Source organism: Bacillus sp. GW823-FHT06A10 (assembly GCF_058795375.1).
Map to the genome: position 1 here is coordinate 2,665,197 of NZ_JBXAHT010000001.1, position 57,671 is coordinate 2,722,867.

44 protein-coding genes (1 of these 44 only partly in view) are annotated in these 57,671 nt (G+C 32.0%); 20 read left to right on the forward strand and 24 right to left on the reverse strand.

What is annotated here, in order from left to right; all coding sequences use genetic code 11:
- Window positions 1-23: 23 nt before the first annotated feature.
- The 3 genes from AC1Q8M_RS13610 to AC1Q8M_RS13620 all read right to left on the reverse strand — a co-directional run bounded on the left by AC1Q8M_RS13610 (window position 24) and on the right by AC1Q8M_RS13620 (window position 3,683).
- Window positions 24-1,019 (reverse strand): WXG100 family type VII secretion target, encoded by a 996-nt coding sequence (locus AC1Q8M_RS13610; RefSeq protein ID WP_098360646.1) that lies wholly within the window; start codon window positions 1,017-1,019, stop codon window positions 24-26.
- Entirely contained in the window at window positions 1,016-1,819 is an 804-nt protein-coding gene (locus AC1Q8M_RS13615) for a hypothetical protein (RefSeq protein ID WP_492334153.1), read from the reverse strand. Before AC1Q8M_RS13615 ends, AC1Q8M_RS13610 begins: the two co-directional genes overlap by 4 nt.
- A gap of 244 nt (window positions 1,820-2,063) precedes the next feature.
- Complete coding sequence (locus tag AC1Q8M_RS13620) at window positions 2,064-3,683, reverse strand: FAD-dependent oxidoreductase (RefSeq protein WP_492334154.1); 1,620 nt, start codon at window positions 3,681-3,683, stop codon at window positions 2,064-2,066.
- Between the two features lie 503 nt (window positions 3,684-4,186).
- Between AC1Q8M_RS13620 and AC1Q8M_RS13625 the strand changes: the two genes are divergently transcribed.
- The 3 genes from AC1Q8M_RS13625 (at window position 4,187) to AC1Q8M_RS13635 (ending at window position 7,193) form a co-directional block, all read left to right on the forward strand.
- Window positions 4,187-4,531, forward strand: coding sequence for an ArsR/SmtB family transcription factor (locus tag AC1Q8M_RS13625; RefSeq protein ID WP_000571870.1), 345 nt, complete (start codon window positions 4,187-4,189; stop codon window positions 4,529-4,531).
- A gap of 18 nt (window positions 4,532-4,549) precedes the next feature.
- The gene (locus AC1Q8M_RS13630; RefSeq protein ID WP_075717383.1) at window positions 4,550-5,548 is read left to right on the forward strand and encodes an NADP-dependent oxidoreductase; all 999 of its coding nucleotides are present in this window, start codon (window positions 4,550-4,552) and stop codon (window positions 5,546-5,548) included.
- A 178-nt stretch (window positions 5,549-5,726) separates the two neighbouring features.
- Window positions 5,727-7,193: a protein adenylyltransferase SelO gene (locus AC1Q8M_RS13635; RefSeq protein ID WP_098831300.1), complete on the forward strand. Its 1,467-nt coding sequence runs from the start codon at window positions 5,727-5,729 to the stop codon at window positions 7,191-7,193.
- Between the two features lie 153 nt (window positions 7,194-7,346).
- Here the strand turns inward: AC1Q8M_RS13635 and AC1Q8M_RS13640 are convergent, their stop codons facing one another.
- The 6 genes from AC1Q8M_RS13640 to AC1Q8M_RS13665 all read right to left on the reverse strand — a co-directional run bounded on the left by AC1Q8M_RS13640 (window position 7,347) and on the right by AC1Q8M_RS13665 (window position 12,032).
- Entirely contained in the window at window positions 7,347-7,478 is a 132-nt protein-coding gene (locus AC1Q8M_RS13640) for a hypothetical protein (RefSeq protein WP_000229164.1), read from the reverse strand.
- 54 nt (window positions 7,479-7,532) lie between these two features.
- Window positions 7,533-8,627 (reverse strand): response regulator aspartate phosphatase, encoded by a 1,095-nt coding sequence (locus tag AC1Q8M_RS13645; RefSeq protein ID WP_001025499.1) that lies wholly within the window; start codon window positions 8,625-8,627, stop codon window positions 7,533-7,535.
- A gap of 155 nt (window positions 8,628-8,782) precedes the next feature.
- A complete protein-coding gene (locus AC1Q8M_RS13650) occupies window positions 8,783-9,130 on the reverse strand; it encodes a DUF4260 domain-containing protein (protein WP_072939279.1) in 348 nt (115 codons plus the stop codon).
- 12 nt (window positions 9,131-9,142) lie between these two features.
- Window positions 9,143-10,111: a bile acid:sodium symporter family protein gene (locus AC1Q8M_RS13655; protein ID WP_098855461.1), complete on the reverse strand. Its 969-nt coding sequence runs from the start codon at window positions 10,109-10,111 to the stop codon at window positions 9,143-9,145.
- 4 nt (window positions 10,112-10,115) lie between these two features.
- Window positions 10,116-11,507, reverse strand: coding sequence for an FAD-binding oxidoreductase (locus AC1Q8M_RS13660; RefSeq protein ID WP_097924137.1), 1,392 nt, complete (start codon window positions 11,505-11,507; stop codon window positions 10,116-10,118).
- A 126-nt stretch (window positions 11,508-11,633) separates the two neighbouring features.
- Entirely contained in the window at window positions 11,634-12,032 is a 399-nt protein-coding gene (locus AC1Q8M_RS13665) for a DUF2871 family protein (RefSeq protein ID WP_016512487.1), read from the reverse strand.
- Window positions 12,033-12,285: 253 nt separating this feature from the next.
- Here AC1Q8M_RS13665 and AC1Q8M_RS13670 point away from each other — a divergent pair, with 253 nt between their 5' ends.
- Window positions 12,286-12,789: a GNAT family N-acetyltransferase gene (locus AC1Q8M_RS13670; protein WP_016512486.1), complete on the forward strand. Its 504-nt coding sequence runs from the start codon at window positions 12,286-12,288 to the stop codon at window positions 12,787-12,789.
- A gap of 199 nt (window positions 12,790-12,988) precedes the next feature.
- Window positions 12,989-13,171, forward strand: a complete 183-nt coding sequence (locus AC1Q8M_RS13675) for a hypothetical protein (RefSeq protein WP_071714626.1) — start codon at window positions 12,989-12,991, stop codon at window positions 13,169-13,171.
- Between the two features lie 210 nt (window positions 13,172-13,381).
- On the opposite strand, the gene AC1Q8M_RS13680 is transcribed toward AC1Q8M_RS13675, so the two are convergent.
- Window positions 13,382-13,564 carry a DUF5065 family protein gene (locus AC1Q8M_RS13680; RefSeq protein WP_043352867.1) on the reverse strand — a complete coding sequence of 61 codons (183 nt, stop codon included), beginning with the start codon at window positions 13,562-13,564 and terminating at the stop codon, window positions 13,382-13,384.
- A 501-nt stretch (window positions 13,565-14,065) separates the two neighbouring features.
- On the opposite strand from AC1Q8M_RS13680, the gene pssA reads away from it, so the two are divergent.
- A complete protein-coding gene (pssA, locus tag AC1Q8M_RS13685) occupies window positions 14,066-14,557 on the forward strand; it encodes a CDP-diacylglycerol--serine O-phosphatidyltransferase (protein ID WP_098855462.1) in 492 nt (163 codons plus the stop codon).
- Window positions 14,558-14,769: 212 nt separating this feature from the next.
- Here the strand turns inward: pssA and AC1Q8M_RS13690 are convergent, their stop codons facing one another.
- The 3 genes from AC1Q8M_RS13690 to AC1Q8M_RS13700 form a co-directional block, all read right to left on the reverse strand.
- Entirely contained in the window at window positions 14,770-15,126 is a 357-nt protein-coding gene (locus AC1Q8M_RS13690) for a hypothetical protein (protein ID WP_225988587.1), read from the reverse strand.
- 49 nt (window positions 15,127-15,175) lie between these two features.
- Entirely contained in the window at window positions 15,176-16,612 is a 1,437-nt protein-coding gene (locus AC1Q8M_RS13695) for an MBL fold metallo-hydrolase (protein WP_098368380.1), read from the reverse strand.
- A gap of 66 nt (window positions 16,613-16,678) precedes the next feature.
- A complete protein-coding gene (locus AC1Q8M_RS13700) occupies window positions 16,679-17,878 on the reverse strand; it encodes an FAD/NAD(P)-binding oxidoreductase (protein ID WP_000857342.1) in 1,200 nt (399 codons plus the stop codon).
- Window positions 17,879-18,584: 706 nt separating this feature from the next.
- On the opposite strand from AC1Q8M_RS13700, the gene AC1Q8M_RS13705 reads away from it, so the two are divergent.
- On the forward strand, window positions 18,585-19,154 hold the full coding sequence (locus tag AC1Q8M_RS13705) for a hypothetical protein (RefSeq protein ID WP_000782798.1): 570 nt from the start codon (window positions 18,585-18,587) through the stop codon (window positions 19,152-19,154).
- 412 nt (window positions 19,155-19,566) lie between these two features.
- Window positions 19,567-20,982 carry a phosphatidylinositol-specific phospholipase C gene (locus AC1Q8M_RS13710; protein ID WP_098855463.1) on the forward strand — a complete coding sequence of 472 codons (1,416 nt, stop codon included), beginning with the start codon at window positions 19,567-19,569 and terminating at the stop codon, window positions 20,980-20,982.
- Between the two features lie 271 nt (window positions 20,983-21,253).
- Here AC1Q8M_RS13710 and AC1Q8M_RS13715 read toward each other — a convergent pair whose 3' ends face one another.
- Window positions 21,254-22,630, reverse strand: coding sequence for a lytic polysaccharide monooxygenase (locus tag AC1Q8M_RS13715; RefSeq protein ID WP_025966609.1), 1,377 nt, complete (start codon window positions 22,628-22,630; stop codon window positions 21,254-21,256).
- A 1,309-nt stretch (window positions 22,631-23,939) separates the two neighbouring features.
- On the opposite strand from AC1Q8M_RS13715, the gene AC1Q8M_RS13720 reads away from it, so the two are divergent.
- From AC1Q8M_RS13720 to AC1Q8M_RS13770, 11 genes are all read left to right on the forward strand, one after another.
- Window positions 23,940-24,983, forward strand: coding sequence for a Fic family protein (locus tag AC1Q8M_RS13720; protein ID WP_001204217.1), 1,044 nt, complete (start codon window positions 23,940-23,942; stop codon window positions 24,981-24,983).
- Window positions 24,984-25,839: 856 nt separating this feature from the next.
- Window positions 25,840-27,333: a spore germination protein gene (locus tag AC1Q8M_RS13725; protein WP_000055701.1), complete on the forward strand. Its 1,494-nt coding sequence runs from the start codon at window positions 25,840-25,842 to the stop codon at window positions 27,331-27,333.
- Between the two features lies 1 nt (window position 27,334).
- Entirely contained in the window at window positions 27,335-28,438 is a 1,104-nt protein-coding gene (locus AC1Q8M_RS13730) for a GerAB/ArcD/ProY family transporter (protein WP_016512480.1), read from the forward strand.
- A complete protein-coding gene (locus AC1Q8M_RS13735; RefSeq protein ID WP_000619978.1) occupies window positions 28,435-29,562 on the forward strand; it encodes a Ger(x)C family spore germination protein in 1,128 nt (375 codons plus the stop codon). The genes AC1Q8M_RS13730 and AC1Q8M_RS13735 overlap by 4 nt, the downstream gene beginning before the upstream one ends.
- A 430-nt stretch (window positions 29,563-29,992) precedes the next feature.
- On the forward strand, window positions 29,993-30,667 hold the full coding sequence (locus AC1Q8M_RS13740) for a papain-like cysteine peptidase (protein WP_016512478.1): 675 nt from the start codon (window positions 29,993-29,995) through the stop codon (window positions 30,665-30,667).
- A gap of 563 nt (window positions 30,668-31,230) precedes the next feature.
- Window positions 31,231-31,980 (forward strand): sugar phosphate nucleotidyltransferase, encoded by a 750-nt coding sequence (locus AC1Q8M_RS13745; protein ID WP_000864429.1) that lies wholly within the window; start codon window positions 31,231-31,233, stop codon window positions 31,978-31,980.
- A gap of 20 nt (window positions 31,981-32,000) precedes the next feature.
- Window positions 32,001-34,067: a hypothetical protein gene (locus tag AC1Q8M_RS13750; protein ID WP_001087519.1), complete on the forward strand. Its 2,067-nt coding sequence runs from the start codon at window positions 32,001-32,003 to the stop codon at window positions 34,065-34,067.
- Window positions 34,068-34,149: 82 nt separating this feature from the next.
- Window positions 34,150-35,109, forward strand: a complete 960-nt coding sequence (locus AC1Q8M_RS13755; RefSeq protein ID WP_000561952.1) for an NAD-dependent epimerase/dehydratase family protein — start codon at window positions 34,150-34,152, stop codon at window positions 35,107-35,109.
- A gap of 28 nt (window positions 35,110-35,137) precedes the next feature.
- The gene (gene rfbG / locus AC1Q8M_RS13760; protein ID WP_000934344.1) at window positions 35,138-36,226 is read left to right on the forward strand and encodes a CDP-glucose 4,6-dehydratase; all 1,089 of its coding nucleotides are present in this window, start codon (window positions 35,138-35,140) and stop codon (window positions 36,224-36,226) included.
- A 1,103-nt stretch (window positions 36,227-37,329) separates the two neighbouring features.
- Window positions 37,330-38,445, forward strand: coding sequence for a Rap family tetratricopeptide repeat protein (locus tag AC1Q8M_RS13765; protein WP_016512475.1), 1,116 nt, complete (start codon window positions 37,330-37,332; stop codon window positions 38,443-38,445).
- Window positions 38,445-38,597, forward strand: coding sequence for a hypothetical protein (locus AC1Q8M_RS13770; protein WP_000724110.1), 153 nt, complete (start codon window positions 38,445-38,447; stop codon window positions 38,595-38,597). The genes AC1Q8M_RS13765 and AC1Q8M_RS13770 overlap by 1 nt, the downstream gene beginning before the upstream one ends.
- Before the next feature lie 161 nt (window positions 38,598-38,758).
- On the opposite strand, the gene AC1Q8M_RS13775 is transcribed toward AC1Q8M_RS13770, so the two are convergent.
- Both AC1Q8M_RS13775 and AC1Q8M_RS13780 read right to left on the reverse strand, forming a co-directional pair.
- On the reverse strand, window positions 38,759-40,741 hold the full coding sequence (locus AC1Q8M_RS13775; RefSeq protein WP_141549498.1) for a methyl-accepting chemotaxis protein: 1,983 nt from the start codon (window positions 40,739-40,741) through the stop codon (window positions 38,759-38,761).
- Between the two features lie 854 nt (window positions 40,742-41,595).
- Window positions 41,596-41,877: a hypothetical protein gene (locus AC1Q8M_RS13780; protein WP_061660978.1), complete on the reverse strand. Its 282-nt coding sequence runs from the start codon at window positions 41,875-41,877 to the stop codon at window positions 41,596-41,598.
- Between the two features lie 546 nt (window positions 41,878-42,423).
- On the opposite strand from AC1Q8M_RS13780, the gene AC1Q8M_RS13785 reads away from it, so the two are divergent.
- Window positions 42,424-42,798, forward strand: a complete 375-nt coding sequence (locus AC1Q8M_RS13785; RefSeq protein WP_000088962.1) for a hypothetical protein — start codon at window positions 42,424-42,426, stop codon at window positions 42,796-42,798.
- A 260-nt stretch (window positions 42,799-43,058) separates the two neighbouring features.
- Here AC1Q8M_RS13785 and AC1Q8M_RS13790 read toward each other — a convergent pair whose 3' ends face one another.
- From AC1Q8M_RS13790 to AC1Q8M_RS13825, 8 genes are all read right to left on the reverse strand, one after another.
- The gene (locus AC1Q8M_RS13790) at window positions 43,059-43,394 is read right to left on the reverse strand and encodes a hypothetical protein (RefSeq protein ID WP_000524431.1); all 336 of its coding nucleotides are present in this window, start codon (window positions 43,392-43,394) and stop codon (window positions 43,059-43,061) included.
- A gap of 1,535 nt (window positions 43,395-44,929) precedes the next feature.
- Complete coding sequence (locus tag AC1Q8M_RS13795) at window positions 44,930-45,478, reverse strand: fascin domain-containing protein (RefSeq protein ID WP_000834557.1); 549 nt, start codon at window positions 45,476-45,478, stop codon at window positions 44,930-44,932.
- A 324-nt stretch (window positions 45,479-45,802) separates the two neighbouring features.
- Window positions 45,803-48,526, reverse strand: a complete 2,724-nt coding sequence (locus AC1Q8M_RS13800; RefSeq protein WP_071714639.1) for a putative mucin/carbohydrate-binding domain-containing protein — start codon at window positions 48,524-48,526, stop codon at window positions 45,803-45,805.
- Window positions 48,527-48,630: 104 nt separating this feature from the next.
- Window positions 48,631-50,997 carry a putative mucin/carbohydrate-binding domain-containing protein gene (locus AC1Q8M_RS13805; protein ID WP_061660977.1) on the reverse strand — a complete coding sequence of 789 codons (2,367 nt, stop codon included), beginning with the start codon at window positions 50,995-50,997 and terminating at the stop codon, window positions 48,631-48,633.
- A 141-nt stretch (window positions 50,998-51,138) separates the two neighbouring features.
- Window positions 51,139-53,379 (reverse strand): M60 family metallopeptidase, encoded by a 2,241-nt coding sequence (locus AC1Q8M_RS13810; protein ID WP_098366227.1) that lies wholly within the window; start codon window positions 53,377-53,379, stop codon window positions 51,139-51,141.
- A 568-nt stretch (window positions 53,380-53,947) separates the two neighbouring features.
- Window positions 53,948-55,216: a glycoside hydrolase family 5 protein gene (locus AC1Q8M_RS13815; RefSeq protein WP_000337846.1), complete on the reverse strand. Its 1,269-nt coding sequence runs from the start codon at window positions 55,214-55,216 to the stop codon at window positions 53,948-53,950.
- 512 nt (window positions 55,217-55,728) lie between these two features.
- Window positions 55,729-55,959: a hypothetical protein gene (locus AC1Q8M_RS13820; protein WP_029948057.1), complete on the reverse strand. Its 231-nt coding sequence runs from the start codon at window positions 55,957-55,959 to the stop codon at window positions 55,729-55,731.
- Window positions 55,960-56,112: 153 nt separating this feature from the next.
- Window positions 56,113-57,671 carry the 3' portion of a sensor domain-containing protein gene (locus AC1Q8M_RS13825; RefSeq protein ID WP_141533029.1) on the reverse strand. The gene runs 1,171 nt beyond the window's last position, so the window shows 1,559 of its 2,730 coding nt (coding positions 1,172-2,730); its start codon lies beyond the right edge, outside the window; the stop codon is at window positions 56,113-56,115.

Below are 57,671 nucleotides of genomic sequence, written 5' to 3' on the forward strand. Positions count from 1 at the left end.
TTTCCATATTACTCTCCTAAAAACTAAAAAATTTTATCTAAAGTTGCTCCGATTCCAGATTTAACTCTATCTTTTATTGAATCCTGTTTACCATCATGATTCCAATCACCTTTGTTAAACTTAATTCCATCTGTTATTATACTAGCTCCTATAGAAACACCAAAGCCAATACAAGCTCCAGCAACAGTTCCGATTGGACCGCCAAAAACAGTTCCAACAGCTGCACCTAGCTTGGCTCCCGCAAAGGCACTTACAGCAGTTGTACCAACCCCAATTGCTGCATCACCAATAATATCACCAGCTATCTTAGTTTTTGACGCTTTATTTTCAATATTTTCCTTTGTATCATTAATTACATCCCATCCTACAGCTGCATAGCCTAAAGCATTTGTTTTTAATTTCAATGAATCTTTAAGAAATTCTTTTGGTGATAAAACATGTCTTTTTACATCGTCTATTTGCTTTACTTCGGCTAAAGGTAATTTTGTACGCCTTATCACATTAAGTCCATTTTTATCCTTTAGTACGGTGCGATTTTGAAATCTTACCATTTCTTTTCCTTTGTTATTTTTGTAGGGTGTTACACGCAAACCTTTATTATGTAAAGCTGCCAACTTGTAAGCAGCTGCACCTTCAGTTACAGTACCAAGTAAAGTAAATAAAGATCCCGTAGGGTTATCTTTCCAATCATCAATATCGCCACCCATCGGTGCAAACCAATTAATATCAATTGCTTCTTCCCCAAATGAAACTTCTTGTTGATCAGCCTTCTCAAAACGATCAGCAATTTTTCTTAATGCATCACTTTGTTCTTTTAAAACTGTCGTTATAGTAGCTAACACTGAGCCTGCGTATTGGGATTGATTCAACACAGCATCTCTTCCAGATACCTGGAATGGAATATCAAATAACTGCTGATTGATACGTTGATATGTTTCAAACAGCTCATGAGCTGTTTGTTCTATATTAGAAGACAATTTCCTTAAATGGTCAGGAGTAACCTTAATTTCGCCACTCACCTTGTTTCACCGCCTAATGATTTAAGATAAAGTACCATTTTCTTTATCTCTTCAGCAATTGTAAAGGTGTCAAGACAAATAAAATTCGTTTGTGTTTGCTCATTATCTAAAACTTTTTGGATTAGCCAATATTGATTTTGACTATATAAAAAATGAATACAGTCTGTAGACCATGAGTCTTTTATATAATAATGAACTTGAACAGTATTTAACTCTTCACGATTATGTATAATGTTTGCTAACTCTAAGGAAGCTTCATCATCTAAGTAAAGTTTCAAGTAATCTACTAATTGCTTGTTTGATTGATTTAAAATAGTTTCCTTATATGCAGAAGAAGGGATTTTAAATGTATAATTTGGACAAGAGAAAGTATTTTTAGGCTGTAATGCTTGATATATATATTGCCAAGCTACCTCTGGTGTCCCGCATTCTTTAAATGTACATTGTTTATCACCGTTAGCATCTGTTATTACATTTTGTATAACTTTTTTTTCACTAAAATAGAAAAATTTTTTTTCTAAAGCGCTGTTTTTACCTATCTGTACTTCAATAACAAATCCTGTAGTTAAACAAATGCGGAAATATTCTAAAAGTTGTTTGTTACATAATGTTTCATCTTCTTTTATTATGAGTAGTTCTTCGTTTGTCCAATGCTCGTGCATTACATCTAATTCTTTGTCTATTTCTTCATCTGACCAATTTTCAAAGGGGTTCTCAATTCCAATCATAGTTTCACGGTCAAACATACCAGTTAATACATATACTTCTTTATTTGATAAAATAAGAGGTTCAATAGTCAAACAGTCCCACTCCCTAGCGTAATATGTAATCCCTAAGAAATATAATACAATAAAAAAATGGTTCAATCTAGTAATAGTCAACACTTAAAACTAAAAACTAAAAAAATTCTAATAACAAAAAAAGAAAGAGAATTAATTTGCATATATCTTTATAATAATAATGTCTCTTCACTACACAATCTTTATTTTTTAAGCCAAAAAAATAGAAGTATCGTCCTATAAAAGACAATACTTCCTTAGTTACTTAAAAATCACATAATAAATTACTCATTACCTCCTCCAGCATTACATCTGGATTTACCACTGCTTTTTCTGAACGCCATCCAATAAAGCCATCTGGTCTAATTAGTACAACTCCTTCATTCTCTATCCCATATAATTCACAAAAAACATTTTCTTGAGCAATAAAATCTCCGCTTAACCCAACTCGATACACTTTAATATTTATCCCTAATTTAGATGAAACATCATATACAGCTTCAGCCCAAGAACTATTGTCTACTCCAGTAAGTAATACAAAATGGTTACCAAATAAGTCTAATATAGAAACTTCTTTCCCTTTATACATCCCCCAAAAGTGAGGTGCTCGTGTTCCAGGTCTTCCATTCAAATCTACGATATCCATTCTATGTGGAGTGGCTGATTCATCTAGTATTGCTTCTGAACAATACTGATACCCGACAGTTACAGCTAAACCATCCATATTATTCAAACTGCCTTCCTCTCTATTTGCAGCACGGAACAACAAACTACTCGCATACTCCGTCGTTAATTTTGCAACAGGATATCTCTCTTCACGATATGTTTCTAACAGTTTTGGTTTTGCCTTCCCTTTTATAACAGCCGCTAATTTCCAGGCTAGATTGTGTGCATCTTGTATTCCTGTATTGGAACCAAACCCTCCTGTTGGCGGCATAATATGTGCGGAATCACCAACTAAAAAAATACGATTTTCTTGAAATTTTGTAGCAGTACTTTCAGCCGCTTTCCACGGTAAAACACTTACTATTTCCGGCTCAACATTTGTGCTTCCAATTGCGGTTTGAATGATTTGTTTACAACGTTCTATAGTGAAATCCTCTGGTCGTTCTCCTTTTAATGGATTGTAGGATACATGGTAAATCCATCTTCTTTCGTTATCAACTGGAATAAGCGCACCAAGAACTTCCGGATGAAGTACCATAGAAAAACCAAATGCATCTCCTTGTATAAACTCACTTAAGTCTGCTTCAAAATAAATATTCATATAATAGCCACCAATGGTTCCACGCCCCTCAGTTTTAATCCCTAACTGCTCACGTATTTTACTTTTCGCTCCATCTGATGCAATTACATAGTCACAATGTATGACACTTTCTTTTTCTGTTTCACGATTTCGAATCGTTGCTTTTACCCCGTTTTCATTTTGTTCAAATGAAACTAATTCATGATAAAAAGATAGTTGCCCGCCTAATGTTTTCGCTTCTTGTAACATCATCTCTTCTAAAATAATTTGATAACAAGCAGTTTGTTTTGATGGACTAATCTTTTCTATTTTTTGAAGTAACTCTTCATCGTTTCCGTATTGCGTCGCTCTCATTTGTTCCAATTCTTCTTTATTCGCCTCAGCTATTGTATGAACTGCTATTCTTCCTCGGCAGTTCTCTAATGCTTTACCTGCCAATTTAATTCTTTTTTCCAAGCCTAATTCTCGAAATAACTCCATTGTACGTAAAGTAAGACCGCCTGCTTTCGGATGAATGGCAGTAGACGGATGCCTTTCAATAAGTAAGTACTCAATGTTATGTTTTGCAAGAAATAACGCAGACGCTAACCCAGATAATCCCCCTCCAACAATTAAAACTGGTACATAATTCGATTTCATATATTTCCCCTCCACATCATTGTTCTGAGCTCAGTGACATAAATATAATCAAAAAAACATTAAAATATAGACTTATATTTCATTTTGAATTATCATATAGATAGATTACGCCCCAAAATTCCTTTTACCTTTTCATACATCTATAATCCACCTGAATTGTGTCTGTATGAAAGTGTAAAACAAAAGAATGTACTTTACGTTGAACCATGTTCTATCGTAAAAATCAAAAATAATACAAACATTATAAGCTGTCGTAACCTTATGGATTATACAAGGTTACGACAGCTTATTTTATTGTTACATCATTTTTTTAAACTTCATCTATTTTGTTATGTAATCCTTCCAATCCCTTTTCTATCTCCCTATAATTTTCAACAATAAAAAATTCATTCGTCTCGATTTTCTTTCTCAATATTGCACCTCGTACAACAATCATGTAGCATTACCGTATCGAAGTAATGGTTCATCATCTTAAACATTTCGACTAATTACCTGGAGGCAAAGTGATTGAAATGAATAAACAAGAACAATTAAATATTATAAAAAAAGATTTTATTGATTCTCAAAAAGTATTATTGGCAATTGGTGATGAAACACGTCAAGCTATTTTATTAGTGCTAATGGAAACGGAATGTCAAACAGGATTACGTGTAGGAGAAATCACGAAGCAAACACACCTTTCCCGTCCAGCCGTATCACATCACCTCAAGATTTTACGAGAAGCTGGCATTATTTTAATGAGAAAAGAAGGTACAAAGAATTTTTATTATATTGATATACGTACAAAATTAGGTTTATTAAAAAATCTTGTATTAGATATTGAGAAGCTATTGCAAAACTTTTATTAAAACTTGGAGGTATAAGAAATGAAAGCAATGATAATTGATAAGTACGGAAAAGTCCCAATGCGTATGGCAGAGGTACCTACTCCTGAAATTAATGAGTATGAAGTGCTCGCAGAAATTCATGCAGCTAGTATTAATCCAATTGATTTTAAAATACGCGATGGAAAAGTGAAGATGTTGCTTAAATATGAGATGCCCCTAATCCTTGGTAATGACTTTTCCGGTGTCATCGTAAAGGTTGGGGCAAAAGTGACTAACTTTAAAGTCGATGATGAAATATATGCACGCCCAAGAAAAAATAAGATTGGTACTTTCGCGGAGTATATAGCCATTCATGAAGATGATATAGCTTTAAAACCGAAAAATTTAAATTTTGAGGAAGCTGCTTCGATTCCACTCGTTGGCTTAACATCATATCAAGCATTACATGACATCATGCAATTACAAAAAGGACAAAAGATTTTAATTCACGCTGGATCCGGTGGTGTTGGTACTTTCGCTATTCAGCTAGCAAAAATAATGGGTGCCATTGTTACAACGACTGCTAGTGAAGCTGGTGCGAATTTAGTAACGTCTCTTGGCGCAGATGAAATTATTAATTACAAAACAGAGAAATTTGAAGATATACTAAAAAATTATGATGCCGTATTTGATACAATCGGCGGTGCAACACTTGAAAAATCATTCAATATTATAAAAAGCGGAGGAAACATTGTTTCCGTTTCAGGCATGCCGAACGCTCGCTTCGGTAAAGAATTTGGTTCAGGATTCTTTAAAACTCTCTTATTTTCATTAGCCAGCAAAAAACTTACTGCACTTGAAAAAAAGCATAATGCTCAATATTCATTTTTATTTATGAAGCCAAGCGGGGATCAATTACGTACTATTGCAAACTATATTGAAGCTGGACAAATCAAACCTGTAATCGATCGAGTTTTTCCTTTTGAAGATGCGCAAAAAGCAATGGAATATTCAGAGTCTGGAAGAGCAAAAGGAAAGATAATTGTAAAAATTAAGTAATAATAAAAACTCCATTTTTTTTAAAATGGAGTTTTGTATTTACTGTTAAATAGACATAGTGCAATGAAGTCCTTACAATAGATTGCAAGGGGAAATATTATATTATACTTTTAGTTAACTTTACAAAGAATATATACGTACAAATACATAATTTAAAATACAAAAAGGAGGAGATACAATGACTAAAAATAATGAAACAGGTTGGAATTTAGATAATAGTTATACGACTTTACCACAATCATTTTATACAGAAATCCCCCCTACTCCCGTAAGTTCACCGGAGTTAGTTAAACTAAACCATTCATTAGCGATATCTCTTGGCTTAACCCCTGAAGAACTGAAAAAGGAAGCTGAAATTGCCATTTTCGCTGGCAATGGACTTCCAGAAGGAGCTCATCCATTAGCTCAAGCATATGCTGGTCATCAATTCGGACATTTTAATATGTTAGGCGACGGTCGTGCTCTTTTAATTGGCGAACAAATTACTCCTTCAGGTGAGCGTTTCGATATTCAACTGAAAGGTTCTGGCCCTACTCCCTATTCACGCCGAGGAGATGGCCGTGCTGCACTCGGTCCGATGCTACGTGAATATATTATTAGTGAAGCAATGTATGCACTTGATATTCCGACTACTCGCAGTTTAGCAGTTGTTACAACCGGGGAACCAACCTATCGTGAAACAAAATTACCTGGAGCAATTTTAACTAGAGTCGCTAGTAGTCATATACGGGTCGGTACATTTCAATATGCTGCAGCTCGTGGTTCAATAGAGGACCTGAAATCACTAGCTGACTATACGATAAAAAGGCATTACCCAGAAATTGAATCTCATAAAAACCGATATACTGCATTACTACAAGAAGTCATTAAAAGACAAGCCAGTCTTATCGCAAAATGGCAACTTGTTGGATTTATTCACGGCGTAATGAACACTGACAATATAACGATCAGTGGCGAAACAATTGATTACGGTCCTTGTGCATTTATGGACAATTACGACCAAGGAACCGTATTTAGCTCTATCGACACACAAGGTCGTTATGCATATGGAAATCAACCATATATGGCCGCATGGGATCTCGCACGACTAGCAGAATCTTTAATACCGATTCTGCACGAAGATGAAGAAGAAGCACTAAAAATCGCTCAAGACGAAATTTCGAAATTTAGCGTACAGTATGAAAACAATTGGTTCCTTGGAATGAAAAAGAAATTAGGACTATTTAGCAACGAAGAACAAGATCAATCACTTATTGAGCAACTTTTAAAAATGATGGAGAAATATAAAGCAGATTACACTAATACATTCCGTTCATTAACTCTTGATACGTTAGAAAATATCCCTCTATTCGATAGTCCTGAATTTAAAGAATGGTACAAACTGTGGCAATCTCGATTAGAAAAACAAGAAGAATCGAAAGAAAACGCCTACGAGATGATGAAAAATAATAACCCATCAATCATCCCGAGGAACCACCGTGTAGAAGAAGCACTAGAAGCAGCTGTTACAAATGACGACTATAGCGTAATGGAGAAACTTCTTGAAGCTTTATCAAATCCTTATGCGTATTCTACAGATCAAGAAGAATACTGCATTCCGCCTGCACCGACGAATCGCCCTTATCGTACTTTTTGTGGGACTTGATTAAAAATTTGTTTTTATTTTAACCCAAAATTTATTAAGTTAACTATTAATCACAAACTTAAAAGTTGCTTTCAATATTGAAAGCAACACATTTAGTATCCAACCTTAAACAAGTCACAAATTATAATTTGTGACTTGTTTAATTACCCACGTTCAATAGAAGGTTTGTTTTGCAGGCATCGTTGTATCTTCAGAGACAGCATATGGATTTTCATTAGGTTTTATAATTATAAACGTTCCACCATATCCACTGTGAGCTAATTTATTGCAAAGACCTTCTACCATAAAACCCCATAACTCCAGCTGCTATTCCCATTATAGATAATCCAAGTTTTTTCTTTATTTTAATGCTTCTTTTTCAAATATTCTCTTTTTTATTTCATAACTCATAAAAAAATACTTTTCTGCTTTTTCTATATTACCTACTTTATGAAACTCTAATGCCAGACTTTCAGTATATTCGTGAATATACTCCGATAAATTTTTTCTTTCAAAGTAAGAAAAACCTTCAAGAATAATTTTTTCTATTTTTTCTACCTCTAAATGCTGACAAAATCCCTTTAGAATTAAAAAGTGATATCTATATTCATCATTTTTTAATTCCTCACAAACCTTCAATCCACTTTCAATTAATTCCTTCGCTTTTTCTATTTCACCTAATTTATAATATTCTCTTGCCTCTAAAAAGATTGCCTTATAATGAGTAGGCATTTTTTTAGAAACCTCAGATAAGTGTCTAATTGCTAAAACTGAAAGATTTTGACTCGCATACAATAAACCTAAATTATGTCTGATTCTTAATACTAACATTTCTGCATCATTTTTTTGTAAAATGTTTATTGCTGACGCAATATATTCCTCACCTTTATCATGCTGCTTTAATTCCGAAAAAGATAATCCTAATATATTTTCGCACAGCGCTATGTTCACTTCATACCCTGCTTGTTTAACAAAGATATCTCTTGCCTTTGAAGCGTATTCAATAGCTGAATATGCGTAATGCAAGTGGTATTTTAATATAGCAACTCTATAATTAAACTCTGCATATTCAATTTCATCTGAAATATGCTCTAATAACCCTTCAGCTTTTTCAAAATAGTTGCTAGCTTCACTATAATTAGTAAGAATTGTATAATGAATGGCTTTGAATAAATAATAATAATAATTAGAATATTCATCATTTGGTTTAGGCAATGCATCTATTTTATCAAAAGCTTTTTTCAAATTACCTAAACCATCTATTAGCACTTTATATCGAAATTCTAACAGATAATAGTGAAATGAAACCTTTATATCTGATTCGATAATATAAAGCTTTTTATCGATCTCTTCTTTTAATTTTTTTGCTTCACTTATACGTTGAGCTCTAATATCTCGATACCAATCATTCAGCATCTTATTAATTAATTCATTGCCAGTGATTTGTATATTCATCAAATCCACTCTCCTTCTTTTAATTATCATAAAAATAACATAATTCGATTATTTATATCTATCTATATATATATTTCTCAACAATTGAACGAAATTCATTCACTGAATTTTGTTCAATATTTTAATAGACCCGCTGTAAATATGAATACTTTTTCTTATAACCTCTGAATATGAGTATCCTTAAAATCCGTCTCATATTTCAATCCATATCCAAACATTCGATCCATTCCAATATGTGCTGTCCATATTAAGCCAATCATTATAACGATATCCATCTTAAAATAGACACCTATTAGAACAATTAATATGGATATGATATATGTGTGACATACATTATATATTTTCGCACCAACGTGATTATTAATCCCATATGCTAACATTGATAGATCCGGCGCTAAAAGGAATACAAAAAATATAATCCAACTAAACTCATATATCGAATACATATAAATCATGGCTAAAAATACAACCATTCCTTCAAAATGTACAATACGTTTTTGCATTATTTATCATTCCTATTTTTCTATATTTATTGATACATTTTCATCGCTGAAAGTATTCTTTGTATTTTTTGACCAGATGGTTGCTAATATTGGCCCTGCAATGTTATGCCATACTGCCGCTAATACACTTGGGAGTGCAGCAACCGGTCCAAAATGTGCTGTCGCCAGCGCAACACCTAAACCTGAATTTTGCATTCCTACTTCTATTGAAATAGCCCTTCTTGTCCCTTCGTCTAGTCCAAGTACGAACGCAGTTATATATCCGAGCAAAAAACCGAAAGCATTATGGAGCATCACCGCAATAAAGATAAGAAGTCCTGAAGAAGTAATGCTACTTACATTTGCTGAAACAACTGCAGAAACAATTATGATAATTGCTACAACTGATATTAAAGGAATAACAGTCATTCCTTTATTAACGATATGAGGGAAAAACTTTTTCACTACTAGTCCTAAAATAATAGGCACAATAATGACTTGTACGATAGAAAGAAACATGGACATAGCATTTACTGGCATCCATTGCCCTGCAAGTAATAGTAGAATGAGCGGTGTAGCAATTAGTGCTAGTAACGTTGATACTGAAGTCATTGCAATAGACAACGCTAAGTTCCCTTTTGCTAAATAAACCATAACATTTGATGCAGTGCCACCCGGTACTGAACCGAGCAACACTAACCCAGCTGCTAATTCCGCTGGCAGATTCATAACGTAGGCTAGTACGTATGCGACAAGTGGCATAATAATAAACTGAGCACATACACCGATAATAACTGGTAATGGTTTTGTAGCTATGATTTTGAAATCAACAGCCTTCAATGTTAATCCCATCCCAAACATGACAACCCCAAGTAAAATCGTTATGTAACTAGTTAACCCGAGAAATGGCGCGGGAATGAAATATGCAACAGCTGCAATACAAATAACCCAAAATGCAAAATACTTTCCAGCTATATTACTTATCGCTTCTAGTACTTTCATCCACTCAGCCCCTATCTTTTAATTGAAACACCTTTTTCGGATTCAAAATATTTTGCGGATCAAGAACTTTCTTTATTTTCTCCATTACAAATAATGCCGCCCCATGTTCTTCTTCTTGATACTTTCGTTTCCCGATTCCAACGCCATGTTCTCCTGTACACGTTCCTCCTCGTTTAAGAGCATACAGAACGATACTTTCGTTTATTTCGTCCGCCTTCTTTACTTCCTGTTTATCATTTGTGTCAATCATTAAGAGTACATGGAAATTCCCATCTCCAACATGACCTAGAATACCGCCAATAAGCCCTACTTTATCTAATACCTCTTTCGCATGTTGAATCGCTCCAGCTAATTCCGAAATTGGCACACATACGTCTGTACTCATTAGCTTTTTACCAGGATAACTATGCACGTAAGAGTACGCTAAGTTATGTCTTGCATCCCACAGTTTATTTCTCGCTGCTGTTTCCGTCTCAAACGTAATTTCTATACATTTATGATCAAGAACGATTTCTTTCGTAAATTCAATATCTTGCTTTAATCCTGCTTCATTGCCGTGAAACTCTAAAAACAGTGTCGGTTCTTCTCTGTAACTTGTTTCATTGTAATAATTTACTTGTTTCATAGATAATTCATCAACGAGTTCAATTCTCGCGATTGGAATACCTGCTTGTAATATGTTAATTACAACTTCTACTGCATCATTTATAGTTGGAAACGATGCCCTCGCAGCCATAACATGTTCTGGTATACCGTATACTTTTAAAGTTAACTCCGTGAAACATCCAAGTGTTCCTTCTGATCCTACGAAAATACCATTTAAATGATAACCTGATGATGACTTCGCCGCTAAATTCCCGGTATGTATTACTCCTCCATCAGCAAGAACGACTTCTAAATCTCGAACTTGATCACGCATTACACCATACTTTACCGCTGTCGTTCCGCTCGCATTTGTAGCAGCCATTCCTCCTAACGTTGCATCAGCTCCTGGGTCTACACTAAAAAATAATCCATACTTTTTCAATTCTTTATTAAGCTGAGAGCGCGTCACCCCTGGCTGTACTCTCACAAGAAAATCCTTTTCTCTTATTTCAAATATTTTGTTCATAAGAGAAAAGTCCATTGTAATTCCTTTTTCGTAAGGAATTACATGTCCCTCTAAACTGGATCCTACTCCAAATGGAACGACAGCTGTTCCGTGCTGACTCGCTATTTTCATTATCGTGCTAACTTCTTCGGTCGTTTTTGGAAAAACAACTACATCAGGTAAACTACTAACGTGGTAAGATTCATCTTTACTATGTAACTCTCGTACTGTCATATTTATTACTACTCGATCTTCAGGAAGTATGCCTCTTAATTCATTTACTACATGTTCAATTGTTATTTCCATAATCAACTCTCCTTTTTAATTTTAAAACAAGTATACCATCTTTATACAAAATAATTAGAAAAATAAGATTATTTAACCTGAACATACAAAAAAGAACCCGCAGCACACGCTACAAGTTCTTTTTCACTACATTTTAAACGATTTCTTTATTAACAACATAAACCAAATTAAAGTAACTGCCATCAACGAATGAGAAAACCCTACAATATAAGTTAACCCTTTAAAGTCAGCTCCATTTAACTGAAGAAGCCCTCTCACTGCTAGCGAACCTAACATTAATGTTAATGCAATGTTATGTAAAACAAACCACTTATTAAACCCTTTCACTTCATGAAACGCGAATACTTTTGCTAATCCTAAAGCAATTAAAAAGAAGAAAAAGCCAAGTACAAGTGTATGTGTATGCAAAAGATTTAACAAAGTAGATCCTAAAATCCCTTTATACTTACCATACTCCCTAGCGAAAATCCCTGATAATAAACCGATAATCAAATACGTAAACGATGCATTATATAATTTCTTCATTATGTACCTCCTTGAGTAGAATGTGTAGTGTGTCATATTTAGTAATAATGATAGTTATATAGTAAAAACTCCTAGTCACCTAGGAGTCATTGTATAAGTATCTCACTCTTTACAATCAATCCTAATTATAAAATATCTCTCTATACAAAACAAACGAACTTTATGTGAACAAACACCCCCATTAAAATATGTTGCACTTTTGTTTTACACAATCCATACTAATTGTTATAACTTTTTAAAGGTGGTGTAATAATTGATAGTTCTTGAAACCGAACGTCTAAATCTTCGTTGGTTTGATATAAAAGACGCTTCTTTTATTCTTGAGTTAGTAAACGATCCTGCATGGATTCAGTTTATCGGTGACAAAGGGGTTAGAAACTTAGAAGATGCAAAAAATTATATTGTAAACGGTCCCATCGATATGTATAACAAACTCGGATTTGGCCTTTACTTAGTAGAACGAAAAGAAGATCTCACTCCACTTGGTATGTGTGGCCTTATTAAAAGAGATTCATTAGAAGACGTTGATATCGGATTTGCCTTTTTAGAAACATTCCGTTCAAAAGGATATGGCTACGAGTCAGCTTCTGCAATAATCGAATACGGTGTACAAAAGCTCGGCATGAAACGAATTGTAGCAATTACTTCTATAGATAACATCGCCTCAGGAAAGCTTTTAGAAAAAGTAGGATTACGCTTTGAGAAAATCATTTCAGGGTCTGGAGAAGATTTAAAATTATTTGGGTATAACGCATAGTAAAGAAGGTCGCCGTGAATGGCGACCTTCTTTACTATTTTATTGATTTTGTAATACTATTTTTAGTTACATCATAGTTGCATCAATTCTTGTGATTACTAATATCCCTTTTACATCAAATTTTTGGAACTTTATAGAAATAAAACTTCTACTTTCAAATAAATTATATTAATATATTAAACAAAGGAAGTGAGAATAAATGGATCAACCACTATTTTTGTTAGCTCTTCAATTCATTGCATTTGTATTAATCATTTGTATCGTATATGGAATCTTGTACAATACCGTATTAAATTTAAATATGCCTAAATGGACTGCACATATGGTAGCTACGGTCTTTTCCCTTGGTATTGCCTATCAAGCTTTTATAAATTTCATTTGAAAAACTTTTGTAGCATTTACTTCTACAAATATTGTTGATGCAGTAAAATTTGCAAAAAAAGTAGAATTGCAATTTGAGAGGATTATTTCAAGATCAGGAAATGTAACCATTTTTTATAAAGTCTGTCTAGCGCAAAATAGTGATGAAGTTATTTCCGCTGAAAATGTGTTTGCATAACAAGGAATGAATTTAATTGATCCTGCAAAAATTTTATTTTAATTCTGGTTCTATTGTTTGAAATCGTTCTAGGGTACCATTTGTGTGGACTTTAAAAATTTTCATTTGCGCACCAAAATATTGCGTTAAGTAAAATGTATCACCAGTTATTAAATTTCCAATCTTCCAATCAGGTTGATATGTACTTTCCTTGGAACTTTCTAAATCCCCGTTCATTATTAAATCGATATATAATGTAGATGAACTACGCAACATTTTCGTTAAAGATAGTCTATCAACCTCTAACTATCTAATGAACTCAAGTAAACGCATCTTCAGTCATTTTAAGAGGTACAAAAGGCACCCTTTCGGGTGCCTTTTGTATAAAAATTCCAATTTTTTATATTCGATACCAACCACGAACCTTTTTAAAATAATAGTATCATTATGTCTCCTTTTTAGAGATTATTTTTAATTACCTTGAATTTTTTGCACCAGAACCGGAAAATCCCTGACTACTCGAAATATCAACTATCAAGTGCTAATATTCAATAACGCGTACTGAAAATGATTAAACATTTTTATAAACCAGCGGAACGTTTAAGAAATCAATTTTTCTCTTATCGAAATTTAATTAGCTTACAGTAATACAGTGGTCATATATTTTTAAGAATAACGGAAGAATATATAGAAATTGCTACAGAAATGTGAAGTTTAATTAATTTAGGAGGAACAAACTTGTTTAATCAGCTTGTAAAAATCATACCGAATTTATTTACGATTGGAAATTTATTGTGCGGCGTTTTCTCAATCACCTTGAATATGAATGAATATTTGGGAGTAGCCTCCATTTTCATTTTCTTTTCAGCTGTTTTAGATTTTCTTGATGGAAGAATTGCGAGAAAATTAAAAGTGAACAGTGAGTTTGGCGTAGAATTGGATTCCTTAGCTGATATTGTTAGTTTCGGCGTCGCTCCTGCGCTTTTATTTCATACGATAGCAACACCTTCTATTTTAACTTCTTTGGCATTTATCCTATTCCCAACAATGGGTGCTTTAAGATTAGCTAAATTTAGTATTAAACCAACTATTGGATATTTTAAGGGATTACCTATTCCAGCTGCAGGATTATCATTGGCTGGTATGGTATTGTTTTCATATAGTAATGCATGGATTACTTTAATCCTCGCCCTCTTAATGGTAAGTCCCATTAGGTTTAAAAAATTTTAATTAAGGTCACGCCCAACGCCATTAAGGAGCATCTCAAATGGATTTAACGCATCAATAAGTATAAAAAAGCGGGACAATAATATTAAATTAGGTGCCCTTCGTAAAAATTAAAACCTTGTATTTATGGCTATTGGGTTAATCCATCGATATGTTATTCTGAAACGTCAATCCACTTTTAACAGGAGCTCCCTTTATCAAGAGAGCTCCTGTTCTTATTTCTTCTTCTTTTCTGTCGGTTGGCTTTGTTTAGCAAAATTAGATGAATCATCAAAATTCGGTTGCTTTTTACCAGCATTATTACTTCTACCTTTTCCCATATGTAATGCACCTCCCCTCCCCCTTACTATTCCCAATAAAAAAATTCTCTTGCATCCAAGAGAATTTTTGATTGGGTTCTTATTGATAATACCTAAGTACTTCCAACACTGCCATTCGATAAAAGATGGATCCAATGTCAAATTCTTTAATGCTGAAACAAACATTACATTTTCATATTTAACTGGATAATCAATTAATAATCCTAATGTATTTCCTGAAGCTGCAACAATTATGCTTTCCTTGTCTAACACGTCATCTATAACTTCTTTTAATTATTCTTACCTGTCATATAATATTTTCCTACGCGTTGAGATTGCATGTTGTATAAGGAAGCCCTTCTTTTTTCCATGCAATAAATCCCCCCTTTAAATTCACTACTTCCTTTATACCAGCTTTTTGTAAAATGCTAGCTGCTATAGCTGAACGCAACCCGGTTCGACATTGTAAAACTATTGGGCAATCTTTTGGTATAGAATCTATCTTCTCAAATAGATTACCTAAAGTAATATGTATTGCATCATGAAGGTGTCCTTCCTCCCACTCTTTTTTACTACGCACATCGATAACCTTAACACTTCTATCTTTTATATGCCGATATAATTCAATTGATGTTTTTTCCTTGTAACTTTCTAATATATCAAATTTTTTTATTACTTTTAAAGGTACAAAAGCAACAATATTATCTAGCCCAATAGATTCAAAGTCCCTAATGACTTCCTCCACTTTAACCTTTTCCTCATCTAGAATGATTAAAGTCTCTGTTTTATAATCTAGTAACCATCCACACCAAGTTGTAAAAGAATTGTTATAAGGTATGTTAATTGATTTTTCAATGTGACCAGAAGCAAAACTCTCTACATCCCTTATATCAACTATTTGCTGAACACTCCTCATAACTTCTTGGAGTTCTTCTACTGTATTAATAGTAGTAATCTTTCTCTTCTTACGAATTGGAGGACCATACTTATTTAAATTCTTCATTAATGAAAAATACTTTGGAGGCTCTGGCTGTCCCGTCAATAAAATCGATACAAAATCACTTTCTTCATTACATTGAAATGCCCAATTGAACATCTTTTCATAACCTAATGTAGAAGTTGGAATTGCTCCTAATGCTTTTCCGCATGCGCTTCCTGCACCATGTGATGGCCATATTTGCAAATAATCAGGGAGTATTTTTACTTTTTGTATAGAATCAAATAATTGTTTCGCTCCTATTTGTGCTGTATCTTTCATACCAACAGCTGTTTCTAATAAATCAGGTCTTCCTATATCTCCTACAAATATAAAGTCACCTGTGAAAATCCCTATCGGTTTATCATTCGTAAAATTATTTTGACTTGTATCAGTTACTAAAAAAGAGATACTTTCAGGCGTATGCCCTGGGGTGTGAATTACATTAAATTTTATATGACCTACTTTAAACTCTGTGCCCTCTCTAACCAATTTGTATCGACCTTCGTTAAGATATTGATATTTCCAATCACAATCTCCTTCATCAGATACATATAAATTTGCATGGTAAAGATTAGAAAGTTCTCTAGACCCAGAAAGAAAATCAGCATGAATATGAGTCTCAGCCGCAGCAATTACTTCCATCCCCTCTTTCTTAGCAAATTCTATATATTGTTCTATATAGCGACTGGGATCAACAACGATTGCTACGCCTTCTTTCTGACAACCGACTAAATAGGAAGCATGTGCTAATTTTTCATCATAAAAATATTTTAAAAGCATAGCTATTCCCTCCAATTAGTTATTTCAAATTGATTTTCAATTTTTGTAACCACTTTTTATCTTCTCCTATAGAATCCCTTTCAACATTAAATTCCAATACATATATGGCAACATATATCTTTTAAGTAAAAACATACTATACCGTTCTTTCGCTTGATTAAATGGAAACGTTTCTTGTGGCTCATGTTCATAGTTAAATTCAGCGAGTATAAGACTTTTATATCCTGTAACAATCGGACATGATGTATATCCATCATATTTAGCCTGCAAGTCTCTTCCGTTAAGTACGTCCATAATATTTTGTTTTAAGACAGGTATTTGCTTTCGAATTGCTGCTCCAGTTTTAGAGGTAGGTAAATTGGTACAATCTCCAAGTCCGAAAATATTCTTATACTGTACATGCTGCAAAGTATAAGGACTTATATCTACCCAGCCCTGATGATCACTTATCTCACTTTCTTTGATAAAGTTAGGTGGTCCCATTGGTGGAACAACATGTATCATACTATATGGTACTGTTTCTCTTTTCATTGTTTGCATATCTTCAAAAATTGCTTCTCTTTTTTCAGCGATAATCTCTACTAAGTTTTTATTATAGTTCGTTATAATTTGCTTTCTTTCTAGTACTTGTTCTAAAGTATTTGCATATCGCGGAACCTGAAAGATGTTACTGTTTGCAGAATAAAACATTACTTCACTTCTGTTTCTTACACCACTATTACAAAAATACTCCTCTGCTAAATACATAATTTTTTGTGGAGCACCACCGCATTTAATAGGAGTATTAGGGTGGGTAAAAAGCGCATTTCCTCCTTTAAATTTTTCGATTTCTCTCCAAGTAGAATCAACATATGTATAAGAATAATTGCTACATACCCCATTAGTCCCAATAGATTCTTTTAAGCCTTTAATACCTTCCCAATTTATTTGTATACCAGCTGCTACAATAAGAATTTCATACTCAAGCAGCAGTCCGTCATCTAACAGTATCTTATTTTCATCCGGAAATAACTTAACAACACTTTTAGGGATCCACGTTGCCCCTTTTGGAATAAGCGATTCTTGATCACGCATTGTACTTTCCTTTGAAACAATTCCTCCCCCCACTAAACTCCATAGTGGCTGAAAATAATGTTTTTTTGACGGATCAATAATCGCTATACTTTCTTTCAATAGGGGGATATTTCTTAATAAATGTGCAGTAGAAGATATTCCTGCAGTCCCAGCACCAATTACAATAATTTTATAAGTATCTCTGGTCTTCATTATCCTCTTCCTATCTAAAATTGATTTTTAAATTAACTAATTAGTAGCCATTTTTTCATCGTAGTAACATTATTATAAGTTAAAAACATCATAGATTTATCTGATTTAAATGAAAATTTTGTTAATTTCACCATCAACATTACTATATGCGTAAATCCCCTATGTTACTTCCATATTTTAGTTTTAATATTAAAACTATATATTTTTATATAAAATAAAAAATATATTAAAATACTTTTCATGAATCCGGATAAGTAATGTTTAAAAAACAACATCTAACATCTTAGATGTTACAATAAGCAAATTCACATACTTCACAAATATGAAAAGTATTAAATATCACTTAAGTTTCGTTACTTTTTTCTGTATATATTGATAAAAAATTGTGAAATTTTATCGCATTATGCAAGACATTTAATATCAAATATATTACTTTTACTATGAACTAAATGTGTTTATAGGAAGTGTATAGATAAATAAAGTGCTAAATTGACTCTTATGCAGTAATGACTGTTTAATTTATCTAAAAATTGAAAAAATATGTGTAGATATATATCATTTAAAATACATATATAATTAATTTTAATTTTCCGACACGTTTTTCACATAGTTCTTAAACCAGTTTTTTGCGTGCATTATGAAAAAAATTGTACCGTGTCAATCTTAAAAAATTATATATCATAACTTTAAGAGAGGAAGGAAAACTATGAAGATGAAACGAAAAATCATGATGACAACGGCACTTGCAGCTACGTTAGCTACAGGTGCACTACCTACTACCTCGGTGTTTGCTGCAGAAAAGGAGGCTCCTATTCAACTAAAAGAGGCACAATTAAGTATTCAACCTTTTGCACAAAACAATTTGGAAACAGCCGTTCAAGCTGCCTTAAATGGTCCAGAAGTCAAAAAAATCAAAGTATTTGAACATGAATTTAATGTAAAGGAAATAGAAGTAGTAAATCTAGGTGCAGGAAAAAAATATGTTAAGGGGCAAATCTCTCATCATTTAAGTTTTCGTCCAGATGATCAATTTTATTATGAGTTTACAGTACAAGATGGAAAGGTACTAGATAAACCTGTATTTAATATTGACAGAGGTGGTTGGACACCATTTGCTGCTCCACTTTTATCAATTCTTGCTGCGTATAATGGAATTCCAGTTAATCCAAATGATTTAAATGCACTTGGTCAGCAGATTGGTAAAGTTATAGATGGAAGCTGGGAACATGCAGCCCAATCAATTGCAACTGTAGTTAGTCTAAGTTTTAATGAGTAGAATTTTTCAATTTTTATTAGCAGTGTAGAGATCCGCTTTTTGTAATCAGCCTTGTTATAAGAGATTCTAAAACAGCTATTAATAAATTTTTACCACTCAATCACATTATCTTGATTTGTTTACCACCTTATCATTCATTATATGTCACAAAATAGAAGTCTTTTTTAGGACTTCTGTTTTGTTTGTATTGAATACGATAAACAGTTGTTTTTTGGAGGCTATACTTCGAGTTTTCAAGAATCCGTTTGGCTATTAGGGACAATTTATAATAAAAAATTATTAAAGTCTCAAATAACTTACTCCTCCTATTGTTAATTATTTTTAAATACAAAAATTTATTATCTTAAGAATGAAAAACAATAAATATAGTAAAAAATCATCTAACAATTGTTTAAAGGTCAGGAGAGAAAAAATGAACAAAATAAAAATGAGAAATTTCTTTAAAATTAGCATCCTTACTTGTATTACACTAGCAAGTTTAAGTACACCATCTACTATTTTAGCTGATAGTCATCCAGGTTACTCCTATGAATCCAATATAGGGTATCAAAATCCATCGTGGATGTCGAAAATAGAAGGTTCAACAAAAATAAGTGAAATATCTATTCCAGGGACTCACGGTACGATGGCTTTACATGGAGCGAGTTTTCTTGATGAAAATTTGACAAGAAATCAAACTATGAGTTTATCCCAACAATTAAATTCTGGAATTCGATATGTAGATATGCGTGTTAAACGTGTAAAAGATTCTTTTGCAATGTATCATGGCGTTGTAAATCAAAAAGCTGTGTTTGAAGATGTATTAAAAGAGACCATTCAATTTTTAAAAGATCATCCAACAGAAACAATATTAATGCGCTTAAAAGAAGAAACTAATCCTGAAAGTGGATCTCTATCATTTGAGGAGATATTTTTAAAATATAAAAACGTTAATGCTTCATATTTTTGGGATCCTAATTCCGTACCAACTTCAGATAGAAATAACCCTACTTTAGGAGATACCCGCGGAAAAATTGTAATCTTACAAAACTTTACATCCGCTCAATTGTACGGGATTGATTACGAAGGTTTAAATATACAAGATAAATTTGAAATTGGAAGCGGACCAGACGAAATATATACAAAATGGATTGCGATAAAAAACCATCTACAAAATACAAATATTAATTTTAATAATGGAAAAATTCATCTCAACCATTTTAGTGGTACGGGGGGCGCAGCCGCATTTTTAAATAATGTATATCCTTGGTTTGTTGCAAGCGGAAAAGAGAGCAGGAATACTGACAGTAGTCCTAAATTGATTCAAACGAATTCCACTAATGCGTGGAGTGATTTCCCTCGTGATAGAAACGGACAAGTATACTATGGGGGGATGAATACACTTGGGACCGAACTCTTACAACAAGGCGCAATTAAACATTCTGGTATCATCGCAGCTGATTTTCCCGGTCCAGGTTTAATTGATAGTATCATTAAATTAAATGGTATACATTCAAATGAAAAAGAAATATTAATTTCACAAATATCATCTGAATCTAGTCCTTTATCAGGGCAACAAAATCGATCCAGCCAAAACTTTAAAATTGATAGTTTACCTGTAGGTACCAAAGAATTAAAATGGGTTATTGAGCCTTCAGAAAAAGATTATCCTTCTACTATTTCTTTCAATGTAATGATTGATGTTTCCCTAGGAATAGATTCTACTCGTTGGAAAAATATTTCACATGAATCTAGGACTGAAGCTTACACAAATACTAAATATTATATTGCAAGTCCAATTGGTGCCACTAGAAAATTCACAGTGAAAATATACGCTATTACAAATTAAAAAAAAAGAATCCCAATGGAATTCCATTGGGATTCTTTTTTAATTTCATTTCGTAAACATTAGGATGGCGTTTAAATTTTATCCCGCATTAACGGGCGCCCGTAAAAGCCCGATTGGTGAGGGATGATAATCAGTGGGGGATGAACAAAACCTTCACTGATTAAAATTTCACTTTATTAACATATTATTTAATCCATTAGATAATTATATTTGAAACAGCCCTTAATTTTTAAAGAGCAATCCAAATTTGTTAACTACCTTTTTCAGCTTATCATTTATTCAAAACTGGCTTCCAAAGCGATAAAGCAAAAATCCAATTTGAGTCGCCATTTCCTTGATGATTTTGAACCGCTTCGTACACTTTCCCCTCATGTATTACTCTATCACCTTTAGTATATGCTTTTCTTGCATCCCATTTTTCATATGCGGAATCCTCTAACTTTGTTGTTACATTCAAAACATCACTTCTACTAGATTCATTTCCAGCTAAATCAACCGCCGTCACTACATATTTATACGATGTATTAGCCTTCAAATCTTTATCCATAAAGGATGTATTAGCCGCCGTCCCAATTTTATTCATAACCCCAGCGCTTTCTCTATATACAATATAATGGTCAACACCTACATTATCTTCTGACGGACTCCACATCAAATCAACAGTTGTCGCCGTTGTACCCATACTATGTAATCCTTTTGGTTGAGCTGGAGCCTCTATATCTGGGATTGCATGTGTTGTCTTAACCTTTAGTTTTTCACTTTCTTTTGATATGTTTCCAGCAGAGTCTAATGCCTTTATTGTATAAGTATATTCCGTATCTGCTTTTAGTTTTTTATCAATAAAAGTTGTACCTGGTACCGTATTAATTACTTCTCCATTACGTAACACTTGATATTCTTTTACACCTATATTATCAGTAGAGGCCTTCCATGTTATTTCAACACTATTGGCAGAAACTTTAGAGGCATTTAATTCAGTTGGTTGACTTGGAGCTACTGTATCAGGTGTTTCATTATTTACTAAATTTACATCAATTACATTATAAAAGGCATTTGACGTATCTGCTACATCCCATACAGCTAAAATAACATGATAACCATTACGATCAGTTGGTACATTAATTGTATGTGTTAAATTATTTGATGCGGCCGAACCGTCATGTTTTACAGTTCCAATTGGTTCTAATTCCGCACGTGTTAATGGTTTATTAGGATCCCATCCTTTTTTTGTAATGTAATAATGCCATTTACTTGTAGAATGTGCTGCTGTATATTTCCATGTAAATGTATTTTCTCCACCCTTAATTGTGTTTTTGAACCAACGATTTGTTGTTTGTTGGTCAAGAGTTCCTCCAAATAGTCCTCCTGCCGAAGCGATTTTACCATCAATCGGTCCACCATCGGGAAACCCTTTAGGTGCTTCTAGACTTTGAGGTTCATACATTACATTTCCACAATTTAAATTTAATGCCCCATAATTCTGACTACATAAAGCAGCACGACTACTCGGCTTTTCAACAAACCCGTGTGCATACGCACTTTGAGGAGTCATTGTGATTGCTGTCATGCCTGCAGCCAAAACACAAGCACCAATCCCCTTTTTACTTGTTCTTAATCTTTCCAATTTAGATGTTAATTTCAATTTCATTTTTTTCCCCCCAATATATTGCTTTCGCTAATATAATAGCAATATAGGGATAAACGAACAAATCGTCAATTAATATATTAATATCTCTCATAAATTGGTACATTTATTATTATTTTTAATCTCCTATAAAAATAAAGTAAATACAATTAAGCAATTTTGTAACATTATGTATTAAAAGAAGAATAAAAACTCCATTTAATTTCACAAAAAATTCAAATATTAAAACAAAAAATTCCTCATGTAGGAAAAATAAATTTTTTATATTACAAAAAGCAAAAAAGTCTAGAAGAAACCGATTATATCCGTTTCTTCCAGACTTCCGCTACTTTTATACCACTCACAAATTCTTTAACCTTAAACATATACACTTGAGGTTAAAACACATATAATACCCCTACTAATTCAAACTAACGCTTAATTACTTATAAAATAACTTAAGGTATCTAGCTTAACTGTATTTTCTTTATTAATAGCTATTTTCTATCCTGTATTTCCTTACTTTAAACAGATTATCAAGAAATTGTTAATGTTTAAGAAAAGAGAAAAGGTTTAAAAATAGAAAAGATTTAAAAATACAATTTTAACTATCACATTCTAATAATTTATTGTGTTATTTTTATCTAATAAGGCACAGAAACAAAGGATGAACTTCAGTGTGCTTGAGAAAAGTTCTTAGGGTGAAACGTTTAAAGGGTATTTTAGTACTGAGTTTTTATTAAATGTTCCTGTACCTAATATTTAAATTAACGTATGTCAAAATATTTTACAATACGAGTGTTAAACGTTACATATTTCTATATAAAATGATACATTTCATCAGCACGCCTCCCTAATATTTATGCTAAATATAGAAAATTCAGCTCATTAGGATTTAATTTTAGAATTCTCATAAAAGCATATGATAGATTAGGCACGTAATTGTCACAAATTAATAGTCTATCTACTTTTTAATTACCTATGAAAACTTTATTATCGCTTTATTATTTACTCCTAAACCAAAGAACATCTATACCTACAACTTCTTAAAACTCTTTTAGATAATCTTTCAAAAGATTTGATAGTTTTATATTTTATATTTTTTTATTGTACATTTTTGCATTTGATGTTAGGATTATGCCTATTAAAATTGAATCGTAACGATTCTTCTTTATAATTTCCACATTTTAATTGTTAAATAAAAATATAGATTCTGATATATATATTCAAAATCAGACCTACAATATCTTTATTTTACAATGATTTCGTGGCATACCTTTAGAATGGAAAGATATATGCAACAACGTGTTAAGGGGTTACAGGAGGAACAAAAATGAGAGACTTTTTTGATGATAAGTACAAAAATATTGAATTAAAAAGGAGGTTAATCAATTTAATAAGTGAAATTAGCGAATTCAAAGGAAAATTAGCTGCTTATCAGGAACAAAACCCTGACATATTTAATAGTTTAGAAAAAACTATACCACTACATTACATAAAAAATTTCACAACTATTTATGAGGATATAAAAGTTCCTAATAAAAGATTAAAAGAACTTATTTTAGATGATATAGTACCTCAAAATATTTCTGAAGATGCTATTTTCTGCTATTATCAAACACTTTCTTTTGTACATAAAAACTCCTGTACTTTATTAATTAATCCAGCAACTATACAGGAATTACATTTTCAACTAATACATTATATTACCTCTGACAGTGCCAAATGGCGTGAAAAACCTTTTATTATTCCAGGAGTTCCAGAACATGGAATGCACTTGAATAGTTACCGCATTCTTCCGCATGAACTTATCCCACGGTTTATGGAGCAATTATGTGATCAATACAACTCATTAAATACTAGTAAGGGGCTACATTCACTTTTATTAATAGCTCGTTTTATATTAAATTTTTATTGCATAGTCCCTTTCAATCAAGGTAATAACAGGCTGGCATTTATGTTAATGCAATTGCTGTTAATTAAGAGTGGACATACATTTGTAAAATATGTATGTTTGGATAAATATATTAAGAAAAACGAATCTGATTATTACAATTCGATTTATAAATCTTCGGTGAATTGGTACTGCGAGGAACATAATAATAGCTTTTGGTTAAAAACGTTTTTAACCATTATATTAGAGGCTTACAAAGATCTACATAACACAGTTCTAGATTCTATATGTAAACATACTAAAGTTGAGAGAATTCAGGATTTTATACTTAAACAAAAACAACCCTTTACTAAGGAAAGTATTCGTAACACTTATCCAGACATTGCAGAAAGTACAATCAGTAAGGCTTTAAATTCCTTGCAAGTGTTTGGCCATATTAAGCTAGTTACAAAAGGAAGAAACGCAACGTGGATTAAGATTTGACCATACTTTCAATACACATGAGGTTTAAAAATTCAATTATAACCTTATCATTGAATTTCATTTTAATTTTAAGATAATATTACTTTTTTAGTTATTTCTAATTCCAACAAAACATTTTATAGGAAAAGGTCCGCTTCCCCCGCCTTTTCCTATAATAAAATGAAATATAAACATAGAATGATTGTCGAAAAAAGTCGTATTTTAATATTTTTTCTTTATTTTCTGGTTGTAAACGTTTCACTTTCATGTTACCATCTTAATCAAACAATAGATGGTAATAAAAATGAAAGTATTTCTTTCCCTTAGAAACATATAAACGTACGGTAATATCAAGAAAATAAGGTCAAAGAAATATTTGATACCTACCAAAATAATTAATAGGAATTTTGTCGCACTGTTTTTTCTGATAATTAAGAAAACGCATTTTGTCCCTAAACAAAATTTGTTGGTGCGCAAAATTAAAATACACTAGAACACCCAAATAAATGAAATATCCTTTTTCATTGAGTATGAAGGTATGAAAAAAAGAATTCTCCTTACAAAATTTAGCAGATTAACATAAAGACATCTAAATTACTACCTTTATCGCCATCTATTGTTGACATCATATTTACCAACTAAAAAAAGAACCTATCAAGGGCTCTTTTTATTATAATCATTCAAATTTCAATTCTATCTTAATACTGAAATTTCCACACAAATTACATCTGCTTTTTGCTCCCAATTATTAAATTAATAATATAGCACATCAAATTTATTAATTCTTATCTCCAATTAGTTTAAATTAGTGAATAAAATTCAATCATATAAAAATAATAAATACAACTAATCGTTATATATTAAAGAGGTGTCAATTTTGTCCTTAAATGAAGAGACCTTAGAAACTAAGACAGATAAAACCATTGAAAAGATCCAAACAAGTAACTTAAAAGAACTTAAAAATACATTAGATAACATCTTTGATATTAGTGCAGATTTAATTGAACATCCTTTGCAATTAAAAACAAACACGAATATTTTACTATATTATTTCGAAGGCCTTACAGATGGTGTTGCATTAAAAACCAATGTTGTTACACCATTATTACAAGAAGTAAATGAAGACAGTCAAATATTTAATTCTAATATTATTGCTACTCATACCAAAATAGTATATACATGGAATGAAATTAAAGAAGGATTACTTGAGGGGCAATGTGTACTGTTTATGGAGGGAGAAAAGCGTTCACTTCTAATAAATACAAAAGGCTGGGCAGAGAGAGCAATTCAAGAGCCAATTTCAGAAGTTACTATAAAAGGATCCCATGATGGATTTATTGAAAATGCCACAAAAAATATAGGTCTTATCCGTCGATATATTCCTTCTACAGAGTTAAAAATCAAAAAGCTGACGATTGGAGAAAGAGCCACTTCTTTAGTCTATTTAATTTACTTAGGTGATGTAGCAAACGCAGATGTAGTCCAAGAAATTGAAACTAGAATCTGTAAAATCAAAACAGATGCGGTATTAAGTATTGGAGAGCTATCTAATTATACAAAAGATCAAAATTGGACTCCTTTTCCACAGGCGTATTTAAGCGAGCGCCCAGACGCCATTTCAAATCATATACTTGATGGGAAAGTAGCAGTATTAATGGATAGATCCCCTGGTGCAATGGTTGTTCCGATGAATTTGATTGGATTTTTTCAAACCCCAGATGACTATAATATTCATTGGCTCATCGCATCATTTTTTCGCTTATTACGATTTGCAGGATTTATTATAGCTATTTTTTTACCCGCATTTTATATTGCTATAGTCTCTTTTCACTTTGAAATTATTCCTATAGACTTATACACTTCTATTGCAACATCAAGAGTCAAAGTCCCTTTCTCCCCCTTATTGGAAGCTTTTATAATGGAAATTACACTAGAAATGCTACGTGAAGCTGGCATTCGCTTACCACAACCAATTGGACAAACTATTGGAATCGTTGGAGGGATTGTAATTGGACAGGCGGCTGTTCAAGCTGGTCTTGTTAGTAACGTTATGGTTATTATCGTATCTATTACAGCCATTGCTTCATTTATTGTTTCTAATTATGATTTATCAAGTTCTATACGCCTTATCCGTTTTCCAATGATGTTATTGGCTTACTTTTATGGGATTGTAGGTATTGTTAGTGGATTAATGCTCTTATTTGCTCATTTTGTTTCACTAACTTCCTATGGTTCACCATACGGAATGCCAATCGCACCATTTCGTCTCCAAGAGTTAAAAGATTCTTTTGTAAGATTTCCTATTTCGATGATTACCACCCGCTCGAGTACAGGACAGCCGAAACAAAGAAAGAAAAAAGAAGGTGGTTAACATGGGGAATCTTAAGTTCCAAAAAGTAACTTTATTCGAATTTATTATTTTCATTCATTCGCTGCAACTCGCATCTGGTATGTTAATTATGCCAAGCCCACTTGCTACTACTGCTGGTACAGATGGCTGGATTTCGATCATTCTCGGATGGATAGTTACTTCTATAATCGGTGTATTTATTATATTAATGTTACAAAAAAATCCTAACAAAAATTTCTCACAAATCTTAAAAACATACTTTGGTAAATGGATAGGGACAATTCTTTTTCTTGCATATGCCTTTTATCTATTTTTTGCTGGATTTAATACTTTATTAAAGGCAACTGATATTGTAAAAGTGTGGATATTCCCTTCCACTCCTGCTTATCAAATCACCATATTATTACTATTACCTTTTATTATTTTAGCCCTGAGTGGGTTAAGGGCTCTTACTAGTTATTCTATGCTTGTTTTCTTCTTCACTACTTGGATGCCGCTATTTCTTCTTTTTTCACTAAAGACTAACTACAATCCTTTACACCTACTACCTATATTTAAAGAAGGATTATACCCTATTGTAAAGGCAACAAAAGAAACCATTACTCCTTATGCTGGCCTAGAAATTGCATATTATATATACCCATTCTTACAAAAAAAACAAAAAGCCATAAAAGGACTACTAATAGCGAATACTGGAACCATGTTTTTCTATCTATATGTTACTATCCTTTCTTATATATACTTTAGTCCAGAAGGGATAAAAGATGTAATCTGGCCAGTATTTCATCTGTTAAAAGGGGTTCGTTTTTCTTTCATGGAACGATTAGAAATTATATATATCGCTTACTATTTAATTGTATTTTCCACTACAATATATCCGTATTTATTTTTCAGTTTTGAATCTGTGACCATTTCACTTCAAAAAAACGCCCGCAATTGGGCGCTACTTGCTTTTATGTTACTTATAGTTGGCCTATTTATTTTCCTAAATCCCGATGTGGATCAATATTTGTTTATATATTATCTTATGGATATCTTAAATGTCTTTTTCTTTATTCTATTACCAATCTTATTTTTCGCTTACAGTATTCTTTTTACTTGGATTACTAGGAGGAAACAACTTTGATTCGAAAATGGATATGGATTGTAATTTGTTGTGTATATATAATTGGTTGTAGTCAGAGAATTCCTCTTGAGAAGGTTTCATTAATCCTGTTAATTGGCTTGGATAGAACCCCTAATGGAGACATAAAAGTTGGAACAAGCATACCACTCTTTCATCATAAACAACCAAAAAGTACTATAGAACATTGGACACAAGCATCAACTGTATATACTGGATTCAGTAAGATAGATACGAAGTTAACAGGCTTTATGACAGCTTCCAAAGCTGAAATCATTTTAATTGGGAAAAAATTAGCGCAAGAAGCAAATTGGTTGCAGGAGCTTGATTCTTCTTACCGTGATCCTTACGCTACCATTAATGCTAAAGTAGTACTTGTAGATGGACCTGCAGAAGAAATTTTTAAAATTCATAAGCCTAGTAAACCATCACTTTCATCTTATATAAATGGTGTAATTGAATCGTCAATTCAAAATAACCAATCCGTCTCTTCTACAATTCAACAATTAATGAGAGAACAAAATGAAGAAGGAATGACGCAAGCTGTTCCAATTATCAAAAAAACAAAGAATGAAATCGACACAGTAGGAATTGCATTTTTAAATCGAAAAGGGAAATATTTAACTCATATCCCTAAAAAAGATGTTAAATTTTTTAATCTTATAAATAAGCAAAAAAGTAGCGGGCGAATGATACTACACCTTGCGCTTCCTCCTAAAAAGTCCAACAAAAAAATAAACACTTCTATCTTCGTACAGAACGCGACAAGGAAGGTATTTGTTAATTTTCAAAACGGAAAGTTTGTATTTAATCTCGATATATATGCTAATGTAGCTTTAATAGAAAAAACCAATGCGAATTTAATTAAGGGGCACTATGATAATAAAAAAAATATAAATAATTTAAAAAGTGCCATTCAAAAAGAAATTAATAATAATTTACAAAATATGTTGTATGAAATACAGCAGAATAAAATTGATCCAATCGGATTATCCCTATATGCTAGAGCATTTCAATATAAAGAGTGGAAAAAAGTAAAAGGAGATTGGTTGCAAGCGTTAGCAGAGGCTAAAATAAATGTAAAGACACACGTCAAAATAAAAGATACTGGGACCATTAGAAATTAAAATAGACTAGTCTATTTTTCTGCTTAAAAGTTTTTCTAAGTGGGTTTTCCCTCTTCAATATTTATCATGTAAAAGGTGCTACTTCAAAGAAAACTCTACTCGTTAAAGGCTAACCAATAGGGTTTTCTTTTTTTATCTAAGTATTCTTTTAAAAAGACAACAATTTTACTACAGTAATCAAGGACTGGTTTCTAATTTAAGTTACTGGAGAGTAAATAACTCTGGTGCAATATCCCTACCAGTTTTCATTCCAATAACAACTCAATGATATAACATTAAAGATATAATCCCTTAACTTAGGGATTTTGACTTTTCAAATTTATACCATTGTCTTAGTTCTATGTACTTTGATATATATGTCCACATCAATATGTTATTGCATCATATACTGAATAGATAATTTAAATTACTTTTAAAAAGGATGATGAGGATGAACCTAGATGATATACAAAAATCCTATGGCGTAATTGTAAGTTTAGGAGGATTGTGTCAAGTCACTAACCAAATCAAAAGGCACCATTTAAGAACATTTTCTGGACCTTTAGATTGGTTTTATTATCCATCACTTTCAGATGTAAACAGATTACTTCAAAGTCGGTTTGAAAAATTTATGAAGTTGGAAAATATGGTCATAGAAGGTTCAGAAAGTTACGGTCTTATTGAATCAGAATTTGATAATCAAACTAAATGGGCAGAACGAATTACCTATTGTATAAAGGACACTTATTATAATTGTTTTTCAATGCATGACTTTCCTATTGACTCAGAAAAGAATTGGAAATCAACTTATCCTTCTTTTAAAGCTAAATTAGACACTAGAATTAATCGATTCCTTGAAAAAATAAATAGTAGTGAATCGATTTTATTCATTAGGATTTGGGGAAATCGAGATGAAGCGATTGAATTAAAAAACGTATTATCCGAAATTACAAATAAAGATTTTAATATTCTTATTGTCAATTTTAAGGAGGATATATCTAATATCGTTGAACAAAATTGGGGAATATCAAGGGTTTGTTCAATTGAACTCCCACGTTATCAGGATAGATGGGAAGGTGATGATTCCGATTGGGATTATATTTTAAATAAAATAACATTAACTTAATACTTTCCTTCTTACTTTTAACATGATTTTGCCAGTAAATTAAAATAGGTGTAGAGAAATAAAATTCCCATCTAATTGATACACACTTAATTAATAAACCGTTCATATAATAATTCATAAGTCCTTCTTTATTGAATAAATGGTTCTTTACAAAATTGATTCCATCACTAGAGCACCTTTATACGGTGCTCTTTTTTAAATTTGTAAAATCTACAATTTAATATTTGTTCACTTTTCCTTTAAATAGTTAATTTCCTTCTTAGATTTTTCATTATAAGCTTCTTCAATTCCCTTGTTTCCCCTCCCCTTCTTTTATCTTATAAACAAGCAATTTCTTTCATTAGTATTAAATAAAATAAAGCATTGATTTTAAAATAACCTAATTTACATAAGATTGAGAATAAACTACAGTGCGTATTCTTCACGTTTAATCAGCATTTGAATTATAAATCTAACATATATTTTTTAGTTGATTGTCATTATGGTACAACCGTGTATACATTTATCAAACAAACTACATAGTTTAAATTAGTAAAATATATAGAGAGGAAGGAAATAAATCTATGAAAGTCATAATTTTGTGTGGCGGAAAAGGGCTTCGGATGCAAGGAATTTTAGAGGACATTCCCAAACCATTAGTTCGAGTTCAAGGAAAGCCTCTCCTCTTGCATATAATGAATTGGTATAGAAAATATGGACATTCTGATTTCATTTTGCCCTTAGGATATAAAGGTGAGAAAATTAAAGAATATTTTATGGACTTTAGCTGGAAAGAGAATGACTTTAGTTTGAATTTTAAAACCAGTCAATATACGCTACTTCAGGAATTAGAAAATTGGAATATACATTTTATAGATACAGGAATTGATACAATGACCGGGGCAAGACTAAAAAAACTTGAATCCTTTGTACAGGGTGAAACCTTTTTATTAACTTATGGTGACGGATTAGCTAATATAGATATTGATCAACTAATAGCATTCCATAAAGAAAAAGGAAAAATTGCTACATTAACTGGAATTAAAAAAAATAGTCAATACGGCCTATTGGAGGTCGAAGATGGAATTGCTATTGATTTTAAAGAAAAACCATTACTTGATGAAGTAATTAATGGCGGGTTTTTTGTATTTAACAAAGAAATATTCGATTATTTAAGTAATAATGATGATTGTGTTCTAGAAGAAGATCCTCTTCGAAATTTAATAAAAGACAATGAGCTCGCAGTCTATGAACACAATGACTTTTGGGCTAGTGTCGATACACCTAAAGATTTAAAAACTGTAAATGAAAGTTGGAATCCAAATAAATTTTAGTGGAGAGGACTGAATACGCATTGAACTCTAATGATAAAAAAATAAGTTTACCTCGATTGTATATCCCCTCTAATGAGAAAATAGTTAACCCACTTTCAACAGGAATTAAAGCTTCAAATCTCTCCAAAAAAAATACTCAAAAAAGACATCCCCAATTCTATAATCAACAACATGATCTAAATAATCATTTCTGCGTCATTGTAGGTAGTGAGTATGTCTTGAAAATTATTGCTTTACAGCAATCACTAATGCAGTACTCAGAAAAATTCACATTGTGGATTTGTTGTATAGATCCTTTTGCATATTCACTATTAAAAGAAATGAGTTTAATTAATGTAAACCTTTTACAAGTTGAAGAATTAGAAGATCGTGAACTAAAAGCAATTAAGAGAAAAAGAAAAGTAAATGAATATTGTTGGACTTTAAAATCTGTCTTGATAGAATATTTATTGGTCAATTATGATTTACCATCTATTCTATATTGTGATGGTGATTTATGCTTTTTCTCTGACCCTAATATTATTTTTGAGGAATGGGGTGACCATTCTATTTTCCTAACCCCCCAAAGAGATCGTGATTGGGTAGAAAAGATGTATGGAAAATATCAGGCCGGTCTAATTGGATTTAAGAATGATCTCTATGGACTAAAAAGTGTAAGATGGTGGAAAAATAAATGTATAGATTGGTGCAGTGCCGAGGCTGAGGAGGGGAAATTTGGAGACCAAAAGTATTTAGATTATATCCCTATATATTTTCCAAAAGTAAAAATTTCAAATAACTTAGGTATAAATGCTGCGCCTTGGAACTGTATATATAATAACGATTATAAAATTGACAAGACTAAAAACGATGTATTTATTGAAAACGACAAACTAGTTGTTTACCATTTTGCATGTATTACTATCTTTACTGAAAATGATTTTGACCTTTGGTCTTTGGGAGAAATTTCAATACCCAATAATATATTAAACCATATTTACACTCCGTATTTAGAGAGAATTCAATTTGTTTTAAAGCAATTAAAGGATAAATTCAATAAAGATACTAAACAATTTTTAAGTAAAAAAGATATAAATAAAGCTCAAACTTTATATAAAGATTCACAATTAAGAAGAAAAATGAATCAATCCAATCATTTTATGAACTTTTCCATGATTATAAGTAAAGAACGATTAATTCAAGGATTGACCTCTTATTATTCCTTAGAAAATTTCAACGCTAAATTTACTGTATGGATCTGTTGTATGGATGATTTAACTTATCAAATATTAGAGAAATTAAAATTAAAGCACGCCATACTAATTCCAGTAAAAGAAATTGAAAATCATGAACTCCTCAGTATAAAAAATGATAGAAGTTTACAAGAATATTGTTGGACATTAAAAGCGCCCCTATGTCTACATGTCCTTAGTCTTTATCCGGAAGTTGATCACATTATATATTGTGATGCTGATATGTATTTCTTTACAGCACCTAATATCATTCTTGATGAGTGGTGGAAATACTCTGTATTCCTTTGCCCTCAAAGAAGCTCTACTGCAATTGAAAGCATACACGGTATATACCAAGCTGGTTTAGTAGGCTTCAAAAACGATCAAAATAGTAAAGAAATTTTAACATGGTGGAAAGATAAATGCCTAGAATATTGTAATAATCATTATGATGTTGAAATGAATAGATGGGGTGACCAAAAATATTTAAATCACATTCCTAACATCTTTTCTAATATAAAAATCATGACTCATAAAGGTATTGATGCAGCACCTTGGAATGTCATTTTAAATAGCAGTTCTATATCTAAAACAGATAATAAAGTTTTTATTGATCAAGATGAATTAATAGCTTTTCATTTTGGAAGTATGCAAATTATTAATCCAAACGAGTTCGATTTATGGAAACAAGAAACTTTAGAATTACCTCCAGCAGTTTTAGATTATATATACATTCCTTATATTGAACAATTGAACAAGACATGTCATACCCTTCATAATACTTTTCAAAAATCTCCCTCCTCTTTATTTGCTGACCAAATTGATACAACAACAATAAAAAATCATTTTAAATACCCCTCCCCTCATCACAATTAAGACTGATACTTTCCTTATTTAAAAATAAATCTATTTATTTCAGCAACTAAAAATACATCTTAATAAAGGATAGATTATCACTATGATTGCTTCATTTAAAAATAAAACTTTCCTTATTACTGGTGGATACGGTTTTATTGGTTCTCACTTGGCACGAAGACTTTTAAATTTACAAGCAAAAATTGTTCTTTTCATAAGAACACCATCAAACTCTTGGAGACTAAAGGATATTCTAAAATATATTGAAACCTATGAAATAGATATACGAGATAAAAAACAAGTACAAGATGCAATAAAGAAAATTAATCCCGATTATATCTTTCACCTGGCAGCCTATGGTGTAAATTCTGCCCATACAGATTACATCCATGCTATAGAAACAAATGTTATAGGGACTTGTAACATTATTCAAGCAGCAAAATTGGTGAATTGTAAAAAAATCATCAATTTTGGGAGTAGTTCTGAATACGGTAACAAGATGGAACCTATTCATGAAAATATGTTACTAACTCCTGTGGATATCTATGGAAGTACCAAAGCTGCTGCTACTATACTCGCCCATCAAATTGCTAGCGAAAACAATATTAATCTTATAACATTAAGACCTTTTGGCATATTCGGAGAAGGCGAAGAGCCGCATAAAATTTTTAGCTATATAATCTTGCGAGTATTACAAAACAAAGATGTAAATTTAACTTTATGTAATCAATTAAGAGATTATTGTTATATAGAAAATGTAATAGATGCCTGTATCCTAGCAGTAGAAAATACTACTGTACAAAATGAAATCTTTAATATTGGGAGCGGCACTATTCACCCCTTGAAACATTATGTAGAATTATTATTCAAACATTTGAAAACCAATTCCAGACCAAATTACGGTGCAATTTCCTCTAGAACAAATGAAAGATGGGTTCCTGAAGCAGATGTGCAAAAAATAAAAAACTCTCTTTCCTGGGAACCTAGAATTAATATTGAAGAAGGAATTATAAAAACTGTTAATTGGTATAAAAATAATAAACATTTATACCTAACCCCCTAAAAATAGGGTACTAAAGGAGGTGGACTAATTGTTAAACCAAAACTTTAATAATGCTTTTTACGGAAAAACAATTTTAATTACTGGACATACTGGTTTTAAAGGTTCTTGGTTATCCCTATGGTTGAATGAATTAGGTGCTACTGTAATCGGATATTCATTAGATCCTAAAAATAAAAATGATAACTTTAACATTACTAACCTTCAAAATAATATAATTGATATTCGTGGAGACATTAGAGATTTTAATAAATTAAATAAGGTTTTTACAGATTATAAACCTGAAATTGTATTCCATTTAGCTGCCCAACCTCTAGTTAAGTATTCATATGAATATCCTAGAGAAACATACGAGGTAAACGTTGTAGGAACTATGAATGTACTAGAGGCAATTCGATTACATGAATCAGCTAAAATAGGAATTATGGTGACAAGTGACAAGTGCTATGAAAATAAAGAATGGCCTTGGGGTTATCGTGAAATTGACCCTATGGGCGGCCATGACATATATAGCTCAAGTAAAGGATGCTGCGAACTTTTAATTTCTTCCTATCGAAATTCTTACTTTTCAGAAGAAAACTTTTCTCAACACAAGAAAATAATTGCAAGCGTTCGAGCTGGTAATGTAATTGGTGGTGGCGATTGGTCAATAGATAGAATTATTCCTGATTGTATACGAGCATTAGAATCAAACAAAAACATTATTATTAGAAACCCTACTGCTATTAGACCCTGGCAACATGTACTAGAACCCTTAAGCGGGTATTTACTCCTTACAGAAAAAATTATAAATAATGGTATCCTTTATTCAGGAGCATGGAACTTCGGGCCATCCCTAAGCAATATTGTTCCAGTAGAAAAATTAGTGACCAGTTTACTAGATATTTGGGGCTGCGGGGATTGGACAGCAGAAAATATAGGTCCAATAAATTTCCATGAAGCAAATTTACTGAATCTTGACATTAGCAAAGCAAAATTCAATCTTAATTGGCAGCCAAAATGGTCCCTACAACAGACTTTAGAAAATACAATAGAATGGTATAAACATTATAATTCTTACACCAGTTCTGAGATGATAAATCTATGTATTAGCCAAATCAAACAATATTGCATGCTTTGAACTACTCCCACATGCTCATACTTGCTGTGAGTTCCTTATGGAGTGAGTCTTCTTAGTTAAATAATAAAAGACACATTAATTTTTATAGTCTAAATTATAAACCTACTATACCTAAAATTATGTGATTGTCCATTAACAAAGATTTTATTTCTTCGGTTATTTCAAATCAACTATTGATATTATATTGAAGAATAAAGGAATCACGTATTTTTCTAGTGATTCCCTTGTTCTGAGAAAATAATGTCTTGCTTTAACGACAATACAGTATATGCGATTATTAATTTATTTGTTCTAGTTATGAAAAAATCTATTCCTGTCAAAAGAGCTTTCTTCAAAGAAAAACTTCCTATTTTTTTCTACTTACCCTACTCGAAAAGTAAATAATGTTATTTTTCAGATGATTATATCTACTATTTATAGAATTACACTGAGCTTTAACAAGTTTATGCTTATATGTTGATTCTCTTATTTATTATCACCAATGTTGATGAATTTATGCATAGCTTATTCTATACACAAATAGCTTTTTGAATTATCTTTTCAGAATAAGTAAAGGAGACTTTCTCTTTTATGCACTTCCCCCTTACCAGTCTTAAATTTCCCTTTAATCAACAATAAGAACAAATCTTCTATAAAACCAAGCCATAAGTAAGATAATTTCCCTATTAAAAATAATGAGGTATTCTGTTTCACCTTTTTACATTATCTAAATAAGGACTTGTAGGAATTCTTACAAGTTCTTTTTTTGTTTTCTTTATTCTCTTCTTATTTACACACACAAGATTTATATATTTGTTTGTAATACATACTATAGTATCTGATAAACAATTTAAAAAGTAATATGTAATTGATCCGTTTTAAGAAAAGGAAATTTCATAAATCTTCAATCACAGTTTCTTAGTTCACCTAATAGAACGTATAAAGACTCATATCATCTTTTGATAATTTTTGGATGTTTTATTCTAAGTACATTCGACAATAATTGATTATTTTCTGAATTTTCTTGAAAAAGTTGTAAAATCATACTATTTTTTCTTCTATTTTGCTATGATAGTTACAATTAAATTGGATTAGGATATTTCTATAAGATGGGGGCGTATATTATGAGTGTCTCAGTAAAAGGAAATGAGCAGTTAACCTCTCTATTAAACGACTGGTATCGATCTATGCTATCTCAACAAGTTATAAAAGCTACTAATCTAAAAAAGAAAATTGATGAAAAAATCAGCAAATTAAGTACTGAGCCAAATCAAGAACATCAAGATCAAAATTTGTTACTATATTATTCACTACTTGAATTCCGTTATAATGTCTTAACAGATAGCCTTGGTATCCAACAAAATAGCTTTGATGCCATTAGTGACTATGATATGCCTACAGACCATTTTCTACGCTTCTATTATCACTTTTTTAAATCCATTCATTCCACTTTTATATCAAATTTTACTGAGGCAGAGGAACATTATAAACTGGCAGAAAAGATATTAGTAGACATACCAGATGAAATTGAACACGCTGAATTCTACTATAGAATTGCTACTTTTTATCACCATACCTATAACATGCTTGCTTCTATCGAATACGCAAATAAATCGAGAGTAATCTTTTCAAAATATGAAGGTTATGAAGTAAAAACAGCCTTTTGTAATAGTTTGTTAGGTGGTTGCTGCATCTATTTAAAACAGTACGAACAAGCAGAAGAATATCTACATTGTGCAATTGATTTACTACAAAAAAATAGGGAAGAAGATTCCTTGTTATACGTAAAAAATACTATGGGGTGGCTGTATTCTGATCAAAGTATGTCTACTTTAGCCATTCGTCACCTTTCAGAAGTAACAGAGAAAATCCCTACACACTTCAAGGCCATCTTCCTACAAGCTAAGGAACATTATAAGTTAGGAGAACAATCAACGGCCAGCCAACTCATTGATAAGGGACTACAAATTTGCAGAGAAATTCATAACGAAGAATACACACACCACTTCTCTATTTTAAAAAGATTAAACGAAAATATTCCATTGGAAGAATTAGAAAAAATCATTCAAGAAGGAATCTTATACTTTGAGGAAGAAGAATTATGGGAATATGTTGTCGAATACGCTGAATTATTTGCCACAAAATGTAGACAATTAGAGAACTACCAAAAGGTAAGTGACTATTTCCATATTTGTTATCAGGCAAGACAAAAATCAATCGCAAAAGGAGTGTTAAAATAATGAAAAAAATTAGCTTATTATTATCAGGCATTGCTTTTATTGGGGTATTAACGGTGGGAATTTTTCAGTTTTCTAAAACAAATCAGCTTGCTACTCATGGTCATTATCCTACTCCTTCATATAGTGTTGGTGGTGCACCACAACAAATTTAATGTAAATGTATTTAAAAACCCTCCAAATGGAGGGTTTTTAAATGGCTTATCTGCCTGTTCAATACGTGTAGAGAGTACGTATTATACTTATATACTATGTTATAAGATTTTTCATTTCCACTCTGTAACAAGATTCTAGCATTCTCTCCTAGAATCTCAACTTAAATCTTAAATCCACCAATTAACTCTTGAAGTTCTTCCGCCATCTGTGCTAATTGTATTGCTGAAGAATTTATCTCTTCCATAGAAGCATGTTGTTCCTCAGATGAACCAGCTATCGTTTGCATACTTGAAGAATTCTCTTTTACAGCCATAGCTATTTGATCAATCGATGTATCAACTTTCATTGCATCAGTTGTCATTTTATTTGATAGTTCTACCATACCATGTACTTTTGATACAATTTCATTTGCAGATTTTGAAATCTCATAAAAACTTTGTTTTGTATCATTCGCAACCTTAATTCCCGACTGTACTTCTACTCCTACTTCATTCATAGCTTTTACAGTCTCATGTACGTCTGCTTGTATTTCCTTAATTAAACTTCCAATTTCCATCGAAGAATCGGATGATTGCTCTGCTAGCTTCCTAACTTCATCGGCAACAATTGCAAATCCTCGCCCCTGTTCTCCTGCTCTAGCTGCTTCAATTGCTGCATTTAATGCTAATAAATTTGTTTGTTCCGCAATATTTTGAATCGCTTCTAATATACTTCCAATTTGTTGCGATTTCTTATCTAATAATTTTATTACATTATCGGATTGAGAAACAGAGTGATGGATAGACTGCATTTGTGTTACAGTTTGTTCTACTAATTGTTCACCTTCATTGGCTTTTTGTTTTGTATATATGGATGAAGCCGATACTTCAGATGCATTCTCAGCTACATATTGAATATTTCGTGTTACCTCACCAATTAATTCAGCTCCAGACTCAACTTCATTATTTTGAACCTCTGCACTATTCGAGATCTCTTCCATCTCTTTTGTAATTTGTTCCGTCGCAACGCTTGCTTGTTCTACACTAGCAGTTAGTTCCTCAGAAGACGCAGCTACATGTCCTGCAGATGTGTTAATTTGAGAAATAATATTACGTAACGACTCTGCCATTGTATTGAAACTACCGCCTAATTGACCAAGTTCATCCTTTGAACGAATATCTATTTTCTCGGTTAAATCTCCCTGACTAATTCTTTGGGCCGAAATAACTAATTGTCTTAGTGGATTAATAATAGATCTAAGTATGAATAAAATTACAATTCCACCTAACAATAATGAAGCCCCTATTATAGTGAGCGTTTTATAAAAAATAGGATTGGTAGCTTCTTCAATTTCTTTCGTAGGCATTACGCCAGCTATTTTCCAACCTGTTTTTTTGTTTGTCTTAAAGCTTATGTTTCGATCTTCCCCGTTAAGGCTATAAGTAATTACGTCATCTTCTTTTTTGTACAGTTCATCCGCTAAAGTTTTCTCTAATTTCTCTCCTGGCTTTAGTGATGGATGAATAACTATTGTTTTATCTTGACTGACTATAGATACAAATCCTTGCTTTCCAATTTTAATCATTTTGGATGTTTTTACTATATCTTTAATATTCAAATCTACGCCAATGACACCACTTTTATCTGCATTTTGCTTTGCAATTGCTATTACCATATTTCCTGTAGACTTTGATTTATATGGAGATGAAACAATAATCTCTCCATTTGCTTTTACTGCATCCTTATACCAACTGCTTTCTAACGGATTAAACCCTTCTGGTATTTTTCCAACAGGTGCATGAATAAATTGATTGTTACTGGATGCCGTATAAATCGTTTCTATCTCTGGATGTAACTGTATATATTGATCAAATTTACTCTGTACATTTTGCGATTGTTCAGGATTATAATCCCCTTGTGTGAGTACCTTTGCAAAATGAGAGACATCTGTTTGCTTATTTTCTAATTCATCATCAACAATCTTATCTAAAATACTTATATTATCTTTTGCTGATTGTAGAATTGTTTCATTAAGATCTGTTTTTGCTTTATTATAAGATGATACTCCTACGATAAGGCTTGGTATAATTAATATTGCTATAAATGCCATAGACAACTTCGTTTTAAGCTTTATTTGTCCCAATCTTTCTTTTATATTAAACACTAGATACTTCTCCCTTTCACTTTTACTACTGATATAGTTTATTTAAATTTTTCTCCTTTATTTTTTCTACATATATTTACAGTACCATTCGAAATGAAACCCCTATTAAATCCTATCATCTCAACTTCCTTATTTAACGATTTAAATTTCACAGGCAGCGTTTTATCTATCCTCCTTTCGAATATGTTATCTTTCCATATTCAGCAATTCTAAAACTACGAATTGTTCCCAATAAAATGGATGAAACATAACCTTCATTTAACAGATATTATTTGACCTTGATTGGATAAAAATTTTAATTTAGCGCTATTCAAATCGGATGAAGTCTTTACCATAATAAATTCTCTAAAAAATAACTACATAAATTTATTCTTTGTATGATTATGTTTAACAGCCTTTGAACCATTCTAAATGCATCACACTATTCATGAATCATTTACTACGGCCGATTTTGTTGTAAGAGATAACTAAACCATAAATTCTATATAAAAGAATAAAATAAATTGGAGAAATTCATTGTAACACGTATACATAAGTAATAGATATAAAATCCGATAATATATTATTACCTTATAATAAATAAATAATTCAGTATAAACTGTATTTTATTTCTATAGAAGAATCTTTCCCTATATGCAATATTACATATAATCTACCTTATGTAGTTTGTTATACTATGCATGTGGATTTTTCATCCAAAAATCCACCCAAACGCATATTTATGTATATGCCACCCTAATTGATGAAAGTGAGAAGAATGTTTATCATTTTTCTCACTTTTTTATTTAGGCTCTGTTAATATTGTATTAAATAAGGGAAGACACCTTAGAGTTGGTGCTTCCCTTATTTGTTGATTATTCAAATCTAAAATAGGTATTTTCTAAACCTATTCTTTGCTTTAATGTTCTGCCCAAAGCATAATTATTTGGTAATTCTTTTTCAATGACACAAATAATATAACCTGCTTTTCCTGTTGTTAAATTAGTTAGTTGTAAGTATTTAGTGTTGTCGTAGATATAAGAAATAATATATTCATAGAAATTATTTTCTTTATCTTCTCTATTCATACCAACATTGTACAACCTAACTCTTGCTCCTACCCAAATTTCATCATCATCAACATTACTTAAAGGCATCCATTTCGAGTTATCCAATATTTCACCCTTTTCTTAATTCATTCGTTTATACACGAATGTTGCTAGACACAAACTATCATAAGCATCCGTCATTTCATTGATTAGACGACCATCGACAGAGAAAAAAGACTCAACATAGCTTTTTACCCATTGAAACACTTGCTCTTTTAGTTATTTTTACATTTTGAATCTACGAAAATGAATTCCCTTATAAAAACTCTAACAGAGAATCTTCCTTCCAAATTTCACCTAGGAAATTATTTGTTTTCCAAAAAACCTACCAACATCTTTATCAACTCATTTTAGAATATTTAAACAATAATTCCATATACATTACCTGCATAAATTATTCATTTTCTTTTATATAAGACCTACTTTTTACTTTTGATAGACTATTAGACATTGGATTATTATACATAAATCCCAAAAACATGCGGTATTTTGTAGAATTTTGTCTATCAATATGTATGTACACCCTTTTGTAGTGGATATAGACTGTGAGGTGTAAGGAGATACCTTACAAAATAATAAAAAGGAGATTATAGAATGAGTAGATTAACAAAATTCTCAAAGTTAGTATTTGCAACTTTAATCGCGGGAAGTAGTCTAAGCACCTTTGTTTCGTCACACAGTGTACAAGCTGACACCTTAGATCCTAATTACCAAGACAATGTAAAATTCATACCACCTTCTAGTGCTAGGCCAACATTGGAACAAAAAAACACTATTGTTCCAGAAGCAAAAGTTGTTAAAAACCATTATGTAAAGTACTCTAAAGCACATTTCCAAACTAAAGAAAGTATACCAAAAGAGATTTATTATTCTTCAGAAGGCTTTAAGGGCTATATACAGGCAAGTACCGTTTGGGATATGGGAGATCATTTCGCAACACTATATTCCGGAACCGTTATTCGATGTTAGACTTTTAATCCATTCTCCCCTAATGCTTAAAATGATTAATAGCTCACTGCCAATACTGTAATATCTATTGTTCATAAAATAAACCACAAAATCTTTCGATTTCATGGTTTATCAAATATAAAGATAATGCTAAACGAATACTCTAACATTACCTTCCCCAAAGTTAATTATAGAGTATTTTCAAAAAAAAGACACTCTTGTAGTGTCTTTTTTATAGTATTTTAAAAAGAATTCCACCTACTAACACCTTTTTGTTGCGCCTATTCGTTTATTTCAATATGATACTTTTCCATCTCGTATATGCAATAGACAATAATAGCTAAACTCCAACTGACACTATAATAATTATGTGTGTAGAAGTCATATCCCGCTTTAATACCCTTCTCTATTACAACTAATGTAAATCCTAAAGCCACCCATCTGTTAATTTTCATCTTTATAAACGTTAAAGAGATAATTATTAAAAATAAAATATTTGTAAGATGATTTATCATTAGCTCATATTTTTGAATGTATACTGCCATTATACAAGCAACGATATTAGTCGCAATGCCAAAGGCAATCACCGCTCCCCAAACCCTGTCCGAAAGTCCCACTCCTGAGTCAGTCCCTTCCTAAACAAATATCCCTTTCTTTAATTCATTCCTACACCCTATTCAAGATATGCTAAATTATCCTTGTCTGATGAATATCTATTTATCTTTTCATATAGAGCAAACAAAATTTCTACTCATAATTTTTTCTTTATTAGACAAACTATGTCTAAGCCGTTTGAACTAGCGGCTTCAATCTTCTGGTAATGGGATAGCACAATTTATTGAATTGACTAACTCATTCAACCCACTGGCACCGGCAGGCAACAAAATAGTTGTCTGCCATTTTCATGTATACTTTTTCTAATTTCATTTCGAACCAAGTGTGTGCTGTACTGATTTCAAAAGGACAGAATTTCATTTTTTAAAATGTAAAAAAGATAAGGTCCTGTCTACTTTTGGTATAGGACTTTTTCTTTTCACACATACTATTCTTGAACCTGTTTCCAATACGTGTCCTAATGATGTCTTGAGTTCCTCCTAAAAAGGGCTGCAGATACTACTGCATGCCCTTTTATTTACGTTGCTTCTCTATATTGAATAAAATAATTAAAAACTAAAAATGTAATATTACATATTTTTTCTGTTCAGATTATGTTAGGATTTACTTCGTAGTCGAATTATGGTTTCGTATCTAATTCAGCAATATGTGAACTGTTTACCTAAAGAAAAGACACCCAAAAGGTGTCTTTTCTTCTTTTAATCTAAAAAACATTTTTTCTTTTCAGTAAGATCCAATTATCCCTCTAACCTAAACCTCATAATTAAAGGCAATTTAATCATGGTACTCAAGAGTTTTCATCCATTTCAATATACCTATAGCTTAATTTAAAATCACATTTCCAGCACTATATTTACTTTCCTACAGATTTTCTGTCTTGTTCTTAATTCTGTCAAAATCCTCATGTAGCTATACAAAGAATATATGCTACTATGATATTAAGAAACTATGCGTTCCCTTAACCCTGTATCCGGCCCTGTATTTATTACAGGGTCTTTGTCTATTTTATTTAATACACATCCAATTTCAGTTAAAATTGTTTAAATGTTAATTAATTTTTGAAATGATATAACTATAAGCTCTTTTAACAAATAAAATATAATATTAGACATATTTAACCAACTTGGGGCTATTATTAGTTTTCTAAATATGTACTTCATTAACACCATACAAATAGTATTAACTATCTTAATTGAATATTAGTAATAGTAAGTATAAACATTATCAATTTACTACATCTTACATTTATGTAAAAATAAATACGTGTTAAGCTTTTTCAAAATCTTTCCCCTAATAAAGATTTGAAGTAGCATTTCATGATTCTCCTTACTGTTAATATGCCTTGAAAAAGAACCCTATAGGGTTCTTTTTCTTCTCATTATAACCTCAGTAAGTCCATGCAAAAAGGACTGCTAATTATTTGCAGCCCTTTTACACGTTAATATACACTTGTATTACATGCTTAAAACTTTATTGTATTAGGTATTTATACCAACTAAACATGCCATTATCATTTAGATATATAACACTTCAAAGTTTAGAAGTATACAATAACAAATCTTTCCCAGCTTCCAGCTACATAACTAGTAGCTGTTAATTCTCTACCACCATTTGCTGATATATATCTACCATTACTTAGTGCTTGTAATACATATATCCTATTGTCTCCACCATTATATAAGATAAACTTTTCCCATGCACCAATTGATGTACGATCTGCTACTACTCTACCATTTGGCTCAAACGAAACATACTTCCCATTACTTTTAGCTTTTAAAGCGTACGTATATAATTCCCCAGTCGAAATTAATTCGAATTTCTCCCATCCATTAACTGCATTACGATTTGCTATTATATTTCCCGAAGGCTCAGCCGAAACATATTGTAAATTTGCTGCCTGTATAGCAACTGTCCAACTTCCATTAAATAAATTTACGCCTTTTAGTGAACCTGCTTTTGATAGATTGGCTGCCGATACATCATTCGATGGTGTAATCATCAATATCATTAAAACCATCGACAACACCATTAAAACTAACCTTTTTGAGATTGTATTACCACTTGCACGTGTTATGAAACTTTTCATTCTCATTCCTCCCTTAATATACATAGAACTCATATATATATCATACCAAATATGTAAAATATTGTAACGAAAGAGAGGATTTATCAACAAATACCTTACTATTCTGTTTCTTTTTTCTCAAATCTATAACACTTAAACATTTATCAATTCTCAAGCACATTTTTAAAATTTACCCCCTGATAAACAAATGTAGCAGTTGATGGCAAGGAGAGTATATACAAAAGAGAGAGTATTTTCATTTCACTTTTCTTTAAATAAAAGCCAAATAGTCGTTCATAATGAACGACTATTTGCATCTAACTAATAATTAGAAGGTTCTTCATGTTAATCTATTTTGTTTAATCCCGTTGAAGTAACTTGATAGGTTCTTTTTTTGCCTATATATTCTTGTTTATTATTCTCAAGGTTAATAAGTGTAGCGCGTGTCTTTTCCTTTACTGCTTCCCCTTCCATATGGGTAATCTCAATGTAATCTCCCGCTTTTACGGGCACCTTTTGGATTTCAGCAGTTTGTTGTCTATTTCCTACTATTTCCTTATTATACACAACACTACCGGTCGAATTCTTTACTGTAATACTTGCATACGTATTATTAAAGTAAGAATGTGGTACGCCTGCTTCTAAATTCACCTGCATTTTCTCTGTTGTCCTATTATAATCAACTTTTGCGATTTCTCTATCACTATATCCTTTTAAAGACCACCCAAAATGATTTCCATCTAAAACCGTTGTTTCTGGCATTTTTTCTACTTTCTTCAAGCCTTCTTTTGTAACTTCGTACATGACTTTTTTTCCAAAACTTTCTTGTTTACTATTATCTACATTTGTAAGAGTAGCTCTATGTACACCTTCTAGATGTGTTAACTCTATATAATCCCCTACTTTGACTGGAAATTTTTGCGATTCAGCATTTTGCTGTTTGTTTCCATAAATCTCTTTGTTATAGACCACTTTTCCTGATGTGTTTTGTACTTTAATACTCGCATACGTTTCATTAAAATAATGATGCGGTACGCCTGCTTTTAAGGCGATTTGCATTTCTTCTGTCGACTTATTAAAATTAACTTTTGCAAACTCGAAATCACTAATTCCTTTTAGTGACCATGCAAATTGATTTCCATCTAAAATTGTAGCTTCGGGCATTTTTTCTGCTTTCTTCAGACCTTCCTTTGTAACTTGGTATATTGCTTTTTTTCCAAAGCTTTCTTGTTTACTATTACCTACATTTGTTAAAGTAGCTCTATGAATACCTTCTAGATGTGTTAATTCAATATAGTCTCCTACTTTGACTGGAACTCTTTGCGATTCAGCATTTTGTTGTTTGTTTCCATAAATGTCTTTATTGTATACTACTTTTCCTGATGCATTTTGTACTTTAATACTCGCATACGTTTCATTAAAATAATGATGCGGTACGCCTGCTTTTAAGTCGATTTGCATTTCTTCTGTTGACTTATTGAAATTAATTTTTGCAAACTCGAAATCACTAATTCCTTTTAGTGACCATGCAAACTGGTTTCCTTCTAAAATACTAGAAGAGTCCGGTATATCTGAATTAAAACCTAAGTTATCTAATATAGATTTTAGATCAGGTAAAACACCTATTCTATCATTCCACGGATCTTGAGATTTTGTTCCTGTATTCGGATTACTTAAGATATTTCTTAATTCGGCTGGTGTATAAGGAGAACCTCGATGTTCTTTAGCAATACCTTGAATCGAAGTTGCTGCTCCAGCAATAATTGGTGAAGCACTTGATGTTCCACTAAATGTTGATGTATATAAATTTGTAGTATTTTGACTTGGATTTGCTGATGTTGTATCAACATTTTCTCCCCATCCATATACATCTAATCGACTTCCATAATTTGAAAACCATAAACGTTTATGTGGAACAGTTGATGATCCCGCCCCAACCATAATAGCACCTGAATCCTTGAAGTCTGGACTATTTCGATTTAAGATCTTTTTTCCATTACGATCTTTAAAATTATCTAAGTCGTTTGAACCATTTGCGCCAGCTTCTATAATAATAATCCCTTTATCTGCACCAACACGAATTGCATCAAAAATATCTGGATGTACTTCTACAGGTAAATATTTATCCCCATACCCATCATACGAAGCTTGTGCCTCTAATAAAAGAATATCTCCCGCTTGTAAATTATGTACAGCACTTAAAATAGCATCCGCTGTATTATAAATTCCATTATCCCTGATCTGGGATATTACTTTTACATTTGCACTTGGTGCAATTCCAATATTTCCAATTTGATTATCTTCTGATGAAACAATTCCTAATACAGAAGTACCATGAGCTCTATGCTGGCTTATATTTTGTCCAGACATAAGCTTTATATTTTTATTAACTAGATCCTCATGGTTCAATAACCATCCATATTCCATATCCACAAAAGTTGTACCCTTTCCGTCACCACCTTTAATGCTCCAAGCATGCGAGGCATTAATTCCCTTTGGTGCCGCTTCAAGATATCCTTGATTTTGAAATCTAGGATCATCGTACGGATTTACAGACAAATCTGGTAACTGTATTTCAGGAGGTGTCAAAATTTGTTTTTCTTGTATATAAGCCTCCTCTACGAGAGGAGATGTTTCAAATTTTTTCAGTAATAATTCTATTTCTATGTTATTAGGAGCTTGTACAATATAATAATTTAATAAATTATTAGCTGATTCATTAGCAACTGATTTAGATTGTACTGATAACTTTTCAATCTCTATCGGATTTACAGATGAGAACAGACGATTCAAAGTAAGTTCTGTATTTTCGGAAAATAACTCCTTTAAATTGTTATCATAATCCCCATTTTTTATTCGTTTCTCAATACCATCTTCATAAGGTAAGTCAATTTGATTTTTAAACTTTACAACTAATCTTTCTTCCTGTGAATCTCTTTCTTTGTATGTGACATTATAAGATTCAGCGTAAACTTTATTATGAATACTATCATTTTGTAAAATTAGATCTGTTCCTACAAATGTGGTCATTGCAATTGATGAAATTAGAAACCCTTTAAATATGTTCATACTATACCCGCCGATCTATATTCTCTTGAGAATTTTTTAATGCGTATAATGGTTAAGATTTTTATATAATATATAAATCTATAATTTAACTTTTGTAGTGAAATCTATGACTTTATTAATAATCCCATAGAGGTAACCTGATATATTCTTTTCTTTCCCATATACTCCTGCTTACTATTCTCAAGATTAGTAAGTGTGGCGCGTGTCTTTTCCTTTTGTGCTTCTCCCTCTATATGAGTAAACTCAATACAATCTCCTACTTTGACTGAAACGGTTTGGCTCTCAGCATCTTGTTGTCTATTCCCTATAATTTCTTTATTGTACAAAATATTACCAGATAAATTCTGGACTTTAATGCTTGCATACGTATTACTAAAATAAGAATGGGGTATACCCGCTTCTAATTTAAGCTGCATTTTTTCTGTTGCTTTGTTATATTCTATTTTCGCGATTTCTCGATCATTATATCCCTTTAATGACCAAGCGAATTGATTTCCATCTAAAACCGTTGTTTCTGGCATTTTCTCTACTTTCTTCAAGCCTTCTTTTGTAACTTGATATCTTGCTGTTTTTCCAATGGTTTCATTTTTGTTATTTTCAAGGTTAATTAAAGTTGCTCGCGTTTTTTCCTTTGCTGCTTCTCCTTCTATATGGATAAATTCAATGTAATCCCCTACCTTGACGGGCACAGTTTGGTTTTCAGCATTTTGTTGTTTATTTCCCACGATTTCCTTATTGTACAGAACGTTACCAGAAGAATTCTGGACCTTAATACTCGCATACGTACTAGCAAAATAGGAATGTGGTACACCTGCTTCTAGTTTTACCTTCATCTCTTCTACCGTTTTATCATAATCTACTTTTGCAATTTCTCTATCACTATATCCTTTTAATGACCAGGCAAACTTGTTTCCTTCTAAAATTGTTGCTTCTGGCATTTTTTCTACTTTCTTCAGGCCTTCCTTTGTAACTTCGTATATTGCTTTTTTTCCAAAGCTCTCTTGTTTACTATTATCTACATTTGTAAGAGTGGCTCTATGTACACCTTCTAGATGTGTTAACTCTATATAATCGCCTACTTTGACTGGAACTTTTTGCGATTCAGCATTTTGCTGTTTGTTTCCATAAATCTCTTTGTTATAGACCACTTTACCTGATGTGTTTTGCACTTTAATACTTGCATATGTACTATCAAAGTAGTCATGTGGTACACCTGCTTTTAGATCAATTTGCATTTCTTCTGTTGATTTATTTAAATTTACTTTCGCAAATTCAAAATCTCCAATCCCTTTCAGCGACCATGCAAATTCATTACCTTCAAAAATGTTTGGAGATTCATTTTTGATTTGTACCTTTTTCTCAACAGTTTGATCAAATATATCCGTTAATACAATTTTTGCATAAGCATTTGTTGGTAATGATATAGATTGACTGATTCCATTTTGATAAGATTTAATATCATTAATTACGTTAATAGGTTGGCCCGTCATATTTTCATTGTTATAAATTTCAATTTTCCCCTTAAATTGCGGTGTACTATTTTCTTTTAGTTTCCAAGATACATTTAATTTTTCATTTTCATAATATATAGATTGGATATCAAAATCTAATTTTCCTATTTCAGGTTGAGTAGGTTGATTTAGCGTGAATATTTTTCCTGCCCCAATAGTAGACTGCGTATTACCTCCTGCTTTGACCCATACATATTCTGATGTAGATCCTCCATCATATTGATAAGTATTATCATGCGTTCCAGAAATACTTTGATTATTCCAAGAACTCCATTGTTTATCAACTAATTTTCGGCTATAACCATTTTTCAATCGCGCTTCTCGAACATTCTGTCCACTATCAGCCCAGTCTTCTTGAAACATTCCTAAACCATGATTAAATGCAACATTAGCAACCGGAAAGTCCATAATTGCAATTTGATGCCATTTATTCTTTGTTACATCTTTCATCCATTGTCCAAATTTAGTATGACCATTTTCTTGCCATGAACGCATTGTCATTGTGTACCAATTGTAGTCTTTCCAACCATAAGTTGTTTGAACCTTCATTCCTGTTCCTTCTCCTCCAAAGGGTCCAGCTTGCGAATTCGGAGATAAGTATTCGGCCTTTATTGCTTCTTTAGAGGAAATTGGATCCCATAAGGCAAAATGTAAAGTACGTTTTCCATTTTCATCAAACCCACTTTGTTGTTGAAAACCAGCATATCCTCCAGCTTCACCACCTGCATTCCAGTTGTGTACAGCCCAGTACGTATAAGGTGGAGTCTGAACTGGTGACCAGTCTATACTAATAATATCTGAGGCAGGTATATTTTGGGGACTCACATAAACTGCTGGAGCAGCTGAATGTGTTGCAGCTTTAGTGTGCGAAATAGATGCTCCAAACATAGAAAACATGCTACATGCTGCGGTCATTATAATAACTTTATTAAATCTTTTCTTCGTTTTCTGACTAATCACTAATCTACATCCTTTTCTAATTTTTATTATTGAATAATAACTTAGTAGAGAAATCTATCAAAATTCAAACAACATCCAGTAAATCTTTAAAATACTGCCCCAATTTTATGTTGTTCTATCTTCACATCTAATTCTTACATGTTATTTGATTGTAAGTGGTTTCCATAAAGATAACGCAAATATCCAATTCGGGTCACCATTTCCTTGATGATTTTGAACCGCTTCATACACCGTCCCTTGATGTTCTACTTTATCGCCCTTTGTATATGCCTTCTTTGGATCCCATTTTTCATAAGATACATTTTGATCTTTGGTTTTTACCGGAAGAATTTCACTTTGAATTGATGTATTTCCAGCTGCATCTACAGCCTTCACTGCATATTTATATTCCTTATTAGCTGTTAAGTTTTGATCAATAAATGTCGTTCCTTGTACGGTTTGAATCAATTGTCCATCACGTAATACCTGATATTCTTTTACACCTATATTATCTGTAGAAGGCTTCCATTTTAGCTCTACACTGTTAGAAGTAAGGTTACTTGCATATAATCCTTGTGGCTGTGTGGGCGCTTCTGTATCTGGTTTCGGATTAACAATTTGATTTACTTTTTTCAGGCCATCCTTTGTAACTTCATACATTACTTTTTTATCAAGGTTTTCACGTTTATTGTTATCTAAATTTATTAATGTTGCCCTCTCTCTGCCTTCTAAATGTGTAAGCTCAATAAGATCACCGGTCTTTACTGAAACTTTTTGTGTTCCAGCATTTTGCTGTTTATTCCCATAAAACTCCTTGTTATATACTACTTTACCTGATGTGTTTTGCACTTTAATACTTGCATATGTACTATCAAAGTAGTTATGTGGTACACCTGCTTTTAGATCAATTTGCATTTCTTCTGTTGATTTATTTAAATTTACTTTTGCGAATTCAAAATCTCCAATCCCTTTCAGCGACCATGCAAACTGGTTTCCTTCTAAAATATTATTTACATCAGGCATATCTGGTTTAATTGGATTAGAATCCGTACCCTTCCAAATCTCTGCTGTTAAAATTGGATATCCTAATGCAGCTACCTTTTGAATGGTATCGTTATTTGGACGTAATCCCCACTTCTCAAAGAAAGGAATCAAATTTTGTTTTGCTACTTTTGATGCTGAAATCATAAATAATTGTTTTTTATTTTCATCAGTTTGTGGAAGTTCACTTGAAGGCATGTCTCTATACAATTGATGCAATTTAGGATAAAAATCCTCTCCATACGCTAACTGTAGTTGCCAAAGCATAACAAGCTTTACAAAAACATCGCTAATTTCATCATAATTTTTATTCACTTGTTCTAAATATTGAAATGCTTTTGGATAAATTCCACTTTTCTCTAAGTTGGATGGTTGATTAAATGCTTTTTCTACAGAAAGGCTGTATATATTATTTTGTACTTCTGTCATATTATAAAACTTCCAGGGCGATTGTTGTCTCAAATGTCCTGCCTCATGCCAAGGGCCCCAGCCATCTGTTATAAATTTATTAATATCTAACACGTATTGGATTGCATCTCCTACATATGCTGTTCGATAAGAAGTTGCATACATATAATAATCAGGAGAATGATTTTCTTCTACGTAATGAACATAATGTTTATCTACTTGTTCTTCAGATAATCCAGCTACTTTGTCTTGAATTCGAGTAGCTTCATCCATCTTTTTTAAGAGTTGTACAGGATCTGTATTAGAACCCAACAAATATTTCTTAACACGTGCAGGGCTGGCCGTAATTAATACACGTTCGCCTTTTAACTCCACTGCATGTGCATTAGGATATTGGTCCAGCATGTTTATTAAATCTTGTTTCGTATGCTTTCCTAGTTCAAAGAAAGGCGTAGTCGTTCCACCTGTTGTGATTGTTGTTCGAATGGTACCACCTTGCTGTTTATTATAAAAATAAATCAGCCCCCCATTTGGAGATTGGATTGTGTTTACACCAGGTTTTAATGTAAATGATTTTATCTTAGAATCTTCTCTCCAAGAAGCATCATACGAATACGTTCCAATATATACCTGAATATCTTGATTACCTTCTACATTAATCGTTATTTGTTCATTTGGTTTTGCATATAAACCAGTTGGTTCATATGGACTAAATGCCATACTTTTTCTTTCCTGTTGTTTTAGTACCTCAACATCTCCTTTTCCTGGGACTGTAAATGTTATATTTTCTGATTTAACTGACTTTTCACTTTGCAGTGATGTCGGTAAATTTTTTTGCTGCTCCTTTTGCTCCGCAAAGACATCTGATGAAGAAATCATTCCAGTCGCAAGCATAGTTACTGTAGCAGTAGCTGCAAGTATTTTTCTAGTTTTATGTTTTGAATTATTCCCCATATTATCTCCCTCATTTTTCCTTAGTACTCTTAAGGATTTTTTGTTTTCTTCTTCATGTTTTTACAATCTAAACTATTCATACTATTTAAGTTGTGTCTATTACTCTATATTTTTTCATAAATATCTCCTTTTCTTTATTTATTATTGTATATAAATGTTATTTGATGACACATTAAATAACAACTTTACGATAAACTCATCGATAACAGCCTATTATGTTTTGATTCTGTATTCTAAACTCCCATCTAATTGGAGAAATACACCCAATTGGAGAAATCAGTAAATAATTTTCAACATTTAAGGGTTGGAATCTCACAAAAAATTCATAAAACTTATTTACTTTAAAGGTTTAAACAATTGTGACCACATTTGTTTAAACCTCCACAATTTTTTTCTAAGCTATTCTCTAAAAATCTTATTTTTCGTTGTAAATAAACCTGATTGGTACTCTTTATGCAAAAGAAAAGATGGAATCTTTAATTCAACTCCACCTTTTTTCGAAATAAAAAGCATCTAATTCTATTTGAATTAGATGCTTACATTTAGTCCTTAGGCCTAATATTCTAAACTATTTACGCGTTTGTAAATCTTTTTTTATTACATCCCAGAGTGAATTATCTTGACGCATCGGTTTACCCTCTTCATCCCATTTTATTTTTCCTGTTCCCAATTCATAATCCATCCCTGTCCATGTGTCTTCACGAAATGCATAGAATGATTTATGCCAACCTTTTTGGTTGAAGATAGAAATAAGATCTTGCATGTATTGGGTAGCTCCTGGAACAGTACGGTTAATTCCAAACTCCTCTGCAATAATTCGATTAGATGATACATGATTTTTCTTAGACCATTGTTGGATTGGCTTCAAAAATTGCTCTAATCCCTGCTTATTCCACATTACAGGTTTCTCTAAATCTCCTACTTTTACTAATCCTGGATATTGATACTCCTTATTTTGTTTTTCACCTTGACTCGTTAATTCATATGGTTCATACATATGAAATGCATATAGGGTTTTTTTATCATTTACTGGTTTTAAATATTTAAAGGCCCATGGAGTAGCATATAAACCTGAATCTAAAATAATCGGTGTTTCTTGGTCTACTTCACGAATGGAATTGATTACTTTTTGATAAAATCTGTTTAAATCCGCTGTCGTTCCCTTCACTTTTGCATACCATTTCTCATAATCTTCCGTCCAAAAATCATTATATCTATTATTTTTAGCTGTTTCTGGATGTGGTTCATTTATAATATTATAACCAACCACCGCGGGGTGATCTTTTAATTCCAAAGCAAGATCCTTCCAAAATTGACTTGCTTGTTCTTGATACTTCTCTTCCTCCCATATTCTGTCGTCATTCTTGTTATTATTAAATTGGCGCCATCGATCACCAGGTAAGGATAACATTGTAAGAACAACTTTCATTCCTTGTGATTGTGCGGCATCTAAATCCGCCTTTAATTTTTCTAAATCCTCCTTTACTAATCCCTGATAGTTATCTGCATTACCTATCAGAAAATCCTTTCCAGAAGTATCTGGTTTATCCTCAAATAGAAAATCTTTATCTTTTGCCCATTTATCAGGTGCTAAACGTACATATTCAATATTAGCTTCTTTTGCACTTTTATAGTTTTCAGGTAATGACGTACTATTCATGAAATTAGTACCCTTTCTTTTCGAATCCCAAAAACTAATTTTTGAATCGCCTTTGTGGTATGTATCAGCTCTTACATTCATTTCCTGTACTCCGAAACTCATCATGCCTAATAACGCAACAATTGGCAAAATTTTTTTCACAACTTTTCCTTCTTTCTCTTTATATTTAACACACATAACATACCTTTGTTTTGTTACAGGAATATGGCAATTTCCCAAAAATTCTTTTTTAGTTTATAAGATCGCAGCGCATTCATAGAAATGAAAGAGATAATTAGAACATTGCTTCATTTTCAAAGAAACAAAAAAGGAATCCTTTACGGATTCCTTTTTGCAATTCACTCTTTTTCAAATGGTACATTTCGCACCTATTTTTAGTATACCTTATAATTCCTATAAAATAAATAAGATTAAATGAAATTCACTTCAAATTGTGATAGAAAACATAATTAAGAAGCGAAGATAACTAAATATTATCCCTTTTATTAAATAAAAAAGATTAAATAATTCCCCCTCCAAACTAGGACCCCTTTGCATTTTTTACAAATATTGTTATAATTAGATAAACCAGAGCATTACCCCATTAACAAAGGGACTCCATAATTGGAGTCCCTTTGTTAATTAGCTATTAAAAATGATAGCATGTGATTATTGTATAATTTCTTCCTTTTTTAGATCTGCATATTCTTCTACGAAATCCCATAAACCTTGCTTTTCGAAGTAAGAAACACTTTTTTCACTTCTTCTAAGAGTTTAATTGCTTCATATTCATTAAGAGAATGTAAAATATTGAAATGATATACATACTCTTCATTTCCTAATTCCATACAAACTGCTAATCCTTTTTCAAATTGCTTTAAGAATATACAAGCTGTCCCTAATGCGTTTTCACATGAAGCAATTTTCACCTCATATCCCATTAGCCCAAAATACAAGGAATATAGATACTTATTTTACTTTCAAAGGCTGAAACCTTGCTGCATAACTACTGAAAATAAACATAAGAAAGACGTTCAAATCCATATGGATAGAACGTCTTTTCACTTTACTTTATACAGATACTGATTTTTCACTTATTCATTTTGCATTGTACTTAAAAAATCGATAAATTCATCTTCATTTACAGGTTTACTGTAGTAATAGCCCTGAATTAGATAACATCCATTACGTTGTAACACTTTTAATTGTTCCTTCGTTTCCACCCCTTCTGCTATCACTTTCATGTTTAAAGTATGAGCAAGTGAAATAATGGTTTGTATAATTTCATCTCCATCAGTAGAAGTTCCGATCCTATTAACAAATTCTCTTGGAATTTTCAAAATGTCAATTGGATAAAGAGGCAGATACGCTAGTGAAGAATAACCTGTACCAAAATCGTCAATTGATAAATGTACACCATATGATTTTAATACTTTTAACTTCGATAAGGTTTCTTTTTCATCTACCATTGCTATTCGCTCTGTTAATTCCAAATCAATTGAATTAGCAGGTACTCCTATCTCTTCTATGGTAGATATCATTGTTTGAACAAAATCTTTCTGTTCAAACTCTATAGCTGATAAATTTATCCCCATCTTTAGATTTGAATAGCCCGCAGAATGCCATTCTTTCAGTTGTCGACACGCTTTCTGTAACGTCCACTTCCCAATTGAAATAATCTGCGCCGTTTCTTCTGCGATAGGTATAAACTCAAAAGGAGAAATCAGCCCAAGCTCTGGATGTTGCCAGCGTATTAAAGCCTCTGCACCAATAACCTTACCTGCCTTACTATCAATTTGTGGTTGATACAATAAAAATAACTCATTATTTTCAATTGCATTTGGTAAATCCTGTTCTAATCGTAATCGACGAGTTACTTTTTGTGATAATGTCTCGTCATACATACAAACAGCATTGTTACCTTTTTCCTTTGCGCTATACATAGCGATATCAGCGTGTTGTAAAAGTGTAGTAGTATTTATTCCTCCAAATGGATACACTGCTATTCCTATACTAAGAGATAAGTAAAAACTATGCTGATTTACTACAAATGGTTCTTCAGTTATACGAAATAGAGTTTTACACAAATCCAATAGCTGTTGCTCTGTTTGGTTATGGACAATGATTGCAAACTCATCTCCACCTATTCTTGCTAGAGGAATAGTCGGTGACAGACATGTCCTAAAACGTTTGGCAACTTCTTTTAAAACTCTGTCACCAATCGAATGACCCAATGTATCATTAATGGTCTTAAAGCGATTTAAATCAATATACAGGAGCCCGAACTTATCCTGTGTTTTTTGTGCACGCTTAATGGATCTATCTAATTCTTGTTGGAAGAATATACGATTTCCAATCTCCGTCACCGTATCATGGAACGCAAGATAATTTATCTCATCCTGTTGTTGTTTCATCCTCGTTATGTCTTTTACCATTACATAACTCCCAAAGGTTTGTCCTTCTATCATAATAGGAACTATAGTGACATACCAAAAGAGAATATCCTTCTCATTGTTATTTTTCACACGTAACTGTAACGAAGATGAACTACATCGTTTCCCTTTCTTTATAGCCGATTCCAATTCAGATTTATCTTCATCTAAAAAAATAGAGAAGCACTCTTTCCCTATTAATGCAGCACTTTCTTTTCCTA

Bases quoted from the DNA above. Each gene is read 5' to 3' on its own strand.
- AC1Q8M_RS13730 (WP_016512480.1), top strand. From the start codon at position 27,335: ATGGGGAATCTTAAGTTCCAAAAAGTAACTTTATTCGAATTTATTATT.
- AC1Q8M_RS13640 (WP_000229164.1), bottom strand. From the start codon at position 7,478: ATGGTAGAAGGTCTTTGCAATAAATTAGCTCACAGTGGATATGGTGGA.
- AC1Q8M_RS13785 (WP_000088962.1), top strand. From the start codon at position 42,424: ATGAGTAGATTAACAAAATTCTCAAAGTTAGTATTTGCAACTTTAATC.
- AC1Q8M_RS13770 (WP_000724110.1), top strand. From the start codon at position 38,445: ATGAAAAAAATTAGCTTATTATTATCAGGCATTGCTTTTATTGGGGTA.
- AC1Q8M_RS13710 (WP_098855463.1), top strand. From the start codon at position 19,567: ATGAACAAAATAAAAATGAGAAATTTCTTTAAAATTAGCATCCTTACT.
- AC1Q8M_RS13800 (WP_071714639.1), bottom strand. From the start codon at position 48,526: ATGAACATATTTAAAGGGTTTCTAATTTCATCAATTGCAATGACCACA.
- AC1Q8M_RS13820 (WP_029948057.1), bottom strand. From the start codon at position 55,959: ATGGGATATGAGGTGAAAATTGCTTCATGTGAAAACGCATTAGGGACA.
- AC1Q8M_RS13620 (WP_492334154.1), bottom strand. From the start codon at position 3,683: ATGAAATCGAATTATGTACCAGTTTTAATTGTTGGAGGGGGATTATCT.
- AC1Q8M_RS13705 (WP_000782798.1), top strand. From the start codon at position 18,585: ATGAAGATGAAACGAAAAATCATGATGACAACGGCACTTGCAGCTACG.
- AC1Q8M_RS13745 (WP_000864429.1), top strand. From the start codon at position 31,231: ATGAAAGTCATAATTTTGTGTGGCGGAAAAGGGCTTCGGATGCAAGGA.
- AC1Q8M_RS13650 (WP_072939279.1), bottom strand. From the start codon at position 9,130: ATGCAAAAACGTATTGTACATTTTGAAGGAATGGTTGTATTTTTAGCC.
- AC1Q8M_RS13755 (WP_000561952.1), top strand. From the start codon at position 34,150: ATGATTGCTTCATTTAAAAATAAAACTTTCCTTATTACTGGTGGATAC.
- AC1Q8M_RS13795 (WP_000834557.1), bottom strand. From the start codon at position 45,478: ATGAAAAGTTTCATAACACGTGCAAGTGGTAATACAATCTCAAAAAGG.
- AC1Q8M_RS13740 (WP_016512478.1), top strand. From the start codon at position 29,993: ATGAACCTAGATGATATACAAAAATCCTATGGCGTAATTGTAAGTTTA.
- AC1Q8M_RS13680 (WP_043352867.1), bottom strand. From the start codon at position 13,564: ATGAACGGGGATTTAGAAAGTTCCAAGGAAAGTACATATCAACCTGAT.
- AC1Q8M_RS13635 (WP_098831300.1), top strand. From the start codon at position 5,727: ATGACTAAAAATAATGAAACAGGTTGGAATTTAGATAATAGTTATACG.
- AC1Q8M_RS13660 (WP_097924137.1), bottom strand. From the start codon at position 11,507: ATGGAAATAACAATTGAACATGTAGTAAATGAATTAAGAGGCATACTT.
- AC1Q8M_RS13645 (WP_001025499.1), bottom strand. From the start codon at position 8,627: ATGAATATACAAATCACTGGCAATGAATTAATTAATAAGATGCTGAAT.
- AC1Q8M_RS13655 (WP_098855461.1), bottom strand. From the start codon at position 10,111: ATGAAAGTACTAGAAGCGATAAGTAATATAGCTGGAAAGTATTTTGCA.
- AC1Q8M_RS13715 (WP_025966609.1), bottom strand. From the start codon at position 22,630: ATGAAATTGAAATTAACATCTAAATTGGAAAGATTAAGAACAAGTAAA.
- AC1Q8M_RS13815 (WP_000337846.1), bottom strand. From the start codon at position 55,216: ATGTGTGTTAAATATAAAGAGAAAGAAGGAAAAGTTGTGAAAAAAATT.
- AC1Q8M_RS13765 (WP_016512475.1), top strand. From the start codon at position 37,330: ATGAGTGTCTCAGTAAAAGGAAATGAGCAGTTAACCTCTCTATTAAAC.
- AC1Q8M_RS13665 (WP_016512487.1), bottom strand. From the start codon at position 12,032: ATGAAGAAATTATATAATGCATCGTTTACGTATTTGATTATCGGTTTA.
- AC1Q8M_RS13630 (WP_075717383.1), top strand. From the start codon at position 4,550: ATGAAAGCAATGATAATTGATAAGTACGGAAAAGTCCCAATGCGTATG.
- AC1Q8M_RS13700 (WP_000857342.1), bottom strand. From the start codon at position 17,878: ATGAAGACCAGAGATACTTATAAAATTATTGTAATTGGTGCTGGGACT.
- AC1Q8M_RS13675 (WP_071714626.1), top strand. From the start codon at position 12,989: ATGGATCAACCACTATTTTTGTTAGCTCTTCAATTCATTGCATTTGTA.
- AC1Q8M_RS13780 (WP_061660978.1), bottom strand. From the start codon at position 41,877: ATGCCTTTAAGTAATGTTGATGATGATGAAATTTGGGTAGGAGCAAGA.
- AC1Q8M_RS13695 (WP_098368380.1), bottom strand. From the start codon at position 16,612: ATGCTTTTAAAATATTTTTATGATGAAAAATTAGCACATGCTTCCTAT.
- AC1Q8M_RS13720 (WP_001204217.1), top strand. From the start codon at position 23,940: ATGAGAGACTTTTTTGATGATAAGTACAAAAATATTGAATTAAAAAGG.
- AC1Q8M_RS13810 (WP_098366227.1), bottom strand. From the start codon at position 53,379: ATGGGGAATAATTCAAAACATAAAACTAGAAAAATACTTGCAGCTACT.